Below are 57,671 nucleotides of genomic sequence, written 5' to 3' on the forward strand. Positions count from 1 at the left end.
ACGACGTCCGACCATGCCGCTCGTCGGACGACGTCCGACCATGCCGCTCGTCGGACGACGTCCGACCATGCCGCTCGTCGGACGACGTCCGACCATGCCGCTCGTCGGACGACGTCCGACCATGCCGCTCTGAGAGCTCCGCGCATCAGCCGCCTGGTGCTCATCCCGACGAGAAGCCCCTACGGCCCCCACCTGCCGCCACACCACTTGGACCCAGGGCGCCGGTGCAGGGTCAGCGCATGTTTCCGGTGTGACCGAGCGAGAGACGCCCTGGCTGCGGCCAGACCAGTAGTCCATGCGGTCCCGGCCGGACGCGGATGCGATGCCTCAGGTGCCCGGTCACGGTGTCGATGACGTAGACGCAGGCGTCATAGCGTCCGGAGAACCAGAGTTCGCGCCCGTCGGCCGTGACTCCGCCCATGTCGGGCGATCCTCCGCCAGGAAGGCGCCACCGTGCGACCGGCTCGAAGGTCGTGGCGTCGAGGACGCTCACGCTGCCCTCGTCACGGTTGCTGACGAAGACCCGGCGGGCGTCCCGCGCGGGATAGACGCCGTGGGCGCCGAGTCCCGTCCGGACGAAGCGAGTCTCGCGGAAGCTTGCGGCGTCGATGATCCAGATGCCGTTCCGCAGCATGTCGGCGACGAGGAAGGACCTCCCGTCCGGTGCGAGGCGGACGTCCTGTGGCATCGCGCTCGCCCCCGGTGCGAGCGAAGCAGCCGGGCCGGGCATGTTTCGTGCATCGGACGGATGGGTCGCCCCGGGCGTCGGGATGTGGTTGAGATCGACCATTCGAATCACGCGGGTGGCGTCTGCGTCGAGCACAGCGAGCTGGCCACTGAACTCGCAGCTGACGACAATCCTGGAGAGGTCGTTGGTGAAGTCCGCGTGGTTGAGCCCCCTGCAGGGGACCCGGAGTGAGCGCTTCAGGGTCATGGTTTGGACGTCACGGACATCGACGCGCCCCAGCCGCTCCGCCATGACGAGGGCTTCGGCGCCGTCCGGTGTGAAGTAGAGGTTGTACGGGTCACGCACGGACACCGGCGCGCCGAGCCTGCCGGTCCGCGGGTTGACCGGAGTGAGCGCGTTTCCCGCATCACTGTTCACCCACAGTCGCCTCAGGTCTGGTGATGGCACCACGTGCTCGGGTGAACGCGGCACGGGCCAGGTCGAGATCACGGCATACGTGCTCGGGTTGATGACCTGGACGGTCCCGGAGAGCTGGTTGGGCACGTATACCAGCCGCCGTGCCCTGCGGGCTTCCGCTGAGAGGGCGCCGCGGCCGGCATGGCTGTACGGTCCGCGGAGGGACGGTGCCCGTGGGGGCGGGGCCCCTGGGCCCGTCAGCGGGTCGGGCGTGGATGCGCTGGCGCCCCTCGAGGGGGCAGGTGCGGGAGCGCTACCAAGGGACTGCGGTCGGTCGCCCGCGCCGTCAGGCAGCGACGAGCATTCGGACAGCAGAAGGGTCGTGCATAGCGCGAGGGCCGACACGGACACCACGGAGGCGAGGCGCCCATGGCACCGCCGCTTCACGACAGGAGATCCGAGATCGTGACCGCCTTGAGCCCCTTGGTGCGCAAGCCGGCGAGGATGGCGGGAAGCGCGGCGACCGTTCCGGCATGCCCGAGGTGCAGGCTGACGATGCTTCCTGCTCGGACTGCTGAGAGGGTGCGATCTCGCACCGCGGCCGGGCCTGGATCCAGGTAGTCGTGCGGGTCCACGTCATACGAGATGCAGCGGTGGTAGCCGGACGCCCGGGCGGCATCCCGGATGAGTGGGGTGCTGCTTGGCGTCCCCGACGGTCGGAAGAGCAGACCAGCGGTGCCCCGCGCGGCTGCCACGGCGGCCGCTCCTCGACTCACCTCGAGCTCGGCCTCTGCGGCGGAAAGTCTGCCCATCGGCCGGTGACTCCACGTGTGGTTGCCGAGGTCGTGCCCCCCGGCCAGGATCGCCTGCCCGACGCCGGGGGTCGCGCGCAACCAACGTCCGACAGCAAAGACGGTCAGCCGCGCGTCGTGCGCCCTGGCAACCTCGAGCACGGCCGCGGTCAACGCCGCGGGGCCTGCGCCGTGAAAGGTCAGAGCCACGAGCTGCGCCCCTGGGGGGCCTGCTTGGATGTCGGGACCGGAGGTCTCGAGCAACGCGGCCTGTGTCCGGGTGGCTGACCCACCTCGATCCGGCGAGGAATGGGGGCCGCTGGGCACGACGCGGGCTGGCGAAGGGGCTACCGATGCCATGGCGCGGGGGGCCCTGCTGGCCCGGCCCGACGACGTGCTCGCGTCGACGTCTGTCGACGTCGAGCAGGCGGCGACGCCCCCGGCGCCCAGCACGCCGGCGGCCGCAGCGAGCAGAGCTCGCCGAGAGGCGCGTCCGGTGGCGGGATGGCCTCCCTCGACGGGTCGCGGGTCGTCTCCGGCCTTCTTCACCCTGCGACCGCCCTCGTGGTGTCGTCACGCAGACGCATGAGCGCGGGTCTCGCGACGACCGTGGCCACGAGTATCGACGCGGCGGCGAAGCCGACGGATGCGATGACGTCCCCGAGGTAGTGCACCCCGAGATACAGCCGTGAGAGCCCGACGACGACAACGACGGGCACGCCCAGAAGCCAAGCCGCGACTGTCCGCCTGCCAGCCAACGCCAGAGCAGCGACACTCGCGAAGAGCACGGCCGCCACGAACGCCGTGTGCCCACTGGGATAGCTGTCGGCCGCAGTCTCCGAGACCAAGGCGTGGACGGTGGCCGCCGGGGGGCGCGGTCGTCGCACCAGGGCCTTGCCCAGCTCGACGGACAGCCACCCCACCGTCGTCAGTGCACCGAGGGCAACTGCAGCAAATCTGTGTCGCGTCCAGAGGATCCCGCACGCGACCAGTAGAAGGACTGGCGCGACAGTCGTGCCGAAACCGACGTCGATGCCCCGCGCCACGGCGCTCAGGGCTGCGTCTCGATGACGGGAGATCGACTCGTCCAGAGCCAACTCCCCCGTCCGGGCGGCGCCCACGGCGGTGAGGACGAATCCAAGCGCCAGCGCGATCGCCAGCAGGCCTCCGCCCGCCAGGACCATGGTGGTGCGGTGTGCGACATCGATGTCGCCCGGGGTCCCGGAGAGGTCTGCACCCTCCCGGTTCATGCGAGCGACCCGCTCGCTCGTGCAGGGCTGCGCCGGTCGGTCGTCGAGCATGTCGGATTCGGATCCTTCGGGGTCGGGCGGACGCCTGCACGGGTGTCAGGTCCTGTGCCAGCCACGCATCGCACGTCGTCGATGACCAGGGCGATGGGCGTGCACTGGGAGCCCTGGCCCAACGGGTTGTCGGCGAACATCTGCTCGAACCTCGTCGGGGCACCCGATGTGTCGGTCCCGAGCACGTTGCACCCGAGGTCGTTCGCGTCGATGACGACTGTGCCTCCGAAAGATGCGGCGAGGTTCGTCGGGAGCGATCTGCGGATGGCTTCGGAGAGGGTCGCGGCGACGTCGCCGGGGTCTTTGGGCGCGAGCTTCGCCGACATGTTGGCAGGAGGGACGGAGTGCTCGGTAGGACCGTCGATGGCGCGCACGTCGCTGCCGACGACCGCGTAGAAGATTCCGCGCCGCCGAATGATTCGGCCGACGGCGCCCGCCGCCGATGCGAGGAGGACGCGCGGCAGGCCTGCCTCGTCGATCGCCAGCTGCATCGTGAAGGGCGAGCCGAGACCGATCCCGGCCGGCGTCCGTGTGACGTATCGGCTCAGGAGCCTTGCGGCGCGCGTGACGTGGATGTCCCAAAGGTAGAAGGACCGATGCTGGGTGATCGCGACGACCTTCTCGGAGACGAAGACGTACCAGATGCCGAGCTGCTCGACCGAGCCTTCACGATCTGCGCCCAGCGCAGCGAGTCGACCCATGACGCCCGCCACGACGAGGGACGTGAGGTCGACGTCGTCGGTGATCTCCGGGGTGCGCACCGGGTGGCGGCGTACGCGCGCCCCGTCGGACAGCACGATGTCCAACGCCTTGCCGGGGTTCGTCCAGTCCCACCTCGGTTCCGACACCTCGTGGCCGCTGTGTGCGGTCTCGGCGACGTCGGGGATCGGCTGCTCGTCGAAGAACTCGCGTAGCCAGAGCTCGACGTTGAGGATCCGCCAGAACGCCATGGAATCGAGCGACCCCCTGCCGCTGAGCCAGCCCTCGAACGCGTCGACCACCGCGGAGCGGTCGAAGTAGGGGCGGCTCGCGAAGGACGCCGAGAGAAACACCTGGTAGATGAACTCGCGCTGCTCGTGGAACCACTCGTTCTGCGGCGTGGTGAAGCCGATCTTGTTGCGACGCCGCGTGATCGGGTCGGGGAGCACATCCTGCACGGCCTCTCGAAGCACCCGCTTGTTCCACCCCTCCCCGATGACAGCGTCGTCAGGCATGGCGAAGACGGTGCGCACCAGATCGGGGTCGAGGAACGGCACACGCCCCTCAACGGAGAAGCGCATCGAGTTGCGGTCCTCGTAGCGCAACAGAGCGGGCAGCGAGGCGACGAAGAGGTCGTGCACGAGCCGTTGGCGCAGCGTGGCCCCCTCGACGGCATACCCGTCCGCGGCGTGTGCGGCCACGAATGCCGGGCGCAGCAGGGCGCCGACCGACCCGCCCCCCCTCAAACGCGTCCGGAGCCGTGACTTCACCTGGGCCACGAGGACGTCACGTGTGGCGAAGGCCTCCCGGATGCCATCGCGCGGGTCACGCGCGAGCAGGCTGCGCAGGTGCGTGACCGTCTGCGGTATATAGCCGGCGAGCATCTCGTCCGCGCCTTGGCCATCGAGCATGACGGTGACGTGTCGGCTCGCCTCCTTCATGACGCGGTACTGGGCGTAGGGGCCGCTGGAGACGACGGGCTCCTCCTGCGTGCGCACGAAGTCGGTCAGGTCGGTGAGCAGCTCGACCGAGGTGGGCCTGATCCGGTGTGATCGGACCGGTCCCGCGCAGGCGGCGACGGCGTCGTCCACCCATCGCTCCTCGTCGTTGCGGTACCCGGGGAAGACTGCCGAGAAGGTCTGCTGGCGGTCGCCCACTGCCACGGCCGAGACGTCGTCCGCCGTGAGCAGACGGTCGATACCCACGGCGATGGCGGAGCTGTCGAGGCCGCCGGACAGCGAGGTCCCCACCGGGACGTCCGAGCTCAGCCGGAGCGCAATGGATTCCCGCAGCCCGTCGCGCAGCGCGGCCACGTGCTCAGGGCCGACGCCCGTCGGCGCGCGGCGGGCGCTCTCGAGATCCTGGTGCAGCGTGCTGTAGCGGCGTCGTTCGAGCCCGCGAGGGCCGAGAGTGGCCATCTCGCCCGGTAGCAGACGTTCGATGCCCTCGAAGAAGGTCTCGGCGCCGTCGTCGTGGACGCGGTGACGCAAGTAGCGGTAGACACTGCGCTCGTTGGGGGCTCGGTCGTGACGCCCGCTCACGAGGATCGGGGTGATCTCGCTGGAGAAGAGCCATGCCCCAACTGTCGTGCTGCCGTCGTCACCCCCGACGCGGCTCAGGTGCAGCGGTTTGATGCCGAAGTGGTCACGGGCCAGCGTCAGCGTCTGCGTGACCGCGTCCCAGACGGCGATCGCGAACATCCCGTTGAAGCGGTCGAAGGCCTCTGTCCCCCACTCGGCAAACGCCTGCAGCACCACCTCGGTGTCGCTGCGTGTGGTGAAGGTGCGCGACACGGCCTCCAGCTCGTCCCGCAGCTCGCGGTGGTTGTACACCTCACCGTTGTAGGCCAGGACGAAGCGTCCGTCGGGCGTGGCCATCGGCTGTCGGCCACCCTCCCGGTCGATGATCGACAGCCGCTGGTGAGCCAACCCGACGAGACCGTCCAGATAAGTCCCGTGGTCGTCAGGTCCCCGGTGGTGCTGGGCTGCACCCATCCGGTCCAGCAGACCCCGGTCCCCTTCGAGTCCGTAGTAGCCGGCGATACCGCACATGCGCTTCCCTCCGCGTCCTTCGTCTGAGACGCCATCGTGGGACGCCGCGGCTGAGAGGACCCTGAGGCACGTCTCAGCCAGTGCTCAGGGAGCGCGACCTAGGCTCAGGAGATGAGCGCCCCTCGCGAGACCTCGACCCGCCACATCGACGCCGTGGGGGTGTGACGGGTGCGCGTGCTGGTGGTAGAGGACGAGGCATCGCTGGCGGACGTCATCCGGCGTGGCCTGAGTCGGGAGGGCTTCGTCGTCGACGTCATGTACGACGGCCAGGACGGGCTCTGGGCTGCTAGCGAGTCGGCCTACGACGTGATCGTTCTCGACATCATGCTGCCGGTGCTCGACGGGTATCAGGTGATCGCGCGACTGCGAGAAGCGGGAATCTGGACGCCGGTCCTGATGCTGACCGCCGTCGACGGTGAGCACGACCAGGCAGAGGCCTTCAACCTGGGGGCGGACGACTACCTGACCAAACCGTTCAGCTTCGTCGTGCTCGTCGCGCGCCTTCGCGCGCTGATTCGACGTGGCGCACCGCAACGTCCGGCCGTCCTGACCAACGGTGACCTCTCCCTCGACCCCGCCCGGCGCCGAGTCCAGCGGGGCGTGAACGAGATCGCCCTGACCCCAAAGGAGTTCGCGCTCCTGACTTTTCTCATGATGCACGTCGGCGAGGTAGTCACCAAGACCAGCATCCTCGATGCGGTGTGGGACCCGGCGTTCGACGGGGATGTGAACATCGTCGAGGTGTACGTGGGGTACCTGCGTCGCAAGATCGACATCCCCTTCGCGCAGGCGAGCATCGAGACGGTGCGGGGGGTGGGCTATCGGCTCGTCGAAGCGGAGCCGGCCTGATCCTCCACCATTTGGTCACCGAGCTGCGGGTCCCAGGGGGTGGCGGGCAGGGGCAGCGTCAGCTCGAAGGAGGCGCCCCCCAGTGGCGAGTCGCGCACCGAGAGGGCGCCGTGATGGGCAGCCGCGAGCTCGCGCGCGATCGCCAGACCGAGTCCGGAGCCCCCGGAGTGGCGTGAACGGCTCTCATCGAGACGGAAGAACCGTTCGAACACCCGCTCACGGTCGGACTCACGGATGCCAGGTCCGTCGTCCTCGACCCGAACCAGCGCGTACTGAGCGTCCTGCTGGACGGTGACCCGCACGCTGGCCACCGCGTGCCGAGCGGCATTGTCGAGCAGGTTGCGCAGGACCTGCTGCAGCTGATGCACGTCACCGCGCACACGGACAGCAGCACTCGCCACCTGCACGGTCAAGCGGCTCACCTGTCGGAGCCGTCGCGCCTCCTCGTCCACTAGGTCATCGAGGTCGACATCGCGCCAGCTGACTGTGAGGGCATCGTCATCGGCCTGCGACAGCAGCAGGAGGTGATCGACGAGGCGACTCATTCGCTCCGTCTCCCCGCGCAGAATCGGGTCGAGCTGCTCCCACGACGTGTCCGGGTCGTCGGGGCTGACGACGTCGAGCGACGCGCGGATCGTCGCAAGTGGCGAGCGTAGTTCGTGGCTGGCGTCTGCGACGAACCGGCGCTGCGCGCTCTGGGAGGCCTCGAGCCTCGCCAGCATCGAGTTCATGGTCAGCGCGAGGTCCGCGATCTCGTCGCGCGACTGCGGCACGGGAACGCGATCGCGCAACCTCGCGGCACTGGTGCGTTCGACGTGTGCGCGGATGGCTTCCACAGACCTGAGGGCACGCCCGACCCTCCACCAGGTGACCATCGCAGTGAGCGCGACGAGGAACGGCACGGCCACCGCGAGCAGGAGGGCGGTGGTCCGGACGGCCTGCCCCCGCGCCTCCTGCGAGGCTTGGGCCGCCAAGACGTAGGGGCGACCGTCGATGTCGACACCGCGGGCGACCACCAGCGGGTCCTGGAGGTCGCCCGGCAACGGGAGCGAGGATCGGCCGGTGATCACGGTCTGGCCGACCGTCGGCCGGGCATCCGTGATCGGCGCAGTGCGGGAAGCCTTCGAGGTGTAGACCACCCGACCCAGGCCGCCGTCCTGCGAGATGACCTGCACGAGCACGTTGTCCGGCCCCTCGTCGCGCTCGCTGCGCTCGAGACCGGTCGTTCCGTCGACCGCAAGCACGCTTGCGTCCTCATCGACGACGGCAGTGACGCTCTCCTGGAGAGCTTGGGCCAGCGCCCCCTGCAGGACCAGGACGAGGACGACGCTCCCGAGGAGCAAGGCGACGGCCACCACCGCAGCGGCGGCGACCGTCGCCTGCCCACGGACGCCGGTCGGCAGCCGGAAACGGGCCTTCATGGGGCTCCCTTCCGATCTGTGTATCGGGCGCTTGTCACCTCGATTCTGCCCGACCGGTATCGGCTCCTACGACTTCTGCTCCAGCGTCCCGATGGTCGACTGCAGCGCCCGCAGGGCCGTGGCACAGTCCGCCTTGGACGGGGGCGTTGCTCGGAGAGCGGTCAAGGCCTGGTCGATCGAGGAATCCAGAGCGTGCCAGTCATCCGGCGACGCTGGTTTCATCGCCGCCTCGCCACTGTCCCAAGCGACCTCGAGATCCTTGATGCGTGCCGTCGCGGCGCCCAACTGGCCGGCCTTGGCCTTGGCCGCGACGTCGTCGACGATGACCGCGAACGGGCTCAGATTGCCGATGGGCGATGTGGTGTCCGTCTCGAGGGGGTTGGCGTGAGCGGCGGTCCCGGGCTTCCCGGCAGACGTGTCGGCGGAAGGCCGCGACGCAGCCGCGGCGGGCGTCGGCGAGGGAGCGAGAGCAGTTGCGGCGGCCACGATGGCCACGGCACCTGCTGCTGCCCAGGCGTAGTCGTGACGGTGGCTCACCGCCGGGCGCTCACCCTTGGCGCGAGTCCCGTGACGGTTCACGTTGATCTGCTCACGAGCCACGAGCAGGACGATCACCACGAGGAAGATGAGGCTCGTCAGGCTGGCGCCGAGACCGACACCACCGAAGTCACGACTCTGGGTGAGCAGGTCACCGAGGGACGCGCCGAGCGGCCGGGTGAGGACGTACGCGATCCAGAACGCCAGCACCGCGTTCAGACCGGCGCGACGAGCCGCCCACACTGCCAGGATCAGTCCGCCGAAGATGACGGCTCCGTTGCGGAAGCCCAGGGAGAGGGCTTCCGTCGCCAGGTCGCCAGCAGCGGTACCGAGGGCGAAGGTCGTCAGAATGGCGCCCCAGTAGAAGCGCTCGCGCCGAGGCGTGTCGATGGCGGTGATCGCGAGCGTGCGTTCCTGGCGCCACCAGACCGTGAAGACCGCGGCCAGGATGAGAGCGAAGACCGCGGTACTGGCATAGAGGCTCACGCCGAGGGTGTCGGTGAAGAAGTCGGTGATCTGTGTGCCGACGATGCTGACGAGGATGACGGTCAACCAGTAGAGCCACGGCACCAGGCGTCGCGACCTCAGCTGCGCCACCAAGGCGATGACCAGGAGGGTCACCATGGCTCCGTCGGTGACGAGCGTCCCCAGCCCCACTTGAACGGCCAGGTAGTCGGCGAAGGTCTCGCCGATCGTGGTCGACAGGATCTTGATGAGCCAGAAGGTCGCCGTGATCGCAGGCACCTTGTTGAGGAACTCGGCAACCACGGGTCGGCGATCCTCGTGGGAGTCCGAGCGTGGCGCGATATGGATCAGGTCGTCGGTCATGCAGTTCCTTCGCTAGGCGTGGAGTCGACGGTCCTGCTGCTCGGTCGGCCATGTTGTCAGGCACCCCTGGCTCGGGGCACGACAAGCGACCAGCTCTCGAGCGTTTGGGCGTCGGGCGCCGAGGAAGGTCCCCGGCTCCCCGACGATGACGCAGTGCTGCTGAGCGCACGCTGAGCAAGGTGGGAGCGCCGCGTCGTCACGATCGCAGCACGTGAGCCCGCCTGAAGGTGACGTGCCGTTCAGTCCTCGAGATAGGGGTCGGTGAGTTGCCGAAGGTCGACAAGCGCGTCCACGAGGGCGCGCGCCCGCTGCTCGCCCAGGTGGTCGCGCCACTCCTGCTCGATGCCCTGCTGGACGGCCGTGGCGACCGCGATGACGTCGCGGCCCTTGGCGGTGAATCGGATCAGTCGGGCGCGGGCGTCGCGTGGATCAGCGGCCCGCTCGATGTAGCCGTCCTTCTCGAGCTGGTCGACGAGGTAGCCGGCCGTGGGCTTGGTGACCTGGGCGGCCTCTGCGAGCTCGGTGAGCCGTGAGCCGGCGTCGGCGATGCGCTGGGCCATCCGGGCCTGGGCCAGGGTGATCGGGTAGCCGGCCTCGTTCACCGCGCGGAGAACGCGCTGCTCGAGGTGGCGGTAAGGAATGAACAGCAGGACGCCCAAACTCAGGTCTGGCACCCGAGAACCTCCTTGCACCTCGCCGGCGCGAGTGGGAATGTAGTAAGAACTTCTTACCATATGCAGGGAGGTCCCCATGGACGACACCAGGTGGCGTGCACTGGAGCAGGAGCGCCTCAGCCTGGCGGCCTTGCTCGAGGACTTGACGTCCGCGCAGTGGGAGACGCCCTCGCTCTGCGTCCTGTGGCGCGTGCGGGACGTGGCCGCCCACGTGGCGATGACGCCGACGGCGCCCACGACGCCGACGCTGCTCCGGCGGCTGGCCGCGGCGCGGGGGAACCTCTGGTCCGCCGGCGCACAGATCGCCATCGACCACGCTCGACGCCCCACCGCCCAGATCATCGAGCAGCTGCGGCGCGACGCGGCCGCGCGAACCATGCCGCGGATCACGAACCCGGACAACCTCCTGATGGACGCCGTCGTGCACGGCCAGGACATCGCAGTCCCCCTGGGCACCACACGGCTCGTGCCGGCCGAGGCCGGCCGAGCCGCCTTCGACCGCGTGTGGGGAATGGGTTGGCCGTTCCACGCGAGACGCCGGCTCGCCGGCTTGCGACTCGTCGCGACCGACGCCGACATCGACGTCGGCGAGGGCCCGGTCGTCGAAGGCGAGCTCCGGTTCCTGCTGCTGCTGGTCACCGGCCGCACGGAGGCCGCGGTCCCACACCTGCGTGGCGCCGGCCTGGAGCGGGTGTCCGCGTGACCCGCGACCACGCCACCGACCTCGGCCGCTCACGGTTCGTGCTGCTCACCACGTTCCGCGCCACCGGCGAGCCGGTGCCGACGCCTGTCTGGATCGTCGGTGACAGCAGCAGGCCCGGTGGGCACCTGGCCATCCTCACCAATCTCGACTCGGGCAAGGTCCGAAGGCTGCGGCGCGACCCCACCGTCACTTTGATCCCGTGCAACCCACAGGGCCAGACGGGCACGTCAGCGCGACTCGTCCACGGGCGTGCCGAGGTCGTCACGGACCCTGACGTCGTGAGCCGCGTCTGGACGTCAGTGCGTCGGAAGTATGCCGTTGAGCACCTCGTGATCCGTCTGCTTGGTCTTGTTCGTCCGGCTTGGCGGCGGTGGGACGGACCGCAGGCAGTGCTGCGTCTGGCGCTCGACCCGGAGGAGAACTGACGGGGGCCGACGACACATCCGGGTGGCGGTGAGGGACGACCCCGGGACGGAGCACCCAGGCCGCCGCCCGGGCGACAGGCTCCCGCAGCGGTCCTCGGAGCCGATGATGTCGGGCCCGGGCCAAACGTCACGTGCGTCGACGCCTTGGGCGAGCGTCGCTGCGGCCAGGTCGTCACGTGGATGCCGATGAAGCCGCGTCCTTCCGCCAAAATCCCGCGCAAGCCTTTCACCCGGCGCCATGGCGATGCGCGAGAGCACGTCGGCCGCGCGGGCGCGCATCGACCTGCTCGACGCGCGCACCGTGGCCGGCCTCCCCGTCGCGGTGGCGGCCGCGGGGATGTATGCCGTGTCGGCCGTGCTCGTGGTCGCGCCCCTCACGCTCACCCACATGCTGACAACCGGGCGTGTGAAGCGTCAGCGCCACCCGATCGGGATACGTCGGTCTCAGCGTGATGGCATGATCTGCGGACTGGGTGACAGTAAGGGGAGCAATGAGACGACGTCCGTGGCTCTTGGCACTGGCGGCGGTTGTCGTCGGTTCGGCGTACGGGTTGACGCAGGGCCCCATCATTCTGAAAGCCGCCTGTTTCCTTAGTGTCCTGGCGGCGGTGACCCTTGGCATGGTCTTCGAAGGTCAGTTCCGACGGACTGACCGTCCGGCAAGCCGAATCAGGCGGGACGGACCTTTGAGAGAAAGCGGGCCGAATGACTAGACGACTGCCCAGTCGTCATTGCCCACGGCCTTGTCCGGTGATGCCGTGATCCACTAGTACCTGAACTCCACGGGCTCAAAGTCTTCGGCGCTGTCGACGCGCTCGGCGACGGGCCAGGGCCACTTTTCCGTGCGCCCTGTCCATGTCAAGTGAACCAGGTACGTGAGGTCCCCGGCCTCTACGAGCACCTCGTCCTGCGGGATCACCTCAGCAACGACCGCCCATTGACGCCCGTGGAGCTCATGGCCCGGACCGAGTTCACGTGCCAGTTCTGCGCAAAAGGATGCGTGCACGGTCTGGCTCGGAGCGCAGGTCCAGCATCGGGTCTACAAGACATGCGTCTCGGTCCAGGACATGGCGACACCGTAGCGACGGCGCACCCTCCGGCGGCAGGCCCGGACGCCCTCTTCTGCCGCGAACCGCAACTATGGCGCCAGATCTGAAGATATCGAGGAGCAGGAGGCCAATATGCAGGCGTGGCACTGGTGTCGAACTCAGCCGGCTTGGGCACGATCGGTGCTCGCGGTCATCGCCGCGGTGGCCCTCGTGGGCGCGGTGATTGGCTTATGGGCGCTCGTAGTAGCGCTGACTTCGAGAGCCCTGCCCGCCTGACTTCAGGGATAAGCTGGACGCCCGGCATGCGGTAAGCCGCTCAGCCGGGGCGACAGAATCGTGTCGTTGCCGGTGCTTACCTAGTCCTCCCTCGACACTCAGGAGATGACTGAGAGCACGAATGACGTACAGTCCGACGGCCGCCTCCCTCTTGCAGAAGTTCTCGCGGAGGTGGCCGAGTCTTTTCGCGCGGCAAAGGCCAGCGGCGACGCGCACCCGGACGGACACATCATCGGGTGGAGCCACGCAGAACTCGAGCTCAGCGTGAGTCTTACGCGCGACGGTGGTGGCAAGGTCCGCGCATGGGTCGTGGAGGCCGGCGGGAACGTCGCGAAGGCTGACACGGTCAAGATTTCGGTGGGTCTTTCTCCGTACGGGACTGAGATGCTCGGGGGCGGCATGTAGTCACAGCAACCAGCGGCGAAACGTCCGCAACTGCCGGGACCCGGCGGGCGGACGACTGGCCTGCACTGCTCCGCGGAAGTACCGTGCATCATGCGCGTTCGCGAGGTTGATGAACGGGACAGCTCGTGGGAGGACCACAACCCCGTGTTCCGGGTCTATCTCTTCCGGGGCGGTGAGCATCCGGACACGTCCTGGACGACGTGGACCTACGACGTCGAAGACGCGGACCTGCTCGACGTGGCGCAATGGGCTCAACAGGAGGTCGCCGGCTCCGGTCTCTACGCCGTAGCCCTCGTCGGCCATGCCTCGGCTGCGCCGAACGAACCTCTGCGCAAGGGGCTCGTCTGGCTCATCGGGGACGACGCGAACGGCGAGCCGCCTAGCCCACGAGAGAGTGCCGCGCAGAAGCGGATGAACGAGCTTCGGGGAAAGAGCATTACGTTCCGCTGACGCCGTAGCGATGCTCGCTCATGCCGCGGCGCGGGCATTCGTGCATCCGAACGGCCGGCCTCGCCAGTGAAGCGGGCGCCCGTCGACGAGATGTCAGCCGACGCCGTGCGGGACTGCTGCCAGCAGTCGTGCCTGCATGCGAGCCGCCGCGAACGACACGTGCAAGGTGTAGGTGATCACGTCGAATCCGTCGGCACTGTCCCAAGAGAATGACGAGACCTGGCCGTGGTGCTCGGATTCTGCGAGAGCGTCGATGTCGGTCTCCCAGGCCTGCATCTCGACTTGGGAAAACGACAACTCGATCACGGGGGTGTCTTTGGCTCCGTACAGGGGCGCTGTCTCCCCGTCGTAGCTGAAGAAGAAGCGCAGCGTTGCGTCCGGGAGCCAAGCGAGCTCGAGGAAGTCGGCATCGTGCAGGTATACGTGCGCACCGTCAGGGGTGAAGAACTCATAGGGTCCGACCCCCTCACGGATTCCTCGGCCAGGCTCGATGGACACGCCTTCGAACTCGGTCACGCGGCCATCCCGCCCGCCGGATCTCGCGTTCGCGGATCTCACCCGCGCAACATAGCCGAGACAGCCCCACGCGCGTTGATCGAACGCCGCCGGATTTGCCGCGCTGAGGACGGCTATGCACCCCGATCGGGCGGGCAGGCTGGCCGAGGGCCGACCGACCACGTCGGGTGGAGGATCCGGCTGGAGCGTTCTCATCGCCGGTCGCCGGACTAGTCTGAGTTGCGTGTCTCCGAGTTCTGAACGGCGTGCGGCGTGGGAGACCGTCAGCGCCTATCACGAAGCGCAACTTGCCCTATTACTGGAGCGAGTCGGGGTTGAGATCGACCGATTTCGCGGTGGTGGCATGGACGCGTTCGAGGCAGACCAGGTCTTGTTCCAGTACTCCCGCGCGGCCAAGGAGCTCTGGAAGTTCTGCAATGGCGTGAACATCGAGTGGGTGGCACGTGACATCCGTGAGCGGGCACCGGACCAGTGGTGGGAGCGTGGAGCACCGCGGCGACGCTGATCGGAGCCATCCGACGGTCCCGCCGCGTGTGCAGGCGCCCGCATCTGCCCCGTCGAGGACGGCCACGCTCGTCCGGAGACGCAGCCAAGGTGGCCCGGCTCGCGGCGGTATGACCCGTGCTCCTGAATGGCGCGACGTCCAAACCCGGTCGAGGAGCTGTAGGGTCGGCGCCTTGGGCGATGGCGAATGCAGCGTGCTCAGCAGGGAACACGCGTCAGCAGGTGGCCGGTGAAGTTGCAGTTTCCACAGCAAGAAGGATGAAGCGTTCATGCTCGTAAGTGCGCCCACCTGGATCGAGTCGAACTTCTGGGCAGCAGTAGTCGGTGCGGTATTAGCTGCCCTGCTCGCCGCTGCGCTGGCTGTCGCCCTCCGATGGGCAGACCTGCCACGGCCCTACTGGGTCTTCGCTCAGGGAGGTGCAGGTGGCGGGCCTCTTGGCGAAGGTGGCGCCGGCAGGATTACTCTCATCAATGCGGGTACTGGCCAGGCCGTGGATGTGTGGGTAACCGGAGTGAACTGCGATGCCCACATAAGCTCTGAAGAGCAGCCAAACGACAACTTGGGTAACCGCCTAGTGACGTGCAAACCCGGGGACGCCCTCACCATCTCGATCACGTGGACGGACGCACCGCTGACTCTGGTCGACGTAGAAGTCTCGTGGGGTCAGGCTTCTGTCCGCAGGAAGTCGCGCCGGTTTAGCCTTTGGATTCACGTGTGGGGGCCACCATGGGTCGAGCGGCCAAAACGTGTGAATCTGTCTCGACTGCAAAGGTGGCGCAGGGCGCGCCGGGCTCGTTACCGGATGGGACGTCCCTCTCGCGATCGGTGATCGATGCGACTGTGAGTCGGAGAAGCGCCTCGTCGCTAGCTTGGCGGTCCGCCTCCGGGCCACGACCCTTGTCCGCGGGACGCCTCCGCCCAGATTGGTTGTCAACCATCGCTGGACCTGAAGGCCTCGACACGCCGGAAGGACGCGCCTCGGGGAGGCAGCCCGGATGCCCCCGGTCGGACGCCTTCGCGCAAAGGGACGTGTCGTCCCCACATGATGCCAATGTCAAGACATGCCTTTCGCTCGGGATGATCTAGCAGTCTGTCCCAGCATCTAGCGGCGGAGACGAGCTAATCGGCAGTGTTGAGCCCGTCGGCGGGTGAGCTTCCCGACAGCTCCTCCGGCTCGCTAGCTTTAACGTGCCCGTTCGCCTCGATGAGCTCGTCAACTTCTCGAGTCTCCGCCGGCTCGGTCGCTTCCGGTGAAACATCCGAACGTGCTCCCCGCCTCGCCAGCTGCGCGTTGTGCTCCCAAACGTGGTTAAGGTGCCGCTCGAGCGACGGGTCGACCTCGCCTAGGCGCATGCCCGCCCGTCCAAGAAGCTCGACCAAGCACTCAGCTGTCTGCGGAGCGAAGGTGCGCAAGCCCTCAACTGCCTCACGGGCGGCGAGCTCCTGAGTCAGGTCAAGTGCACTGCCGCGGGCGGTGAACAGAGCCAGATCTGGGTCGGTGTCCACCTGCAACTTCACCAGCAGCTCGCGAGCGCCGCCCCAGTCCGAACGCTTTGTCAGATGGGCGAACTCGCCTAACGCCACGTTCAAGGGCCCAAGCCGTCTCCACCCCGCAGCCTCGAGCCACCGGCTCGGGGAGGGCGCGCTGATATCGAGACGCGCGGCCTTATCGGGCCGGCGCCGCCACGTGCGCAGCCGAGCGAGCTGCTCTAGAACGGTGCGCTGCACCGCCATCGACCGGTCATCATCCTCTAGCCATAGCCATCCACTCGACCGGATCGCCGCCGACGAGGACACCGCAGCGTCGGCGGCCGGGCCGGTGAGCCACTCACCCAGCAGGCCGAGGGCCTCACTGACCAGCGTCCAGATCGTGGCGCGGGAGGCGAGTGACTGCAGGTCGAAGTCCTTGCCGAAGTGGTCCTTTTCCCGCCTGAGAGCCGCCTGCGCTCCTAGAACGCTCCGGTAACGGTGAGCCGCGAACGCGATGGTCACCATCTCGTCATCCTTAAAGAGCCGTCCTGCCGGTCGCTCCCCTCGCCACACCCGCGCGTACACCCTCGACTCGTCCGCGAGCCGACGCACCGCCCGCGAGTTCAGCCCCTCCCCAGGGGTCAGCGGCGCCAATGCCCACAGGCCAGGAGTAACGGAGTCCTCGGAGATGTCGTAGTCGCGCAGGCGGACACTCCGGTTCGAGCCCGCGAGAGAGAACGAGTCCAGACCCGACTTGAGCACTTTCGCTGAGCCTGTCCACCCGTTCCCCAGGTGAATAGCCTCGAGGATGCGGCGCAGATGCGCCATATTCATGGCAGTGGCGTCGATGACCGCGGCGGCGGCCACGTCCACGTCTGTCGGGACCGAGTCGGGGTCCAAACATCTGGTCACCTCCCAATGAACTGCTCCGACGGGCCCGCGCCCATGCACCAGCTCGCTCAAGATGGACCACATTGCGGCGGGGCAGACCTCGCGACCGTCATTCAGGGTGACGTGCGCATGGTCGTTCAGCTCATCTGCAGAGACCGCCGCATCCTGAAAGAACGCTACGTGCAACTCCGGGTCGGCCTTGACTGCGTCAGCGTCGACGGGGCTACTCCATACACGCGCGATGAAGTCGGCGTCCGACTCGCCCGCGGTTTTGTCGACGCGCGCGAGGAATGCGCGGTTCGCCGTCCACCGTTCCAGCTGATTCCTCGCGATGGCTGCAGCACCGATGAACTGGCCACACAAAAGCATCCGCACGGTTGCGACGGCACTGTCGATACCCCAGGCCAGTTGGTCCGGCCAGCTGCCGGGTAGCAGCAAAGCGGGGGGTCGCCCCGGCGTGGGAGAAAGCCGGGCGATGGCTTGGTCGAGCACAGTCAGGGAGGCGAGAGTAGACAAGGCCTCAATGCGATAGCGCGCCGAGAGCTCCTGTGTGCGGGCCATGCGCCTCGTGTACCGCGCGATGAGCGCCTCGGCCACCCTGTCCTGATCTCCACCGAGGGCTTCATAGGCCTCAGGCGTGGGCAGGACAGCAGCCCCGCGAGCGTCAGCCGCGGCCGCCGTCGATTGCCGCGCGTGGTGTGACCGGACGGCGACCTTGCGGCGCTGCGTTGCACGACGTCGCGCGCCCTTGGCGCTCTTGGGCCGCATGTCGTCAACGCCCACCAACCGCCTCCATTCGTTCGGTCACCGTCGTTTCGTAAGCGCTGAACGTAACCCTGCGGGCACTGCCTGCACGACGGGGCGCCGCACCCGATATGCGGAGACACTACGAGGTCACCGAGTCAAACGTCCAACCATCAGCGTGAGGCGTTTAGCGTCAAGGGCTGGGCGTGGGCCGATGTCTCGTCGTCGGTCCTGAACTGGTGGCAATGGCTGAAGGTGTTCTCCGCGCGGCGCCTGCTGATTTACACTTCGGACCGCACGAACCGCGGACCGAACCCAAGGCCGTTTGGCGGAGGTCTGGCCCAACGCGTCCTAGCGGACGTCGACCCAAAGCCGAACGGGCTCGCCTCAAGCTGACGGCATGGTGAACCGGCTAATCTTGCGCCAACTTTCAATCATTTGCTTAGCCAGAAATCGCGCTCTACGCCGCGGGACTCTTCCACCTCGCCGTATCTTGCGAGTCGTCCAAGAAAGAAAGGTCTCATCCCAAGCGTCAGAAAAGTCACTTGGGGGGACTTCTGCCAAAATCCGCGGCGATTCCAGAGAATCGCGGAAGCGCTCGCCTGGCCGAGAGGGCACGATATAGACGGCCCCCGCCTGAATTATGGCATCAACTAGGGAAAGATCCTTTGACATGGGATCGAATGCAATGCATAGCTGACTCTCATTTGGCTTCACAAAGTCTATGCAAAGGAGTATATATCCTTTGAAGGGCCCACCCGCAGCCGTCGCCCAGATGACCTCAATGTCACCAGAGGCGAAGTGGCGATGCAGTTCGACAGATTCAACGAATTTGGGTTTCCCTGAGCAGTCCACCAGCAGCACCGGGGTCAGCCTGCCTTCCGCCACAGACTGAGTGGCGATCGCACCGTCGCTAACAACTCGTCCAACGGTTGACCCGTCAATCCAAGCCTTTCGAGTCTTCAATTATGACCTCCATCGGGATGCTAGAGACTACAGTCAGATTGCCGCCCTCGCCGTCTGTTAGGACAAGCTCGTATCTTCTAATAGCGGTCCCGGCCAAAGCTTCACGGGGGATCGCGAAACGTGCGTCGAGAAGGGCCGCGCCCTTCCCCGCGACGAGAAGTGGATCTGCACCTTGGTAGGAGCTGGTGAGTCTGCCTCCACGCCACCCATGGGCGTAAAGGACTAGATCGCGCTGCTCGGCGCGATCGTAGACTATTCGCAACTCTGTACCCGTGATTGAGTTCTCCATGTGGGACCTATTGGCCACGAGCACCGAGAACTCAAGCAGGTGGTTGTCGGGCTCCCTGACAAGAGTGGCGCTTTCCAGATGCACGAACCAGTTGGCCTTCATGGCGGAATCCTGTCGAACGGCGAGATCGAGCTCACTTCTTGCCGTTCGCGCCGCAGATCTCTCAAAGAATGCACTCAACCACCCAGAAACTCCGAGAATCCAGCCAACTACGGCGATCGCGTTCGCCCGGAGGAATTCCAATGCGGTGCCAATCCAGGACATGCCGCGCAACCTATCACGCAGCGAGGCAGTACTATCGGCCCTCGTCCGCGAGATGCCAACCCGAGCAACAGTTCCACCCCTGCGCGAGGACGCGCAGGGCGACCTCTGCCTCTGCTTGTCTTGATCCCAACCGAGTGGCGTCCGGATCTGCTCGCTTCAGCTTCCCCTGAGAGAACGGTCCGGTACTCCCGTCACCGGGTCACAGGGCAAGGCGCACTATCTGGGCGGTAGGACGCACGTCTCGAGTCTCGTGATCAACGGAGACCCTCGGCCCCGGCACGCGTCCGTCCCGGCGAGCGATGTGTCCTGTGCGCCGGGGCCTGGCTCAGTCGTCGCCGTAATCGAGGATCTCGCCGGTCTCGAGGTCGACCACCTCTGGGGTGACGTGTCCGGTGTCGACGAGGTGCAGCCGGAGGGACTCGCTGGCGTCACGGCCCCTGGGGCTCATCAGGGCTTCGTCGTGGGCGAAGACGGTGTCGCGATGCTGGACTGCCGGGTCGGCGCCGTGGCGGTTGTAGCGTGCCCGTGCTGGCCAGTCGCTGTGGCCTTCCTCGCAGTGGTCCTTCAGTCGGGTCCGGCCCCGTTCGGTGAACGCGGGAAGGGCGTAGCGGTGCCATTCCTCGAGTGAGTCGCTGGTGAAGCCCAGACCGGCGCTGCGACGTTGGTCTGCCAGGACGGCGATCTCGTGGACGAGGTGGGGGTGCTGCGGCCAGCAGGGCGGGATGATGCCTACGACGTCCCAGACGTACTCGGCGTTGAGCCAAGAGACGACCTGGTCCAGCCACGTCCAGAGCTCGCGCCGCAACTGCGGCTCTCGGATGCTGCTGGGGTCCCAGGGGCGGGGCAGCATGCGCAGGTCACCGAGGGCTTTCCTCTGCTCGGCGGTGCCGTTGGCGGCGAGGTACAGTTCGCGGTAGCAGTGCCTCAGTGCTCGGCCGGGCTCCGGGAACGGCCGGACCATGAACGCCCCCAAGTGGTTCGGCTCGGAGGTGGTGCTCATGGCGACAAACCGCGGTCCGGGCCGTTGATCGTGTCGCTGGACAGGCCGTGCCGTCGCGCCTCGACAAGGGCAGCGATCGAGCGCGCCTGCGGGGCGACTGCCAGCCGGCGTCGCTCCCCCAGCCTGGCGCGCGTGTCCGCCTGTTCGGCCAGCAGCTGCCGCCCACGGCGGCCGTCGATACACCGGCGCAGGGCGGCGATGATCGGCTTACCGTTCTCGGCGACGACGAGCGCGTGCCGTTCCTTGAGCTGGCGCACCTCGGCCCCGGTGAGGATGGGGATGTCCTCCCCGGCGACGTTCCGCCCGCCGCGCTGCCCGCTCTGCCAGCTGGTGCGGGCGACCCTGACCGGTCCCAGAAGGTCGCTGATCTCCTGGTTGAACGCGACGTCCTTGGACCCGCCAAAGAGGATCAGGTTGTTCGTCAGCCCCAGCAGCGTCCGGGCCTCCTGGTCGCCGAAGATGGAGGACAGCTGCGGACGAGTCTGCGCGGCCCAGATGAACGAGATCCCCAGGGCGCGTTCGTTGGCCATCCGGGTGCGCAGCGTGGGCAGCGGCGCGGTGGAGGGCAGCTCGTCCAAGCAGGCGAGCATCGGCGGGCAAAGCCGCCCCCACCGCGACTCGTTCGCGGTCGCGAGGGCCGTGTCGAGCACGTGCTCGGCGACGGCCGTCATCAACGGCGACGCGCTGGCGTACGGGTCCTCCCGCCCGAGCAGGTAGATGGTGCCACGCCGTGCGATGACGTCGGCGACATCGGTGGCGGGCCTCCCGGGGCCCGGGACGCACCTGCGCCGGATGGGCTCCTGGAAGAACAGGCTCATCGTCTGCTGCACCGTGGTGATCGTGTTCCCGGCGGTCCGGTCGTCTCCGCGGAGCGCCCCGAACAGCAGCCCGTGCCAGAACGGCGCGGCATGCGGGTGCTCCCGCAGGATCTCGGTCGGGTCGGTGGCACTGAGCGGGTTCGCGACCCAGCGCAGCACGTCCTGCAGGGTGCGGCCCGTCAGGGCGGCCGCGTGGAAGTAGGCCTGGACGACCTTGGCGGCCTCGGCCGCGTAGAACCGTGCCGCGTCGTCGCCGTGCCCGCCGGCGACGGCGCCCTTGACGCTGCCGGCGGTGAACGCCTTCGCGCGCCGCTCGGCCAGCATCGGGTCCACGCACCCGTCGATCGGGTCCCAGACCAGCTCGGGCAGCCCGGTGGCGGCGCCGAACGGGTCGAGCACGACGCAGGGCCGCTCCCCCGCCGAGCGCGCTGTCAGGCTCAGTAGCAGGTCGTCGAGCTTCGTCAGCGTGACGAGGGCCGCGCCGGGCGCCTGCAGCAACGCGGGGATCAGCGCGTCGAGGGTCTTGCCGCTGCCTTGGGGGCCGATGACCCCGGTGGTGCGGTCCCACGGCACCCACAGCTGCCCGCCACGCGGCTGGGAGGAGGTCCCGAGCCGCCACCCCACGTCTTTCGGCTCGAATCTTGCTCCAGATGGTGACCGTCGCGGAGCCGGCATTCTCGTGGTCGCTGGCGGCATCAGGGTCGCTCCTTGCCGTAGAGGTCGGGGCGAATGATGGCCCGGACGCGGTGCAGCCGGCGACGCCCGAGCAGCCTCTGCGCCTGCGCCTTGCTGGCCATCCCGTGGATGCGGTGCGGTCCCCACCGCAGCCAGATGTCCCTGCCGGCCCAGCCCAGCACCGCCAGGACCATCAGCTCAGTCCCGGCCACCCAGGCCCGCACCGCGGCCGGTGACGCCCGACCCGCTGTGCCTGCCGTGCCCGTGTTTCTCGGTAGCCCGGCGCTGGCGTCGCCGGCGAGGATCCGGGGCACGCTGGTGAACAGCGCGTCCCGCGGTGGGAACGACATGCCCGATCCGGCAGCGAGGTTCGCGGCCGCGCGGCCGGTCTGCATCCCGAGCACGAGCAGCAACAGGACCGTGATAGCGAGCATCAGCGGAATCTCCCATGTGAACGGGTACGGGTTCGAGCGTCGTGACTGCTGCATGAACGGCCTCCTTCACCGACCAAAGCCGCACGGACCGCCGTCGGCGTTCACCGCCGCCGACTCCGCCGTTCCTGCGTGGTGGCGGCTCGTCCTGGTGCTTCCTGGAGGTGTTGGTGGCGCCACAGCCAGGCCGCCGGGTCCTGCCCTCCGTTGCCGCCGTCGAGGGTGGGCTGCTCCCAGCCGCGAGCCCGGACGGCGCTGTGCCAGTGGAACGCCGGGTCGCAAGGGTCGAGCAGGGCAGGGTCGGCCTCAGTGACAGCCTCACCAACACCCCCGCCAGCGCCCGCCGGGACGGCACCCGGCGCCGTGTCGCATGACAGCTGCCATGGTGCGGGCTGCTCGGGGTCGTCGGCACGTTCGGCGGGGATGTCGCTCATTCGGATCACCGGGACACGGTCGGCTGGTCGGCCATGTTGCCGGCGCGCCAGATCTCGAAGATGTGGTGGCTGCTCCCGCTGGCGTAGGAGAAGTGCCCGACCCCGAGGGATCTCGACCGGGCCTCGATCGTGATCCGGGTCGCGGGGTCCCACACGAGCATCACGTGCCCGATCCGTGACGGGCCGAGGTAGGAGTCCCAGAAGAGGACGTCGCCGGGCCGCTCCGTCCCGGGCTGGACGCGGAAGCCGTTGCCTTTGGCGAGCCAGGCCCGCTGCGCTCCGGCGGTGCGGGGCATGCTGATCCCGATCCGCGCGAACGCCGTCTGGACGAGGGATGAGCAGTCCCACGCGTCGGGGCCGTTCGCACCCATGACGTACGCGTCCCCGGTCTGGCTTCCGGCCCATTGCAGGAGCTGTCGCACCCGGTCGCTGGTCAGCGGCGGCAGGGTGCGGTCACCGCCGGCGTCGGTGAGGGCAGGGGCGTCGCAGCCGCTCGGGTCGCCGAGGACGATCCCGCCGCCGTACGCGTGGGCGTAGAACAGGACGTCGTCGACGTATCGGGCGGCGTGGTTGTACGCGTACAGCGCCTTGGTGACGCCGTTGGGGCCGTCGGTGGCGCCGGAGCTCACGAGGTAGTTCGCGGCGGAGGTGATGCTGTCGGCGTCGTTGCGGATGTCGGCGCGTCCATCGCCGTCGCCGTCGACGCCCACCGCCGCGAACGTGGCCGGCAGGAACTGCATGAGCCCTTGGGCGCCGGCGCTCGATGTGGCGGCTACGCGGCCGTGACCGGTCTCCTCCATGCCGATGCCGGCGAGCAGCGTCCACGGGATCGCGTACCTCGCGGCCGCAGCCTCGTAGAGCGCCTTGACGCGGACGGGTATCGGCAGGGGCGGGTTGCGCAGGGAGGCCAGCCGTGGGTCGCCGGGCGCGGGAAGCGGGAACCCGATCCCGCCCTCCATCACTCTCGCCGTTGACCCAGCCGCCGCTCCGGTGTCTCCCGCTCCCCCAGTGCCTGCTCCGCCCGTGCCCGCTCCGCCAGTGGCCGTGCCGTCACCGGACCCGGTTGCCGCTGATGTGCCCGACGTGACGGCGTGGCCGTTGAGGGGTGCGCCGTGCGCGAGCATCCACGGGACGGGGTCGGTCGCGACCCCGTGCAGGAGGATCTCGAGGTGTAGGTGGTTGCCGGTGCTGGTGCCGGTGCTGCCCTCGACACCGAGCCGCTCCCCCGCCGTGACGGGCTGTCCGGCTCGGACGTCGATCCGGGCGAGGTGGGCGTACCTGCTGGTGACGCCGTAGGCGTGCGTGAGGTCGACGTAGTTGCCGTAGCCGTTGCGAGACGCCCCGGCGAAGCGGACCCTGCCGGGTCCGATGGCGACGACCGGGCCCGGTCCCGGCTGGGAGACGAGGTCCTGGCCGGAGTGGTGCTCCCAGCGCAGGTAGATGGGGTGGAACTCGCGCCCGAACCCGCGCCGGCTGACCGTGTAGGGCTGGGTGAACGGCGGCCGCCACTCCCCTGTTGCAGGGACCGCGGCGCCGCACGCGACGGTTCGCAGCTGCTCCCCCGCTGCTGGACCGGCGACCGTCATGACCAGCGCCGCGGCCGCGATGGGGATGCACGCCAGCAGGACCAGCGGCAGCAGGATGACGGCAATCCTCTTCATCGCCAGCGTCTTTCAGCGCGCAGTCTCGAGGGCTTGGTTGGTGAACGTGAGCCGCCGCTCGAGCGGGTGCAGGACGGTGGCGACCTTGTAGTGCTGGTCACCGACGCACCACAGGGCGCGGCCCTTGCCCTGCATCGCCCAGCCGGTGACGAGGTCGCGGGCGATCGGGCCGAGGCCGAGCATCGTCTCGAGCTCGGCCGCCACGGCGCGGTCCTGCCCGTGCAGGATCTTGATGTCGGCCAGGTGCAGCAGGTCCTTGGCGATCGCGACGGCCTGCGAGCCGCTGTCTCCGGCGGATAGCAGGTCCGAGGGTTTGTGCGCGATGGCGAACTGGACGTCGCCGTCGCGTCGGGACAGGCGCAGGTCCGCGTCGAAGCTCTTGACGGCCTCCGGGCCGAGCCGTAGCTGCTTCCACGACTCGTCGCGGACCACGACCCGCGCGTCTCCGGGGGCAGCGAGCTCCCGCATCCCGCGGCCCCACGAGTTCAGGCACGTCAGGGCGATCCCGACGGCCTCGTCGCCGAGGGGTTCGAGCCGGGACAGGCTCAGCGACTGGATCGGCGCGGCCCAGTCGACGTCGATGCTGGTGTGGTCATCGAACAGGCCGGCCAGTGCCCCGGAGACGAGCTGCCCGAGGGCGTCCCGCAGCGTCCGGGTGTCGTCGAGGAAGTGGCGTTCGTCGGCGTACCGGCACTGCGCGACGAGCTCGCTGGTTGGTGCGTCGAGCAGGCGCCACAGGTGCGGGATGGTGGTCTCCCGCATCCTGGTGTTGCCGTGGGCGTAGCCGGTCAGGTGCGCCAGGGCGGCCTTGACGACGACCTCGTCGGTGGGCCCGAACGGCACCCGGTGTTCGCCGACGCGTTGGGAGCCGACGAGGCCCCGCACGAGGGTGAGCCAGCGGGCGAAGACGATCGCCGCGCGGCCCTGGGCCTGCTCCGCGCTGAGCTTGTCCCAGCCGGCGATGAGCGGCCCGAACGCGAGCGGGTTGATGCGCGTGGGCATTCCGTGGCCGATCGCGAACGGCTGCACGCCCAGGGCGTGGCAGAGCGGCTCGTACTCGTCCTTCGGGTCGCCCAGGACGAGGACCCGGTAGCCGAAGTCCATCATTCGCAGGCAGAACGCTTTGGTGGTCGCGGACTTGCCTCTGCCGGGTTTGCCGAGGCTGAAGATGTTGGGGTTGGTCACCGGGACCGTGTCGTCGAGGACCCAGCCGAGCGGGTCGGCGTAGAACGACCCGCCGGAGAGCAGGTCGATCCCCATCTGCGCCCCGGTCGGCGGCAAGCCGGGGGTGGAGATGAAAGGCCACAGCACCGGGGCCTGCTCGGAGGTCATCCGCCACGCCGAGACCGGCGCTGACCCCGACGCCCAGCCCCGGCCGGGTCGGCGTGCCCCGCGCCGCGGGACGTGCCGGAACAGCCGGGAGTCCCTGGGTCGGTGCAGGGTGGGCGGGACGGAGGGCAGATCGTGCCCGAAGTCCGACAGGAGCCGGGACATGTCCCGACCGTCTCTCCCAGTGAGCACTCGACCGTGCCGGGGACCGTTCGTGAGGTTTGTGCGTGCGGGGCGCATGTCAGTCGGGCTCTCAATCGGCCTTGCGGGTGAGGCTGACCCCGAGCGGGACGCTCGACGCGGCGAACGCGACGTCCTGGGCGAGGTCCAGCCGCAGGGGTGCGAACCCGGCCCGGCGCACGGACGCGTCGAGGTCGCGCCCGAACGCCGAGACCCTGGCGGTCTTGGGGACGGTGACGGTCACGACGGCATACGGGCGGGTGAGGCTGTTGCCGCGGGCGAGCTTCGCGTCGAGGCGACGGACGGTCTCGCTCTCCTGGCTGGCCTTGGCCCGCTTCTTCACCTTGGCCCGGTGCCGCAGCTCGTCACCGATGTCAGCGGCCCACTCGCTCGTGGCGCTCTGCCGGTTCGCGACCGACGCGCTCAGGATCGGGTAGCAGGCCATGAAGGAGCGCCGCTCCCCCGGCGCGGTCGGGGTCAACGCTGGCGCGAGGGCTCCCATCGCGGCGCCCCGGACGGGCAGCTTCACCGTCGAGGAGATCGAGTTCCACGCATCGTGGCTGTAGTGACGCACGGCCGGGTCCGCTCCGGACGGCCCAGCCATCGCCCACGGCACATCCGCATTGATCCCCGCGTTGACCCCGACGCTGCGCCGAGACTCGTCGGTGATGTCGCGGATGTCAGTGCTGTCGGTGCTGTCGGTGGTGGCACGGCCAGCGAGGGCGTCGACGATCCCGGCCCGGTCACCAGGCGCGAAGCCGGTGCGGCAGGCCAGCGCCAGCTCGGGGCTGGTCAGCCAGGCCACGCTGGTCATCCCCATCCCGCCACGCAGCTGTGCCTCGACCTCGTCGGCGAGGCTGTAGAGCACCCGGGCGCGTCCGTCGAGACCGCCGCCAGATTCCTTGGCCTCCCGGGCAAGCCGCCCCTCGGGGACGACGACGGTGACGAACGACTCGGTGCGGACGCTGGCCCGGGTGAGGTTCGCCTGCAGCTCGTCGTTGACGAGCCGAGCGACCTGGGGCCCGGTGGGCCGGCGGTGCCGGGCGATCCACTGGTCGCGTTCAGCGCCGTCCTCCGGGACGGTCCGCACCAGGAACACGACCGCGTCGATCAGCTCGGTCCGGGCTGCGAGGTCGAGCAGCTCTCCCAGCCCTGCGCCGAGTCGTTCGCGCTGGTCGAGCTCGGCCAGGCCGATGCCGGGGTGGATCACCGACGCGGTCAGTGCCCACGTCCGGCAGCGGTGGTCCTGGATGATCGCGGTCCGGGTGGACGTGGCCCCGCGCGGGGGGCCGTCGTGGATCCGGACGCCCTGCAGCACCCCGGGCAGGTCCGGCTCCTCGAGCGAATCCGCCTCTCCGGTGGAGGCTTTCGAGCGGAACCGGGTCCACCCAGTGAGGCCACCGGCCGCGAACGAAAGGGATGCGAGGACCCAGCCCACCGCCGACCGTCCACGGACCGGCGTCACTGTGACGAGTACGACGAACGCCCACAACAGCGTGAACAGGGCCACCGACGTCCACGCCGCCTGCTGCATCGCCCACGCGATCGGCAGGAAGGTCAGCGCGACCGTGGTTAGCTGCCACCCGGACAGTCCGAAGAACCACCCGATCCGGGCCCGCGAGAAGTCGGAGTAGATGACTCCCATGACGTGCTCCCTCTCTCCTATGCCGGCACGGCGGGCACGGCGCCCGCGGCAGCCGCCCCGCCGGCGCCCGCTCCCCCAGCGCCCGCAGCGCCTGCAGCGCCTGCAGCGCCACCTTCGGCGCCTGTGGGTACGCCACTGCCACCGGGCACCGACTGCGCGCTCGGAAACGGGGGCTGCCCGCCTCCACTGCCTCCACTGCCTCCACTGCCTCCACTGCTGCCGCTGCTGCCGCTTTTGCCGTCAGGTCCGGTGCGGTCGGCGCCGTTGATCTCCGGGTTGTCGTCGTCGCGGCGCTGGTTGGGCTGTTGGTTGCGCTGGCGGCTGTTTCGCCGGTCTGAGCTGAAGTCGGGAACATAGCTGGAGTCCCCGACACCCATCTGGTTGGTCAGGTCCGCGCCCACTGCCGCACCCCGGGCGCCGACCGTCGCGACCAGACCCAGACCTGCCCCGGCGAGACCCCCGAACCGGCTGCTGGTGGAGCTCTCCGCGGCGCCCTCGGCCTGGGAGCGTCCGTGCTCGTCGGTGCTCGACGCGGCTGCAGAGGTGGAGTCCCCAGCACTGCTTTTGCCTCCGAGGACTCCGCTCAGGCCGCCCTGGGCGGCCATCCCGGCGCGCAGGGCGGCACCGGAGGAGGTGCCCGGGTCGGTAAAGGCGAGCAACTTGAACAGGGCCAGCGGGCTCGCGCAGCCGATGCAGATCAGGATCACGCCGGGCACCGCGGTGCCGATGGCCTTCTGCAGGTCGTCGGTCATCCCGGTGGCGACCCCGGAGGTCATCTGCACCCCCACGCCGAGGACGAGGACCATCAGGACCGGGGTGAACGCGGCGGCGTGGAACCAGCGGAAGCTCTTCCAGAACCAGCTACGTCCGAAGTCGGAGGACAAGCCGGCCGCGGAGATCGGTGTAGTCGCGGCCAGCACCATGAGCGCACCGGCGCGGGTCAGCAGGACGAGCAGGTGCCCGATCGCGGCGAAGACCAAGACGATGCCCATCAGCCCGAGGACGGTGGCGACCGTGCCGTCGGAGATGTCGGCGGTGGAGACCGGGGTGCCCAGCGGGCTGAACTGCGCCCAGCTGTCGACGTGCAGCAGCGTGGTCATCAGGGCCTTGGTCAGGCCGCCGCACGCGGCGAGGACTGCGAGGCCGTAGCCGATCCAGGCGACCCACACGAGCAGGAACTGGCCGGTGCCGACGAGCACCTGCCCCACGGAGCGGCCGTCTCGGCGGAAGGCTGCGATCCCGAGCTGCGCCACCGTGAGGACCAGCATGAGGGTCAGCCCGATCCAGAACGTCACCCGGTAGAGCGGCCCAGCCGGCCCGCCCTCGCTCAGGTCCGGGGTGGTGAAGTCGTCGACGATGCCCAGTACGAGCCTGAGCAGCCACAGGCCGGCGTTCCACAGACCGAGCATCGCAACCGTCCAACCGTCGGCGACGACCTTGCCGGCCGCCGACGCCAGGTAGGAGAACGGGTTGAGCATGCTCAGGACCCCGCGCTTCCAGCGGCCGCACCCGAGTCGCGTGTGGGACCTGATCCTGCGGCGTCGACCCACGTCCGCCACCCCGCCTGGAGGGCCAGGTCGGTGCCCGGCCATGTGGACGGCGCCGGGGCCGGGCTCGGTCCGGACGCGATCATCCACCGGCCACCGTTTACCGCTGGTTGCCGGGCTCCGCCGGTGGGGTTGGACGCGGGCTGGGCGGTCCATTGCATGCGTTCGCAGTGGCCGTACGCGATCTGCGCGTCGGTCGTGATGACGGCCTGCACGTCGAGCAGGACGCAGGCGAGCACCCAGTCGTCCCCGTCGACGCCCTTGACCATCCCGGCGGCCGGCGTGACGGTGACCGTCACCCCGGGTTCCGTGCTCTGGCCTTGTCTGGCAGCGGCGAGGAAGGTCTGGACGTTCTGGGTGAGCGGCCATGAAGCCACCCCGACCGCCCCGGTGAGGGTCCAGCGATTGTGGACGTCGTTGACCTTCGCGATGGACATGCCTTGCAGCACGGTCGCATCGATCGCGGCGAGCTGGGCCACCGCCCCCGTCGGGGTCTTTGGGAAGCCGGTCGGGACGCCCGCTGGACCGGTACCAGACGCCGCCGGCACGAGCAGCGTCGGGGCCGGGCGGGCCGAGGGGACGCCTCGACGGGCACTGTCCGGGTCGACCTCGAGCATGGGTGCGGCGGCGATGCTGTCGCGGTACGCCTGACCTCTCACGGCACCCGCTGGTAGGCCGCGACCGGAATCGCCCGGGTCGTCGGTTTCGCTCGTTCCCGCGGCGGCTGCGTGGGCGGAGGACGAGGCTGTAGCGGGGCCGAGGGAACCGAGCGCGTAGTAGACGGCGAGACCCAAGCCGATCAGGAAGACCAGCGCGGCAAGAACACCGGCCGCGAGAACAGCCAGCAGCCGTCGCCGGTCCCACCTGGTGCCTGCGACGGATCGGCTGGGGTTGTCGAGCCAGACAGCGGACCGATCACCAGGTCGGACGGCAGACCGGAGGGCTGCCCGCATCAGACGCAACCGTTGCCGGTCATGGCACTGACGATCCCCGGGAGGATGAGGTAGCCGATGACGGCCACGAACACCATCGCCAGGCCGACGACGCCCGCCTTGCTCGCGTGCGGCATACCGAAGATGCGGCCTCCGACGACGGCGCCGATGCCCACGACGATCCCGAGGGTGAAGAGGATCCCGACGCCCCACAGGACGTAACCCATGAGCTGGTCGGCGTAGACCTGAGCACCCGGCGGGGCCACCGGGCACACCACGTGCGGAAGGGCCGCATACGCAGCCGATGAGTACGGAGAGGTGATGGCGTTCATGACGGGAGGTCCTTCTCGTCGATGTCGGCCCTGGCGAGCCGACGCAGGGTGGCCGCCGCGCTCAGCAGCGCCGGCGGGAGGGGCTGGGAGTCGAGTCCTCGAGCGGCCAGCGCCGCGTCGGTCGGGATGTCGACGAGATGACCGCGCCGGTCCAGCTCCCGCGTCCGCGGACCCGCGGTCGCTGTAAGCCCGCGCGACCACCGCGAGCGCCGAGGACCCACAACACCGGCCACGACGACAACGCCCTGGAGCAGGGCGGCGATCCCCTCGAGCCGCCGCAGGCCCGGCACGGTCGCCGAGGTGACCGCAATGATCGTGGGCGCGTTCCGCACGTGCTCGGCCAGCCAGGTCGACCCGGCCAGCAACTGACCGAGCTCGCACGAGAGATCCAGGACGCTGAGCCCCATCGGTCGTGTCGGCATGGTCGGAAGTGGCAGGTCCTCAGGCCTGGTCACCGTCGCGGTCGCACGCTCGAGCAACACCTGGTCACGGCTGCCCCGCGACCAGCCGTTACTATCACCGAGCTCGGCGGTGGCCGCCGCGGCCAGGCCCGAGGCGGTGGCGCTGGCGCACTCGATCACCCGCGCGGTCCCCGGACCAGACGCCACCGCGACGGCGAGGGTGGTGGCGCCGGCGCCGCCGTGGCAGCCGACCACGGGCAGGATCGGCTCGGTCGGCTCCCACACACCCTCGGGCCCCGACCTGGAGCCGCCCGGTGAGTTTCCGCAGCGGCGGGGGCCGTTGCGGAACTGACCCGCCTGAACGGCTAGCCAGGCCTGCTTCAGCTCGTCCGTGCTGACCGCCGGGCGCGCGAGGGCGGTGCTCACGACGGTCCCCGATCGAACGCCATGCGGCGCGCGTCGAGAACTCGCCGAAGTTCGTCTGAGTCGAGCCGTGAGAGCGCCTCCTTGGCGCGTTGCACCTCGTGCAGCCCCTCAACACAGGCAGCGAGCTCGTCGAGCGTCGCCACCTCCGTGCTGGCGAGGTCCATCAGGTGCTCGGTGTCTCTTGGGTCAGTCTCGCTGACGGTCACTGTCATCACCTCGTCGCCTAAAGCCCGCCCGTTCCGGCAGGCGGTCACCGGTCACGCCGGGACCCTCACGGCCGTGACGTCCCCACGCAGTGCTCGGATGGCTCGGCTCGTGCGCCGGCGCACGGTGATGGCGGCGACTCCCCGCCGCTTGGCGACTTCGGCCGAGACGTCGTTGCCGAGCAACCCCGCGTGGCCACGCCCCGATCTCATGGTCTGCTGCCGGTCGGCAGTCTGCGCAACGTCAACCAGCAGAATCCGGTCCTCGTTGGTGATGACGCCGGCAGCGCACGCGCAGTCCAGCAGCTCGGTTAGCTTCTCGTGCGCCGAGGCCCCGGAAACCTCAGAGGGCTCCGCCGGCATGGCCTCCCAGATCCTCTCGAACGGCGCGACCGGGAAGGTCCGCGACCACGTCGGATCCGCTGCCACCCCAACACCGAGGTCGCGCATCACGGCCTTGCGGGTGTTCATCAAGATGTTCGCCGCGACCCGGTGCCCCCGATGCCACCGGAAGGTCCGCGCCTCCATCCACAACGCGGCCGCCAAGAGCTGGTCGATCCGCGGGGACAGCGTGAACATCCCTAGAGCCAGCAGACTCACCCCTGGAAGCAGCACCCACGCCAGAGCCCCGGTCGCAGCGACGTCGTCCCCGCCCTCGGGCGAGGACAGCTCCGCCAACGCCAACAGGACCGCGTCCGCGTTATCGCGGTCGGCCTGCCGCAACCAAGCCGGCAGCTCCAGCAGGTCATCCACCACACCCAGCACCGGGTGGGCCGACACCCAGCAGGGCCACCGAGACCGGGCCGTTGCCAGGATTTCACTCTCCGGGTCATCCAGACCCAACTGCTTCGCGACACTCATCATGAGCCCTTCCGCCGTGTAGACACGGCCCGAAGGTCACGCTCGGACGTCCCCGGGAAGGTCACCCACTCGGGCGTCGCAGCAGGGGTACGCGTCCTCGCCAAGGGGGGGGTACAGCACCCCTGACCTGCATCGATGCGACGTACCCCCGAAAGTCAAGAACAGTCGGCCTGTCCCGTACCGGGTCTGGCGGAGGCTGCGGTGTGACCCCGACACCAGGACCGGGACGCTCAAGCGGGTCAGTGACCAGCTCGGGATCAACTCACAGACGTTGCGTATCTGGGTCCAGCAGGCCGAGGTCGACGAGTTCCACCGGGAGGGGGGTGACTACGGCCGAGGCGAAGCGGATCGCGGAGCTCGAGCGGGAGGTCAAGGAGCCGTGCAGGCCAGCTGCGGAGCTAGGGTTCGAGGCCCACAAGTCGAGTGAATGCCGTCGAGAACTGGTCTCCTGGCCTGCCGCCACCGATCTGGCGCAGGCTCTCTCGCCAGCGGGGCAGCTCCGGGTACGACCGGGTCACGTCGGGAGCAGTCAGCATGTCGTTCCGCTGCCCCCAGTGCACAGTGCCTCCGGCCTTGATCGCTTCGGTCTGAAGGCGCTGCAGCAGTGTCGTGAGCCCCTTGAACCGCTTGAGTCCTGCCACTTCGATGATGCATGACTGCGTCCATCTCTCAATGCCGAGCAGCGCCCGCGTCGAGGACGTGAACCGCAGCGTGACGTACACGCCTACTGCCTCCTTGCGCGCCAGCAGGTCAGCTGCCGCCGTGAAGATGTTCCTCTCCACGAAGTCCACGTGGGCTGTTCCTGAGGCGTCGAAGGCTACCTCGATGGAATCTCCGTCGGTCACGCAGGCGTGGTCCGCGTAGTCGAACATGTCCATCACGGCATAGGAGTAGTCGACATCGGGCTGCGGGAGCTCCGGCTGGCCCGAGTTTACGACTGCGTCGACGAGCAGCGACAGGGCCCAGCCGTGCCCTTGTTCAACCATCCAGTTTGCGAAGTCAGCGAGTAGATCGCCGACGCTTCCGGTGTTCTGCGCCGCGAGCTGCTTCGCGCGAGCGGCCACGAGCTCAAGGGCGACAGCAAGCTCGCTGGAAACAATGACCCCCGAGCCGGCCACCCCCGGCGGCAGCAGCGGGGCGAAGACCAGGCCGACCAGCAGTCCGGCTCCGACAGCCTTCCGGGCACCATCCTCGGCTCGTTCGGCGATCGTCAGCAGCGATTCGCGGACGCCGTTTCTGGAGCAGATCGTGGCGAGAAAATCACCCTTAGCGCCGCTTGCCGGTCCTGCCCTGCCAGCCCTTTCGCCAGTTCGCATCTTGCGCCCTGTCCACCCTGTCTCACCAGTCTCGGCGGGTACAGGAACCATCTCGCGCTGCTCTATCCAGACGTGATGCTGTTCCGAGTCGAAGGCCGGGTATGGGTTGACCATCACGCGCAGGTACCTGCTGTCGAATAGCGCTGAAGATACGCTTGTCAACCGATTCCGGACCTCGGCCCAACTCGTTCGTTCGCGCTTACGTGCCAGCCCGTATTGCGGGATGACCTGCAAGACCACGGACGTGATCACACCGAATCGACCGACGGCAGTCCGGACCGAGTTCAGCGCATCGTCGTTCGTGATGACTCCGATCACGTCGGTGCCACCATCACTGCCACTACCTGGTGCAATCACCTGCCGGGCCAACGCGGCCCTGACGCGTTCCTCGTCGCACAGAGGGATGCCGCCGCCGACGTCCTCGCCTTGGATCCAGAGAAGCTGCCCTCCGGGTCCGACCATCTCAACCGCGACCACGCTGTCCGGAAGGGGTGCGGCATGCTGATCGCCCCCGTGAGTGGACGTGGAGAACGCTCCTGTGATGCTCTGCCCTCCTGCACCACCCATGGTCCCCATGGCCCACGCCTTGCCCTTCGATGTTGGGCCCAGGCTTGGGGTCTGGCCGTCGAGCCAACTGTAGAGCTCGTAGATGCGCATTCCGGCGCCCACGTGTACGAAGGTGTGGCATTGGTCATGGTCGACACCGCTGCGGTACTCCATCGCGGCTAGCGCATCGGCGACCTGTCGGTTCATGGCAGTCGGCAGGACGTCGGTCCGCACGCGGTTGAGAGCTCGCGTGTCGATCAGGTCCTCGCGCCATCCGGCGTCGCATACGGCGGGGGACAGGGCCCAGCCGCTGCCGGCGGCCCGGACATGCCTATTGGTCTTGGCGGCATCAAGGACGATCGTTCGGACCTGCGCGACGTTTTCGGGGTACCAATGGTTGCGGAGTTGTCCGGCGGGGACGTACGGCTTGGAGTCCTCGTCGTGCAGCCGGACGAAAGCTGCCGTGTCTCGCCGGGGTCCGGGGCTGGACGACGAGCATGACGCGACCGCTCCGGGAAGTGCGGGCAACAAGGGGGCGTATGCGACTAGTCGCAGGAACTGTCGGCGGGACCGCTGCCATCCCGGATCTGGCGTCGCCTGTGGCTCCTCCTTCATCGCCGGGCCGGGCAGAAGTCGAGAATGGTGCCTGACAGCCATGCGGGCCGCTCATCGTGAATTGAATGGCCGGTCGCGTTCACAGTGCGGTGAGCACCCGTCATCCCGCGGACGCTTGCCAACTTGCCGGCGAGCTCAACCGTCGGTTTGTGGAGGTCTGGGTCGTCCTTGCCGTCAAGCAGAAGCAGCGGGCCCCGCATAGAGCGCCAAGGTTCCTTGCCCTGTGGTGGACAGAACTCGGCGCAATCGTTCTCTAGGTGCGAGATCACCAGTTGTTCGAATGCCATTCGCCAGTGCCAGGTTCGGAAACGCGTGTTGTAGATCTCCACCCGATCGAGCATTGACGTGACACGCAGGTTATCTCTGCACGGCAGCCAATCTTGCCGGTACCAGTGGTCGCTCTGATCGATCTTCTTCTTGGCGATCGGCACTCCGAAGATCCAGACGTCGGACGCGTACACCTGCTCGAAGTACTCCCGGCGCCGCTCCAACCCATTGTCTTCCTGTTCGACGCGGACTCTGACTCGCGGCAGCGCCCCAGCTTCCTTAAATGGATCGAAGTAGTAACTCGACCAGGCTCCTGCGGGGTTCCACGCGACGAGATTGCGGATCCAAGGGTTCTCTGCGCGAGCACGCTGTTGGGCGAGTCGCAGCACCATGTTGCCACCGAGGGAGCCCCCGACCACCGCCAGTAGCCGACCTTCCAAGTGCATCTGCCCAACGAGCTGCTTCACAACCTCGTCGTAGTAGTCGAGGGCAAAGAAGTTATGCCCTTGCTTGGTGTCGATCGGCAATTGCTTGCCGATCTGCGCGGGATGGAGGTGGCTGCTGTATCCGCAGTTCGGCCAATCGAACGCCACGACGGAAAGGCGGCGATTTCGCTTCTTGGCGTCGGCGATCAACTGCTTCGCCAAGTTCTCCCCCTCCTCTGCGCGTGAAGAGTGACCGTGCAGGTACAGGATCACGTCGGTGTCGGGCACCCAGACCAAGCGCTCGTACAGGTCCTGTCGGCCGGACACCGGATCTTGGATCGGAAGGGGCCACCTAGGCTCTGCTTCCGTGACCGGTTCGGTGGACCAAACGACGGTGCGGATGATCGCTTCATTGCCCCACGCCAGAATCGGCACGTCCAGCTGGTTCGGCGCGGCGTAGACGTTCACCGGGCGGTGAGGAGCATCCACGGATCCGCAGACCGCGATGTACCCGAGCTGGCGACGAACGATTGGCTTTGTGTAGAGCACTCCCGCACGAAGGGCCCAAACGACGTTGTACGCCCGCTCCAGAGCTAACATCACAGCCCGATGGACGACGCGTTCGTCGGCGGGGAACCCGGGGCATCTGTGGGAGATCATGAAGTCGAGCGAGGACGCTATCGACTGTCGGCGGGTCGGCTCGGAAGCTGTTAAACATGTCGCGGCCGGTGACCGCTAGATCTGCATAAGCCCGGGCCTCCATGTCCGCGTCGGCGTCGATCGCCGAAGCACCGCCGGCTCGTCCTGAACGGACGAACCATGCGGTAGCCCAAGCGAGCGCCACTGCGGGGATGCGGGAGCCGGCTACAGCATCGAACCGCGGATCCATGGATCCAAACGTGCCATCCAGCGGCGGCCACCAGGTCGGAATGTTCCCGTCACCAACCTGACCCGAGACTGGCGAAAGTGTCAGCAACTGCTTGGGAGGTAGCACATAGCCCGCCCGAGCCACGGCGTTCGCGTTGCCGACCAGCGGCTCCTGATGGCATCGCTCGGGTTTGATCGCCTCGGCATCGACGTCGGGCAGCAGAGTAAAGGCGGCAGCTGGCACTGCACGAGCGGGCGAGGTCGTGTGGGTGCTGTCCTGGCCAGCCGGCTGTGCTTGATTCTCCGGGGTGCAGCCATCAAGGACCGCGGCGGAAAGCGCTGCGCCGGTGCCCCACCGGATCACTTGGCGTCGGTTCAGTTCCATGCAATCCGGCCCCTAATCCGAACTGCGATCGGTTCGCAAACGGGCCGACCGTGAGGGAAACGTGAAGACTTCGCTCCACGCATTCAGTCGCTACGAGATGACCAGCATAGCGACGGGCCTAGGCCCGCGCACTACACCGTGAGTAAATGCCCCGAGTCGGCGGGGGTTCTCACTCCCTCCACGAGCGCCGAGCCAAGCGCTGTGATTGAGGTTCAGGCCTTGGGCCCTTGGCCAGGCCTCTGCGCGACGATGCGCCAGGGACCGGGTCGCGCAACCCGATCAACTCTGGGGGGCGGACCGATCTCGAGGACGGCCAGGATGCGGTCATGGTCCTCGCGTCCAGCGAACTCGACGATGATGCGTCCTTTGATGCGTCCCGCGTCGATCCGCACCCGGGTGTCGAGCCGGTCACCGAGAAGGTCACCGCCTCGAGGACGGCGTCCGCCGTGGCCAGCCTTGGCCGCAGCGGCTTCATTTGTCCCCGCGACGTCGTCCTCCCAATGGGCTGGTGTTGATCTCCTCCGTGGACCGGACTGACGGGCCCTTGGTCGGCGATGATCCGCGCTGCGAGGCGCGGCGCCGCGGATGGCCCGCGGGGACGCGCTGCAACGCCCACCGCGACGACCCGAGTTCGCCTACCGCTACTTAGCCGACGAGGCCGCGATGCCGGCCAAACAGGCCTGCGACCGGACCATGTGACGGGTCTGCTCGGCCAACGGTTGGTGGACAGCGTGCGGCAAGAAGCGCGGCAAGAATGGCAAGGGGGAGGAAGTGGTCCAGCAACCCCGCATGCCGTCAAACCGGGGTGGCGGAGACAGGGGGTGACGCGTCGTTCTGATCGTACAGCTATGGAACAGTATGGAACAGGCGTTCGATCAATGCGCTGGGGGTGTAGGGACCGACCTGCTCTGCTCAACTGGCGTGCCGGGTCCGTTCCAGCCAGTCCTTGCCGGCGATGACCTGCCTGGTGCGGTCGCTGAGCTCCGGGGGCGCACCCTCGCCGTCCGAGCGGTTGAGGACATCCTCGCGCAGGATCCGGTCCGCCTTGGCGTGGCGGCCTTCGGCTTCGGCGATGGCGGCGAGGTCGAGCCGCGGGATCTCCTCGTCGGGCGCGGCGAGTGCGGCCGTCTCCGCGGCGAGTCTGGCCCGGCGAAGGTCGCCTGATCGGAGGCTGTGGGTGGTGACGAGGTGGGCGACGTCGACGATGGCGCACAACAGGTGCTGGTCGATCCGGTCGCCATCGACGAGCCAGTACCAGCGGTCCTCTTTGAGGCTGCTAAACGGTTGGCCCTGCACCAGCCGCAAGGCGGCGTCGAGGTCCTTGATCCCCGCGGGTCCGCGTGCCGTACCGCGCACTCGGAGGCGGCGGAAGAGGTCGGCGTCGACGAGGACGTCGACGACCTGGTAGACGCCGACCCCGCGGGCGAGGGCGGCTGGTGCCTTCCTGGCATCGGGGAGGTGCTTGTCGCCGGTGCGGGGGTTCACTCCGAGCCAGTCGCGCAGGATCCGGATGTAGTCGCGGGCCTTGGCCTGGGTGATGTTGAACGTGTCGGCGAGCTCGGCCGGGGTGGCGCCATGGGGCCGGGTGGCGAGATAGGTGAGCATCTCAGTGAAGTAGGACTTGCGCTTGGTCAGCGCCGTTCCGCGGGTCCGGGCGCTCACCGGCCCGAGCAGGGTCAGGCGTGGTTGTCGGCAGTCGTTGGACCACCACGCGGCGAGGTCGGCGTCGAGAGTGGGGTCGGCGGCGAGCACGGCGTCGCTGACCTGGGTGGTGACCTTGGGTGCGAGTGCTTGCAGATCCTCTCTGGTGGTCGCGCCGTCGCGGAGGTACTCCTCGTCGTCCCGGTCGAGCACGGTGGTGACCGGCTCGTCAAGGCTCTGCCCGTCCACAGAGCGGGGCATGGTGTGTTCGTCGCGGATGGCCCCGGCCTCGTTGGACCAAGAACGCCAGCCCTCGGCAGCATCGCCGGGGGTCGGGATGGGGATGTCGTCGAGGTCCTCGCTCTGGGCGAGCAGTGCTGCGCAGCCTTGGGCTTCGTCCGGGGTGAGGCCGACTGCGACGAGGTCGAGCCCGACGCCCGGCAGCAGGACCCGACCATCGGCCGTCACGGTGATCTCCATCGGTGTGGCTGGGCTGCCGGTGCCGGTGCTGGTGAGGTCGCCGCAGACGACGACGCCGGTGCCGGTGCGGCCGGCGTGTGTGTGGATGAGGTCAAGCAGCTGTGTCAGGGCTGGGGTGGCCGCGGCGTGGGCAACACTGTCGAGGACGAGGAGGCGTGCGGGCCAGGCGTCGGCGCCGGCCTGGGCGGCCCGGGCGGTGGGCACGTCGTCGCCCAGGTCGTGGGCCCGGTCAAGGGTCGCGATCGCTTCGGCGAGGACTTGCGCGGCCGGGTCGCCGCCGGCATGGACGCGGAGCCGGTCTGGGTTCATGGCGGCCACCTCGGTGCCGACTCCGATCAAGTCGACCCGCACTCCGTGTGACCACGGGTTGCAGGCGATCTCGGCGAGCAGGTACCGGGCCAGGTCGTGGCTGAAGTCGATGTCTCCGGTGATGCTGACGTTGAGGTCCTCGAGGTTGAGCAGCCAGGCGTCGCCGGTGTCGCTGGCTCCGATCGTCACGAGCAGAGGGTAGGGAGCGGGCTGGTCCGGCACGGCGGGCCCGACCTTGCCGAGAGGCGTGCCGTTGGGGAGGGTCCAGTGAAGCTGGTCGGGCGTGCCCTGCCAGGGCGCGGCGAGGGCGGCCGGGGCGGCTAGGTGCAGCCGGATCGTCGAGGCGGTCAGCTCGACGGCCGCGAGCTGCGGTACCGCGCCGCCGGCTCGGGTGTGGGCGGATGCGAGACGGCGCAGCAACCCGTCCACGTAGTCGACGGTCGGAGCGCTGGTGCCGCCCGCCGCGATGATGGACTTCTCCACCGGCGCCAGTGCCGGCTCGGGGGTGGCGATCGTGCGGCCCGGACGCCGTGCCCGGAGCTGGGCTGCCCGTCGCCTCCGCAGACTCAGGAGCATCGAGCCTGCGAGGAGCGCTCCCGCGCCGGAGAGGCCGGCCAGCATCCACGGGGCTGGCACGTCACCCTGCGGATCCGTGACCGAAGGTTCCTTGATCGACGCCCCGGGGGTTGATGTCTGCGCGGATCCGCTCGTGGCTCTGGACCTCTCGGCCGGTCTCGTCGGCCGCTGTATGGCCGGTGTCGGTCCCTCAGCCGCCGTCACGGTTGAACCTGCGACATCGTTGCGTTCTTGGGCGGATGAAGACGGTGGCGGAGGGTCGCCGGGTTCGGGCGCCGCCCGGAGTGGCCCGCGGCGCTCAGCTGATGGGGCTGGCTCGGCGGGTCCCGGCGGGATGACGGGTTCTTGAGGCACGGGGATGCTCAGGATCCATCCGGGACGGATGAGGTCCGGGTCGCGCATCCGCGCGCCGTCGGCCTGCCGGGTGTTGGTGGAGGCGGCGAAGATCTCCGGATAGCGGCTGGCATCGCCCAACTGCTCCTGCGCGACGTCGGACAGAGTGTCTCCCGGCTGCACGATGACAGCCTCCGCGCGGGCGTCGTCCGCCCGTCGGTGGCTCTCGAGAGCTCGAGACTCCTCTTCGGCTGCGCTAGGCATGGTCAGGGACCACCCCGGCTGGATGAGGTCCGGGTCCGTCAGCCGCGCGCCATCAGCCTGGCGAGTGTCCTTCGAGGCCTCGAAGATCTCCGTGTACCGGCTGGCGTCCCCCAGCTGCTCCTGCGCGATCTGCGACAGCGTGTCTCCCCGCCCGACCTCCACGGTGTGTGAGGCGTCTGCGGTGGCGGCCTCTTTGGGCAAGACGAGCACGGTGCCCGGGGTGAGGAAGCCGGGCTTGTCCCCGAGCACGTCGGTGTTGAGGGCCGCGATCTCACCGAAGCGTCCGCCGGAGCCGAGACGCTGTTCCGCAATCGACCACAGCGACTCGCCTCGCTTGACCGTGTGCGTCGGCCCCGGTGAAGTGCTCCCCCGATGGGTCCCGCGGCCTGAGGTCAGATTGTCTCTCTCGGCTGCGGCCACATCCGTGGCGGCGGGCGCGGAGTGCCCTACCTGCGGCCTGCCGTTGCTGTGAGGGTAGGCCCCTGCGGGGATTTCGACCGCGGCAGCGACGACGGATGGAGATCTCGCGATGGTCGCAGCTTTGGCCGGCTGAGCACCGACGGGCGCGGTGATGAAAAGCAGCAGCGCGGCGCTGACCAGGTTCCGGGCGGCCACTTGGGGCAGCGCCAGACCCGGCAGCCGGGGGGCTCGCACCCCACGTAACCGTGAGATCACCTCCAGCACAATGGATCCCGCCACGAAAGGCCAGACAGCCCAGCCGACGATCGTGAGAACGCCGAGCACGAGGGAGCCGTCGTCCGGGCTGGTCAGCGCCGCCCAGACGTGCCCGGCGGACGGTGGGGTGTCCGGGATGAGGTCCGCTCCGACGGCCAGCAACGCGGCGGGGAGGCCGACGACGATCGCGGTGAGCCCGGCCACCGCGGCCAGACCGATCAGACGTACCCGCCGCCGGGCGCTCCGCTCAGTCTCGAGGGTCATCGCTCGACCCCGTCGACGGAGCGGGTGGTGCGGGAGTCAGCGGCCCCGTGGACGGTGAACGAGCTCAGCCCGATGATGCCAAGGAACGTGCACTCGTAGGTCGCCGTGGTGGTGACGTGCACGGTCTGGCCGTCCACCAAGTACGCGGTCCCGGTCATGCCCGATCCGGCGAGGTAGGTCTGGGCGGCTCGTCGGGCGGCGGACGGATCGACGGTGACCCCGTCGCCGCGGACGGCTCCCGCCGCCTGCAGTTGCTGGCCGCCGGCGCGCGCAGCTTGACGGGCGACGTCCTGCGCGTGCTGCTGCGCGCCGACCTTTCCTCCGAGGTCCACGGCGAGCCCGACGAGGACGATCATGACCAGCCCACTGGCTGCCAGCCAGATGCTCACCGAACCGCGGTCGTTTGCCATCCTGCCGGGTGGGCGGCCTTCACGAATCGTCCAGCGCTCGGGGCTCGTTCGCCGTGTCGTCGTGCTCGTCGTGCTCGTCGTGCTCGTCGTGCTCGGCGTGCTCGGCGTGCTCGTCGTCATGGTCATCACCGCTCTCGGTAGGTGTCGATGGCAGACCGCATCGTGGCGGTAACGGTCTTGCTGCCGGGGACCCCGGGTACGGACAGGTCGGCGAGGTCGACCTCGCAGGTCACGGTCGCGGTCACTTGGGCGGCCGTTCCCACTGGTGCGGCGAAGCCGGTCGTGTCGACCGACATGGCCACGCTGGCGCACGTGATCCCTTCGTCGGTCAGCGTGGAGCCGGCTGCGGAGGACGCGGCCGTTTGCGCCTCTGCTTGCGTGCGGGAGATCGACGCCAAGCGAGCTGCGCTGTTGGCGGCTGCCTGGACAGCTTGGTGCGCGATGGCCATCCGGCCGGCGAAGATGATAAGCCCGACGAAGAGTAGGAACGCGGGGACGCCGATCACGGTCTCGATGACGGCGGAGCCACTGTCCGAGCTTCCCCGACGGCGTCGGAAGCGGGCGTAGCAAGTGCGTGAAAGGCGGGTCATCGAGTGATCCGCTCGACGGGCACCGTCGCCGACTGCCGCACCACCGGCGACCATCCCGGGATGACACTGAGCGAGGTCCCGGTGACGGTCACGGTCACGGCCTCCGCGGTGCGGCTGCTGCTCACGCGGGCGCTCTTGAGGACGTCGTCTCCGCCGGCCGCGGCAACGAAGGATGCCGCCGCCTCGGCGCCCGCTCGCCCGGTGCCGTCCTCGACCGAGGAGGCCCTCGCGCCTTCCTGCGCGGCGGCGATCGCGACGGACCTCGCGTGGTAGAACAGCGCCGCTTGCATCCCGAGGAACATGACCGTGAAGAGCACGGGCAGCAGCAGCACCATCTGGATCGAGGCGGAGCCGCGCTCGGACGGCCCCGCCGCGGTTCGGCAAAGCTGTCTCGTCGGCCGGTTGCCGTTCATCGCCAGCCAGTGGATCCGGCGGCGGCTATCTGATGCTGCCGGCCTTGGAGGTGACGTAGTTGGTGATGGCGGCGACGACAATCCCGACGATGCCGATGATCGCGACGGCCCAGATCACCATCTCCATGGTGACGGCACCAATGTCAGGGACATGGTCATCGCCGGGATTCAGGTCATGTCTGGGCCTGATCGCCATCTCGGCCTTGTCCGTGAAAGTGGCGCCGAGGATGTGCAGGGTCGCTGCGAGGTAGTGCATGAGTCTCTCCTGTCGTCGTGTTTGCTGCCGGGTGGTGCCGAGTTCTCCCCGGCTGTTTATGTTCTTTTGGTGCTGCGGGCGATGGAGTTCGATTGCGCTGCAGTGCGCTTCCAGTTCGTCGGGGTCAGGTGTCGCCGATAACCCGAAGTAGCGCGGGCGCGACGAGGATGGCGAGGAAGATGACGCCGAGCAGGCTCATCGGGATGGACATGCGTTCCCCGACCTCGTTGGCCTTGGCCTTCTCGGCGCCCAGCATCGCGGCGCGCATCCCAGCTGACCTGGCTCGCAGGTTGGAGTAGATCTGTGCGCCTTCCTCCCCGGACAGGCGCATGATGTCGGCCAGGTCCTGTAGCTCGGGTAGTCCGAGCTCGTCGGCGAGGTTGCGCAGCGCGTCCCACGGGGTGAGGCCGGACCAGCGGGTGCGGGCGAGCTCCTCGCCGAGGCGTCGAAAGACCCAGGAGTCGCCGACGTCGGCGGCGGCCTCCATCGCCTGCCGGGGACCGGCTCCGCTGTTGCGTTCGAGGGCGACGAGGTCGATGTAGGCGCCGAGGGCGCGGGCGAACTCCGCCCGGGCCTTCTTCGCGTCGTCGCGGGTGTTGTAGTCGGGCAGGAAGAAGCAGACCCCCGCCGCGCCGAGCGAGCCGATGACCGGGATGACGACCGGCACGGGCAGGCGCATCAGGGTGAAGAAGGTCGCCAGCAGGGGCGGAGCCAGCAGCCCCAGCCCGGCGAACATGAGCTTCTCGCCGTAGAAGCGGCTCACCGGGATCCGCAGGATCGCCAGCTCCTTGACGGGGACGCTTCCCCACGCCCCGGCGGGGAGCGTCTTCATCGCCCACACCCCGAGCCGTTCCCGTGTGTCGCCTGCGCCCGCGCCGGCCCGGTCGAGGTCTCCCTGCGACCGGGTCCGGTTGGGCGAGAGCCGCTTCAAAGCGTCGCCCAGGTCCGGGTCTGCCGGGGTCAGGCGCCACACGATCAGGGCGACACCGAGGCCGACGAGACCACCTGCCAAGATCGCCAGCTGCAGCCCGGTCGGCATCAGCGAGCCACCTCCCTTGCTGCTGCGCCGATGAACCGAGGGAGGCTCTCCCCGATCGCCATCCGCTTCATCCAGATCAGGGTTGCCACGTAGAGGCTCAGCAGCGCGACGAGGATGACCTGACCGAACGGGGTCGCGTACGGGGCGATGTAGTCGCCAGTCAGGGCGAGCACGCCGAGGACACCTATCGTGATGATGGTGACCCAGCGGGCCGTTGAGCGGGGCTTGGCGCGGTCGGCCTCGATCTCACGTCGAGCCCGGACATCAGCGGCGACGGACTCGGCGAGGGCTTCCAGGACGCTGGCGACGCCGGCGCCGCGGCGGCGGGCGCCGAGGATGAGGTTGGCGGCGACGAGGTCGCCGGTCGCGTCGTCGAGCTCGTCGGCGAAGGCCCGCAACGCTCGTTCGGTGCTCCACCGGGCCCGCAGCCGGGACGCCAGCCGAGTGACCTCGGGCCGGATCTCCTCCGGTGTCGAGCGCAGAGTGGAGATCAGGGCCTGCTCGAGCCCGACACCGGCGGTGAGAATCCCGGACAGGGACCGGGTCCACTCCTCCATCGCTTCAAGACGCTCGATCTTGCTCGCCGACTCCGGGGTGGATAGCAGGTAGGGCAGCCCGGCGAGTGTGGCCGGCACGATGAGGATCTCGACGACCCACCCGGTCAACGCCGCCGCCAGGACACCGGTCGCGAGGCCGGCCAGGATCAGCCGCTGGCTGCGCCTGCTGACCCGGGCCATGGGCAGCCAACGTGGCCCGCGTGAATCGGGTAGACCCCGCCGCCGTGGCGCGGCCGACCCCACCGGCCGGCGGCGCAGGCCCAAGACGAGCCCGAGCAGGCCCGCGACGACCAGGGCACCGGCAACGGCGGGGATCAGCGGGGTCATGACGCGGCCTCGTCCCGGGGCTCGTCGTGGTGCCCGTAGAAGCTGGGGAGGTCGAAGCCCCACTGCTGCAGCTCCCGGTAGTCGTCGGGAAGCACGTTCGGGGTTGCCACCCGCGCGCCGGGCGCGGTCGTGAAGACCTTCTGCACGGCATACCCCTTCTCCCGCTCGCCCGGGGCGACGGTGATGACCTCGGAGACCCAGCGGGCGCGTTGAGCGGTGCCGTCGGCCAGCGGGCTGGTCTCCAGATGGACGTGCACGACGAGGTTGATGCTCGCCGTGATCGCCCGCACCGCGTAGTCGTGCGTCACGTGCGGCCCGGCTTCCATTGCGCAGGTGACAAGCTTGCTGATGGCGCCCTCGGCGTTGACGGCGTGCGTGGTGCTGATGGAGCCCGCGCCGGACTCCATGGCCTTGAGCATCGCGAGGATCTCGTGGCCGCGGACCTCACCGACGATCTGCCGGGAGAGGTTGAACCGGAACGAGTCGAACAACGCCTCACTGAGAGTGAACTCGCCCGCCTGCCGCCCGTCCACGCCCCGCTCCCCTGACCCGGGCCGGGCCTCCCAGGCGAAGACGATGGGGTGGGTCTCGGTCAGCTCGTGCAGATGCAGTTCGTACTCGGTCTCGAAGGTGCCGATGATCTCGTGCCTCGGGATCTCGGCGCACAACGCGCGCACCAATGTCGTCTTGCCGGCGCCCTGGGCCCCTGACACGACGATGGACTTGCGGGCCCGGACCGCCGCCCGCAGGAATGAGGCGGCTGTCTCGGACAGGTTGCCCCGCTGCACGAGATCGGCCAGCGTCACCTGTCGCAGCCGGTGCCGGCGGATCACCATCGACGGTCGCGGCATCACCCAGGCGACCGCGGCCAGCCGTGCCCCACCGTCGAGGCGTAGGTGCAGCTTTGGCTGCGCCTCGGAGAACGGCCGCGCGTTGGCCTCCGACCTGCTCGCCAGGAACACGAGGAAGTCGATGAGCTCTTGGTCGCTGTTCGCGACGGCTGGACCGGGCACCATGCGCCCGTCCGTGAGCTCGAGAGTCACCCGGTCGCATCCGTTGACGATGATGTTCTCGACCCGATCGTCGTCCACTAACGGCTGCAGCCTGCCGAGCCCGAACAGCGCGTCGTCGAGGGCCTGAGCCATCTCGTCCTGCTCGGCCGGGCTCCACTGAGACTGGCCCGCTTCGACGCGGGCCACCGACTCGTCATTGAGCAGGTCCAGGATGATCGCGCGACCTCGCTCCCGCTGAACCGCCGCCGCCAGGTGTGCTCGCTCGTCCCCCAACGCGGCGCTGAGCCGGTCCGAGGCCTGCTGCCGTAGCGCTGCGACCAGCTCCCAGTCCAGTCCGCTGCCGTGGGCCGCGCTGACCCGAGGCCGGTCTCCCGGCGCCCGCCCTTGCCGGTCCGGTGAGGAGCCTCGCTCGCTCGTCGGCCGCATCGAGAAGGTGCCCCGCACCCGGCCCGGTCGTGGCGGCGGTGTGGTCGATGCCGCTGGTGGCGTGAGCGTCTGCGTTGCCGACGGCGTCGCGAACAGCGGCAGCGATGTCGGGTCGGTCGGGTCCATCGAGTCGCGGTGGTCCGCCCGCGATGCTGGGCTCGTGAAGCCGACGTGCTCGTTCATGCTCGGGCCCCGATCGGGCTACGGGCCGGCTGGCCCGCGATCTCGGCCCGGTTGGTGGCGATTGTTGAGTCGATCGCGTCCCGCGTCGCGGACAGGCTGCGCACGAGCGGTGACGTATTAAACTTCCGCGGCGCGTTGGCGCCCCTGCTGAACACCTGCGCAACGGTCGGATCCCATGCGAGAGAGGCGATCAGGGGAGTCTGCAGTACCTTGCGGACCTCGCGGGCGCTATAGGGCCGGCCCTCGCCGACCATCAGCAGACCGAACGACGCGCAGCCACCGACGCGCTCGAACCCTGACCGCAGGGTCTGCGCCCAGGAGCGGGCCCCGGACAGGGACACCAGGTCCGAGCGCATCGTCAGCAGGCACAGGTCGGCGGCGTACAGCAGCGGCTCCGGGAACCCAGTAAGACCGAGCCGGCCGGCGTCCACGATGACGTCCTGGCCCGTCCGCTCCAACGACTTGAGGGCGGTCGCGAGAGGCTCCCACAGCGGCACCAGGCTGGGCGCTTGAGTGTGTGAGCGGGTGCCCGGCAGGAGCGCGGCTGAGGTTCCCTCGATCCGCACCGTCGCCTCGGGGATGGCCTGTTCCAGCTGGCCGTGCCGATGTGCCAGCGCGAGGTCGATCAGTGACGCTGCCGGGGCGGTCTGGCCGCGCAGGTAGCCAGCGAGGATCGAGGACCCGCCCGTCGGGTCGGCTTCGACGAGCAGCGACGGCCTCGGCCACGTCAGCGCGAGGCCCACCGCCGAGGCGGTCACTCCAGGTGACCCGGAGGCTGAGGTGAGCACGATCAGGGCCATCAGGTCACCGCTCCCGGCTGTCCAGCACGAGCACGACCCGGCCCGTCGCGGCGCGCGCGGCGAGCTCGCCGGCCTCGTCCTTCGGGACGAGGACGGACACGACCGTCTTGTCCTGCTCGGCGCCCGGGTGCAGGCCCACCACGGTCGCGGTGACCTCGACCGGCGGGCCGTCGGTGACCTCGCCCTGCGCTCCCGGGGTGGACACGATGCGCACGTTGTCGCCGGGCTGCAGCGACTCGCCAGGCATGAGCGAGGGCGGCAACGCGACACCAACGACAGACCGGCCTGCCGGCGGGATAACCGAGCTCGTTACCGATTCTGACGTCACGAGGCTCCCAGCGGCCATGTCCATCGCGGCGCGTTGACCCACCAGATCGGGCAAGGCTTCCCCAGCGACGGTCCGCAGGCCCGGGTCGACACCGACCTGGACGGTCATCAGGTCGGCCTGGTCGATCGTCTCGCCGCGGGCAATGGTCGCGCGGACAGCAACGACCTGGTGGGTGTTACTCGTCGAGGTCCACGCCCACACCCCGAGCAGCGCACCGAGGCACACGGCGGCCACCGAGGCGACCACCAAGATGGGGCGACGCCGCAGCTTCGGGGCCTGTGTCACCTGGCTGGGGCCGGGCGGCGCGGGTCTGGCGCGGCCGTTCTGCCGGCCGGTGTCGGCGCTATCCGTGTGCCCTGTCGTCACGCTCATCCGCGTTCCCCTACCGACCTGTTACCGGTTGATGACTTGGCTCTCGCCCATGGTGATGCTCGTCGTCCGGGACAGGTCCAGCGGAATGACGCCGCTCTCCCCGACCCCGGCCCACGTCACGCTCCAGTAGCTCGTCGCCGTGACGGTGTACGAGCCTTGGCGGGTGTAGGTGTGCCCGCAGTCCGGGCTGGACTGCCTCCCATAGGAGTCCGCGTACGGGGTGCCCTTGGTGAAGCACACGACCTGGGTTCCGTCGCCCATGTCCCACACGACCCTCTTGACCCTGGCGGTCGCACGGACCGCAAAGCCTCCCGCGGACGCGGTGCGGGTGATCGGACCCCATGTGTCGTCCGCGGCGCCCTCAACCCACATCCACGTCGGCAGCCCGATGATCCCGACGCTTCCAGGCCGCGGCTCCGGGACGATCCCGATGGTCACTGCCTTGAGTTGCATGGCGTTCATGGCCTGCACGGCCAGGACCCGCGGGTCGGGTGGTGGGGGTGCGGCTGGCGGCGGTCCGGCAGCCCAGAAGAGCAGCACCCTGTCACCGTTGACATCACTGCCGGGAACCAGGCATTGGTAGATCGCGCCATCGGCGTGTCCACCCCAGATCGGGGTCGTCTTCGCAGGGGGCGGGGAGAGCGGCCCCATGAAGAGACACGTGACCCCGTTAACGTTCAGGATGTTGGACGCGTCGCCCCCCGACCCAGCGCTTGCTCCGCCTGCAGCTGCTCCGCCAGCGCCTGAGCCCCCAAGGGATGTGCCGCCGGGGTTCTCTCCTCTGCCGGCCCAGATGATGCAGTTGCCCATGTCGCCGTACTTCTCGCACGTTGGACTGTCCGCTCTGGCGGTCGCTGTTGCGCCGAGCGCTCCGGTGAGGAGAGTCGCTACGAAGATCGCGGCGCGGCGGCCTAGCACGAGTCAGCCTTGGGCTGGACATACTCCACTCGCCACCCATCCGGGCTCGGATAGTCACGGTTAACCACACCGACCAAGCGCAGACCTGTCGGCTTCCGACTGGCTGGCACGATTGACTTGCCCCTGTTGTCTACGACGTCGACGCCCGTGACGTCGTAGCAGACCAAGAACGTCACGATCGGGACGGTCGGAGGCGTCGACTTGAGGTCCATCGTGAGATCTGTCTTCACGTGCTGCACCGACTCGAGTTTGGTCTCCCCCGTGACACGGATCTTCTGTGCCTTGGCCGCGTTCAGAGCATTGACGTTGTCGACCAGGGCTGTTCCGCTCGAGGAGCCCTCGAAGAACGAGGGGCTGGTCTTGGTCGGCTCGTAAAGACCGCGTGCGGCGTCCCTGTAATACCTCGCCACCATCCCCCGGGCCTCCTCTTGCGCGAGCAGTTCGGGACTCGTCGTCGTCGTCGAGGTCGGTGAACCCGAGGTTGAAACCGAGACGCTCGACGTCGAGGACGGTGAAGGCACCGTCGGACTGGGCGCACTCGTGCACGCTGCGAGCGTCGCCACGCAGATGGCGGCCGCGGCGACTGTCGCGGATCCCATGCGTACTCGAGTCATGCCTTCTCCCCGGTCCTGAGAGATAAAGCCACTGCACCTGGCCCCCAGCGATCAGCCACGGCGAAGTCAGTGGTTTCACGTTATGGCGGGACGCCATCCGCTCGAAGGCTCATTGGCGGGCTGTGGATAACCGCCCCGTCGTCACATGCCTGTGGATTCGCCCGGGTTGCGCTGCCTGCTCATCCATGGCACCACACCTGCCCTCATCCGAGGATGAGTTTCCGAGGATTGCGCACGCCAGCGTGCCCGGCAACAGCGAGTGACTGCGCCAGAGCCTAGGTGACCGATGGGGCGCGCGTTGCATCCTCTCTGGCGTCAGAGTCTGTCTGATCGCCCGAACGACCGGCCCAGGCTTTCGAGGTTGGGAGGTCACCATGAACCAGAAACACCGGCGCGAGTTCGAGTCCCTGGCCGAAGCTGCTGAGAGAACGGGCTTGAGCACCAAGACGCTCCGACGGCGCATCGCCAGCGGCATGCTCGCCGCGTACCGCAGTGGTCCTCGCGTGCTCCGCGTCGATCCAGACGACGTTGACCGGATGATGGTCCGTCTACCAACCGTGTCGCTAGGCACCGACACCCTGCGCGCGACTCACTCTTCCCGCTGAAGCGGCAGCGCCCGCCGCCATCCTTCAGAGCCGGACAACCATTGGGCTGACCCGTCCAGTGCGGGCCTCGAGTCCCGGAGCTGATCCAGCCCAAGGCGTCTCTGCTAGTCCGGCTGTTTCGGCGCAGTATGGACTGTCTTCATGGTCACGAGCGAATCTGCGGTGCGCCTCGACCTCGGCGCGGCACGCCCGCGGAGGTGAGGGCACGACGGACGGCACCTGTTGACTGCACTCGGCGGCGCGTGTGGTTCAGGACGTTTTGGCCTCTGGGAGTGGGATGGTGCGGTGGTGACTCTGGTGCGTGACATCGCCGGTCTGGTCGTCCCTCCGATGATGCGGGTCGTGCCGGAGCCGACGCTCTGCTGGGTCATCCGTGACGACGGTGGCCGGGTATGCGAGCCGGTTCGGGAGTTCATGGCGGAGTTGACGGCCAGTGGCACGTCTCCGGCCACCAGGCGCTCGTACTGTCACGATCTGCTGCGATGGCTGCGGTTCTGCGCGGCCATCGGCACGACGTGGGACCAGGCGGGCACTGAGGATGTGCGCGACTTCGTCCGGTGGTTGCGGGCGGCGCCGAATCCGCAGCGGGCCCGTGCGGGGTCCGGTTCGCGTCCTCCTGCGGGGAGCGTCAACGCGGTCACGGGCAAGTCGTACCTGCGCGCGGGGTACGCGCCGCGGACGATCAACCATGCACTGTCGGTTCTCTCGGCCTTCTACGCCTTCATGTATGAGTCCGGTCGGGGCCCGTGGAGCCCGGTCCCGGCCGCTCGCCCGCAGCGGGATCGGGTTCCTGCTCGCCGGGCCCGATATCGGCAGAAGGTGCCGGCATTCCAGCCCAGGGCCGTGTCCGAGGAGGGCCTGCTGGATCTGTTCGCTGGGCTGCGCAACGACCGCGACCGGGCGCTGGTGGCGGTCACGTTGTCCTCGGGAGTCCGCGCCGGCGAGCTGCTGTCAATGACGGCGAAGGGGATCGATGCCGGGCAGGGAGTGGTGGCGATCGAGCCGAAGGGCGGCCTGGGGTCCCGCATCTGGGTGCCGGCAGCGCCGGAGTCGTTCGTGTGGATCGCCCGGTACCTGGCCGAGGGGCCCAGCGTCGACGTCGAGGGTCCGTTGTGGCTGACCCTGCGTCCACCGCACCGGCCGATGGACTACTTCGCGTTGCGGCAGGTCCTCGAGCGGGTCAACGGGCGGTTGGGCACGAACTACACCTGGCACGACTTCCGGCACACGTTCTCGCATCGCATCCTGGCCGATGATCGGATGACGTTGACCGACGCTCAGGCGCTCATGCGCCACCGCAACCTCGACACGTTGAACGCATACGCCGCTGCTCGGCTCGACGAGCTGGTGGCCGCGCTGCACCGGCACCTCGCGACTCCAGCGCCCTACCCGCCGTCCTCGAGCATCCGCTACGACGCGGGCGACCTGGCGGTGCTGTTTCCCGGGTTGGGCTCGTGACCCCGGCCAGCCGGGCACGACCGCTTCCAGAGGTCGCGAAGGCAATCGCCACCGGGCGGCTGCCGACCGCGGCCCGGACCGAGCTCGCACCGGTCCTCGAAGCGCTCACCCGGGCCATGCTGCCGGTGACAGCCAAGCTCAATCCCGACGTCCGCGCACGGCGCGTGGTCGGGCGGCTGCTGGACTGGCTCGAAGGGCAGCCGGGCGCCACCTGGCAGGACCGCTGGGACAGCTGGATCGGCCAGGGCGAGCAGGACTGGCGGCCCCACCCCGGATCATCCGGGCAGGGCGTCAAGTGGGAAACCGCGTACGGCATCAACGCCTTGATCATCGTCGGCGCGGTCAGCCCCTCCTACGACTGGATGCTGTCCCAGCGCCGGGTCCGGCTCTGGAAGGACTGGGCCGCCTATCACGACGTGGAGGTGTTCCAGCGGGTCGCCGAGGCCGTCGATGCCCGCGGGGGCTACCGCGACACCACCCGGGTCATCACCCTGCTGGCGATGATGTCGATCAGGCTGCGCAAGCCGGTGGCGGCACTGGCAGCGCAGGACTTCCGGGACCTGCGGGCCGTCCACCACGCACGGGGTGTGAAGCACCACGGCCTGCCCGGCGCGTGGACTGCCTGCAAGCAGGCTGGCCTGCTCAGCGACGAGCCGTCGAGCTACGCCGAGCTCGTCCACGTCCAGAAGATGACTCCCGAGCAGCTCGTGGACCGGCACGGGGTGGACGACCCCGCGATCCGCGAGGTGTTCATCGCGTACCTGACCGAGGTGTCGGTCTCCTGCGACTACAAGACGCTCTACCAGCTCGAACAGCTGCTCGTGAAGAACTTCTGGGGCGACATCCAAGCCCACTATCCCGGCCACGCCACGCTGCAGCTCACCCCGGAGCAGGCCGCCGCGTGGCGGGCCCGGATCAAGACGCTGCCCACCGGGCAGCCCCGCAAGGACTGGGCCCAGGTGATGGACCGGGTGCGCACCTTCTACAACGACATCGCCGCCTGGGCGCTGGACGACCCGGGAACCTGGGCGCCTTGGGTCGCCCCGAACCCGATCCCCCGCTCGCTGATGAAGGGCGCGCGGATGAAGAACACCCGCCGCCAGCAGAGCGACTTCAAACGACGCACCCGCACCCTGGCGCCGTGGGTGCCGCAGATGGTCGCCTCCGTCACCGCCGACAAGGAGCATCTCGGTCAGCTGCTGGCTGCTGCCTCGTCGGTCGCTCCAGGCAGCGACTTCACCTTCCAGGGACAGCCCTGGCACCGGCGCGACCACCAACGCAACGAGCACGGTGACAAGAGGTACGCGCTGATGACCACCCTCGTCGTCGACCCCGCCGGCGGCGTGCTGGACCTGACCCACCTCGAGCACAAGGCCTACTGGACGTGGGCCGACCTGGAGGTGCTGCGCCACACCGGGCTGCGGATCGAGGAGATGCTCGAGCTGACCCACCTGTCCCTGCGCCCGCTGCGCAAGCAGAACGGCGAGCTCGTGCCACTGCTGCAGGTCGCCCCGTCCAAGACCGACGAGGAACGCATCCTGCCGATGAGCCCGGCCCTGACGAAAGTCATCAGCGACATCATCACCCGACACCAGGGCTGCCACGGCACCATCCCGCTGCTGCGCCGCCTGGACCGGGCCGAACGAGAGTTCAGCGCGCCGCTGCCGTTCCTGTTCCAGCACCACTTCCGCTCCGGCGCCGGCTACGTCTTCAGCGACAGCACGATCCGCAAGTACCTCGCTCAAGCAGCCTCGAAAGCGGGTCTGCGGGACGCGGACGGCGCCCTGCCGCGCCCCACGCCGCACGACTTCCGCCGGCTCTACCTGACCGAGCTGGTCGCGAACAAACTGCCCGTGCACATCGCCGCCCAGCTCGCCGGACACCGCAGCCTCAACACCACCCAGGGCTACGTCGCCATCTACCCCCAGGACGTGTTCGACCACTACGACCAGTTCCTCGACCGACGTCGCGCCACCCGCCCCAGCGAGGAGTACCGGCAACCCACCGTCGAGGAGCTGCAGGTCTTCGCCGACCACTTCGGACGCCGCCGGGTCGAGCTGGGCGACTGCGTCCGGCCCTACGGCTCCGGCTGCACCCACGAGCACGCCTGCATCCGCTGCCACTTCCTCACCCTCGACCCAGCCAGTGGCCCGCGGCTGCAGGTCATCGAACAGGACCTGCACCAACGCATCAAGACCGCTCAGGAGCACACGTGGCTCGCCGACGTCGAACAGCTCCGAATCACCCTGCGACAGCTCGAGCACAAGCGCTCAACCCTGCAACCACACGTTACGACCGACCAAGCCCTGGATTTGGCTGCCCACCCCACCTGGGAAGTGCCTCCCCGGAATCGCAATCATTGACATGCGACCAGGGCGGCTCTCTCACGGAGTTCGCAACCGAGGCTGTGCCGCGGGTTATTCGCCACATGAGCGACCCGTCCTTGCCCAAACATTTAGTGAATCTTGACGGACTCCATACAAGTCAGGTCGATCGTTTGGGCACGGCCGCTCCCGCCACGCAATAGGTTCCGCTTGTCTTGGCCACGACAGGAAGCACTCACATCGACAAGCAAGGGAGCTTAGATGAAGAAGAAACTGCTGGTCCTCGCCACGGTCCTCTTCGCCACCCTCGGTGCAGCGGCCCCGGCACAGGCCTTCCCGGCGAGCTGGAAGAACCTCGTCCAGTTCGACGCCATCGGTACCGGCGACAAGCAGGCTTGGATCTACGACATCGCCTGTGACGGAGTCCCGGTCCGCGCCGTGTACGGCCGCTCGGACGGGTCCGAAGGAGCCATCGCCAACGGCAACGGATGCAAGACCAGCTCCACTGGGGCTGTCGGCTCCTACCGGATCAACTGGGCCATCCTCTGCAACGACTACTCCATCAACGACGACTGCTCTGGTCGCCTCGGCTGACCCACCTTCGTCACGCGAGGCTGGCGGCCCGTACGGAACACGGGCCGCCAGTCCCACGAAAGGCAAGAATATGACCGAGGTCCTGCAGCTCTCGAACGTCAGCTACCAGGTTAAGACCGGGCGCAAGCAAAGCAAGCCGATCCTCAGCGGCATCACATTGAGCTTGCACGCTGGTCAATCCATCGCGGTGATGGGTCAAAGCGGAGCGGGCAAGAGCACGTTGCTCGCTTTGTGCATGGGCCTGATCGCGCCCACCAGCGGAACCGTTGCACTGGCTGGGCACCCACTCGCTGGCCTATCCCAGGCCCAGCTCGCCGCGTTGCGCGGCCGCCACCTCGGCGTCGTGTTCCAAGCCGGCGAGCTCATCAACGAATTGACGCCTGCGGAAAACGTCCTCCTGCCGGCGCTCCTGAACCCAGTGTCACCGACCTCATTCCGCCCGACGAGAAGGGCTGACGGCCACCAAAGCGGGCCAAGCGGCCAACTTTCGGCAGCAGCCCCGAATCGACCGACACGAGGTGACGCCGCCCGCCGGGCCAAAGAACTCCTTGCCGCGATGGATCTCCACCTTGGGGACACTCCCACCGACCGCCTCTCCGGTGGTGAACGCCAACGCGTCGCGGTGGCTCGCGCCCTGATCAACGAACCGGACCTCGTGCTCGCCGACGAGCCCACTGGCTCCCTCGATGGGGACACCCGCGACCGGGTGGCTGACCATCTCTTCGCCATTCCGCGCGAGCAGGGCTGTGGACTCCTCGTTGTAACCCACGACCCAGACATCGCTGCCCGCGCGGACATCACAGTCCGTATCGGGGCCGGCACACTGGTCGCCGCCTCATGAACTCCGGTCAGGCACAAGTAGCCTCGGCCACGAGAGAACCCGCAGGTGAGGCGCCACCGGGTACCTCCGCCGAAACCGTGCCATCAACCATCGTTTCAGGCAGCCCGTGGCGTGCGCTCTTCCGCATGGGCCACCGGATGCGTCGCGCCTCCGACACCCGACTCCTCCACGCCGCAGCGGTGTACGCAGGACTCGTCGCCACCGCCGTGTTCGCGATCGCACTGAGCGTGACCGCCATCGCCTACTCCGGCCGGGCAGAGCACGACGCGGCGCGCTGGATCAAGACGAGCGAAACGTTCGACAGCAAGTTCGTGCCTCCCGACTTCACCACAGCCGACGCCGACGCGCGCGACCGGTGGACTGCGCAGCTCAAGAACGCCCCAATCCTGTGGTCTAACCGGTATGACACCATCAACAACGGCCCTGAATACAGCGTCGACATCCTGGTCGGGCAAGAGCCCACGCTGCCGCCGCCACCCGGACTACCCCGCTGGCCACAACCGGGCGAGGCCTTCCTTTCCCCTCAGCTGCTCGCGGACGGCGCGAACGAGAACATTTCCGCGCGCTACGGAAGGTTTGCCGGAACCATCGGTCCGGAAGGCCTCTCGGCAGTCGACGAACGCTACGCCGTCGTCAACCCAATCCCGGGCACCTTTCCGACCTCAGACCTCTACCCCGTCGAGTCACTCGGGGTGCCCCGCGCGCAGCCATGGTGGTCCTTGGACCTACACGCACCGACCGGGGAAACCGGGGTCATCTTCGCCGCGCCGTTCATGCTTGCCGCCATCCTCCTGCTGATCGGGATCCCCGCCCTGATCCTGCTCCTCGTGGCTCGTCGCGTCGACCAAGAACCACGCCAGCGGCGACGCATGGTTCTGCGCGCCCTCGGGGCCAGCGACTGGCACATGAGAGCTGTGCGACTAGGAGAGATCGCTGCCCCGGCGACCGCCGCCGCAGCAACAGGGGTCCTCCTCGCACTTGTCCTGGCATTTGTGCAGATACGAATCCCAGTCACCACCTACCTGCTCCCTACCGCATGGATCCGGTCCGCGCTGCCCTCATTGATGGGCTTCACCCTGCTGCTGATGGCCCTCGCCATCGGGCTCCTCCTCGGAGGTAACACCCGTTCCGCACCGGACTCCGCCAGCCCCCGTGCCAAACGTCTCACCCTCCCGATCTGGCTCGCCGTACTCAGCCCCCTGTTCGGGATCGCCGCCGCGCAGCTGCCCAACGTCATCGATCCAGGACGCCAAGCCCCCTGGGTGCTGACCTACGTCGCCTGTGCGGCGGGCGCAATCGTGACCCTGCCACTGACCATCTACATCCTGATGCGCATGTTTGGCTCCAGCATCGCCACGGCATCCGTCCGGCGCGGATCTCCCTCCGGCCTGCTGGTGTCTCGCCTGATCCTTGCCCATCCCCGGTCCCTCGTCGTAACAGTTGCCGCCATCGTGGTTGGTGCCGGACTCCTGTCTCAGACCCAGTTCATCAACAACGCTCTGCAGGAGCGGACCCGTCAAGCCATCTCGGTGCAGGCCCACGTCGGCGACCGCACCTTGGTCGCCACCTACATGGAAGGCATCACCGGCCTCAAGCAAGTCGCTGCCGCCCTACCCACGGGTGCCCATCACATCGTCATCACCGGAAACACGAAGGGAGGTAGCGCCCAGATCAATGGCAGCTGCAGCGACCTGGCCGCGTTCGCTCTGCCATGCCCCGCTGGTACCGACCCAGTCCCGCTCAAGCAACCCATCACAGGCGATCTCGCGTTCGTCGGGCTCAGCGCGCCCCTGGAGCCAGGAATGATCAACCTGAGTACCACTCCAGCACCGCAACTCGCGGGCACTCAGGTCCCGCAGTGGCTGGTCGTGCACTCCGACGAACCAATGGACCAAGCGGCTTTGAAGGCCAGGATCATCCCAACCAGCTGGCCCAACATCGGGCCGGAATCACCAGCCTGGAACTTCACGGGCGGAGCAGCCGCCAACGCCGAACAGGGACGATGGATCACAGTCCTTGGAGCTCTTGGGATGCTCATCGCCATCGCGGCTCTAGGGGCAACGGCCCTCAATGACTTCGCCCGCCAGGCCCGCGGTCTCGGAGTGCTCAACGCCTACCTTCGCCAGACCCGCACCCTCATCATGATCACGACAGGAGTCGTCGGCATCCCTCTCGCCGTCGGCGGCATTCTCGCGGCTGCTCAGTCACTGGCCCTGGTCCAGGTGCCTATCGCCGCGAAGATGGCCGAGCCCTTCGGCCTCCCACTGGCCATCAGCATCTCCATCGCGTCGATCCTGATCGCGGCAGTCTGCTCCATCATCGGCACCGTCACACTGCGGGCGGCTCTCGTTCGTTGGAGACCAGGTAGCGCAGACCAGTAACTCGAACAGTCGGGCGTCCCACCCAGCCGCGACGCACCAGGTCTCCAATCGGTTATTGACAGATGCAGAGAACCGTCTGGCTCCTCCCTGTGAGCTCCGCCAGTTCATGGATTGACCGTCCCGCCTCATACTGCTCGGCGCAGAACGCGAGCAATCGCGCGCGCTGCTGCGCTGTCTGCTTGATCGTGGCGGTGCC

52 protein-coding genes are annotated in these 57,671 nt (G+C 68.5%); 15 read left to right on the forward strand and 37 right to left on the reverse strand.

What is annotated here, in order from left to right:
• Positions 1-232: 232 nt before the first annotated feature.
• The 4 genes from ABT295_RS02830 to asnB form a co-directional block, all read right to left on the reverse strand.
• Positions 233-1,531 carry a YncE family protein gene (locus tag ABT295_RS02830; RefSeq protein ID WP_352392897.1) on the reverse strand — a complete coding sequence of 433 codons (1,299 nt, stop codon included), beginning with the start codon at positions 1,529-1,531 and terminating at the stop codon, positions 233-235.
• Positions 1,528-2,202, reverse strand: a complete 675-nt coding sequence (locus ABT295_RS02835; protein WP_352392898.1) for a polysaccharide deacetylase family protein — start codon at positions 2,200-2,202, stop codon at positions 1,528-1,530. Before ABT295_RS02835 ends, ABT295_RS02830 begins: the two co-directional genes overlap by 4 nt.
• Positions 2,203-2,420: 218 nt before the next feature.
• Complete coding sequence (locus ABT295_RS02840) at positions 2,421-3,176, reverse strand: phosphatase PAP2 family protein (RefSeq protein ID WP_352392899.1); 756 nt, start codon at positions 3,174-3,176, stop codon at positions 2,421-2,423.
• Entirely contained in the window at positions 3,122-5,926 is a 2,805-nt protein-coding gene (asnB, locus tag ABT295_RS02845) for an asparagine synthase (glutamine-hydrolyzing) (RefSeq protein ID WP_352392900.1), read from the reverse strand. The genes ABT295_RS02840 and asnB overlap by 55 nt, the downstream gene beginning before the upstream one ends.
• Positions 5,927-6,094: 168 nt before the next feature.
• On the opposite strand from asnB, the gene ABT295_RS02850 reads away from it, so the two are divergent.
• Positions 6,095-6,775, forward strand: coding sequence for a response regulator transcription factor (locus tag ABT295_RS02850; protein ID WP_352392901.1), 681 nt, complete (start codon positions 6,095-6,097; stop codon positions 6,773-6,775).
• Here ABT295_RS02850 and ABT295_RS02855 read toward each other — a convergent pair.
• The 3 genes from ABT295_RS02855 to ABT295_RS02865 form a co-directional block, all read right to left on the reverse strand.
• A complete protein-coding gene (locus ABT295_RS02855; protein ID WP_352392902.1) occupies positions 6,745-8,196 on the reverse strand; it encodes a sensor histidine kinase in 1,452 nt (483 codons plus the stop codon). The two genes, ABT295_RS02850 and ABT295_RS02855, sit on opposite strands and share 31 nt — an antisense overlap.
• Positions 8,197-8,262: 66 nt before the next feature.
• Positions 8,263-9,561 carry a COG4705 family protein gene (locus tag ABT295_RS02860; RefSeq protein ID WP_352392903.1) on the reverse strand — a complete coding sequence of 433 codons (1,299 nt, stop codon included), beginning with the start codon at positions 9,559-9,561 and terminating at the stop codon, positions 8,263-8,265.
• A gap of 239 nt (positions 9,562-9,800) precedes the next feature.
• On the reverse strand, positions 9,801-10,235 hold the full coding sequence (locus tag ABT295_RS02865) for a MarR family winged helix-turn-helix transcriptional regulator (RefSeq protein WP_352392904.1): 435 nt from the start codon (positions 10,233-10,235) through the stop codon (positions 9,801-9,803).
• Positions 10,236-10,311: 76 nt separating this feature from the next.
• Between ABT295_RS02865 and ABT295_RS02870 the strand changes: the two genes are divergently transcribed.
• From ABT295_RS02870 to ABT295_RS02890, 5 genes are all read left to right on the forward strand, one after another.
• The gene (locus ABT295_RS02870) at positions 10,312-10,938 is read left to right on the forward strand and encodes a maleylpyruvate isomerase family mycothiol-dependent enzyme (RefSeq protein ID WP_352392905.1); all 627 of its coding nucleotides are present in this window, start codon (positions 10,312-10,314) and stop codon (positions 10,936-10,938) included.
• Positions 10,935-11,363 (forward strand): PPOX class F420-dependent oxidoreductase, encoded by a 429-nt coding sequence (locus ABT295_RS02875; RefSeq protein ID WP_352392906.1) that lies wholly within the window; start codon positions 10,935-10,937, stop codon positions 11,361-11,363. The genes ABT295_RS02870 and ABT295_RS02875 overlap by 4 nt, the downstream gene beginning before the upstream one ends.
• Positions 11,364-11,601: 238 nt before the next feature.
• The gene (locus ABT295_RS02880; RefSeq protein ID WP_352392907.1) at positions 11,602-11,958 is read left to right on the forward strand and encodes a hypothetical protein; all 357 of its coding nucleotides are present in this window, start codon (positions 11,602-11,604) and stop codon (positions 11,956-11,958) included.
• 835 nt (positions 11,959-12,793) lie between these two features.
• Positions 12,794-13,093, forward strand: a complete 300-nt coding sequence (locus ABT295_RS02885) for a trypco2 family protein (protein WP_352392908.1) — start codon at positions 12,794-12,796, stop codon at positions 13,091-13,093.
• 90 nt (positions 13,094-13,183) lie between these two features.
• Complete coding sequence (locus ABT295_RS02890) at positions 13,184-13,543, forward strand: hypothetical protein (RefSeq protein WP_352392909.1); 360 nt, start codon at positions 13,184-13,186, stop codon at positions 13,541-13,543.
• A gap of 93 nt (positions 13,544-13,636) precedes the next feature.
• Here the strand turns inward: ABT295_RS02890 and ABT295_RS02895 are convergent, their stop codons facing one another.
• A complete protein-coding gene (locus ABT295_RS02895; protein ID WP_352392910.1) occupies positions 13,637-14,059 on the reverse strand; it encodes a hypothetical protein in 423 nt (140 codons plus the stop codon).
• Positions 14,060-14,282: 223 nt separating this feature from the next.
• Between ABT295_RS02895 and ABT295_RS02900 the strand changes: the two genes are divergently transcribed.
• A complete protein-coding gene (locus ABT295_RS02900; protein ID WP_352392911.1) occupies positions 14,283-14,564 on the forward strand; it encodes a hypothetical protein in 282 nt (93 codons plus the stop codon).
• A 1,119-nt stretch (positions 14,565-15,683) separates the two neighbouring features.
• On the opposite strand, the gene ABT295_RS02905 is transcribed toward ABT295_RS02900, so the two are convergent.
• From ABT295_RS02905 to ABT295_RS02980, 16 genes are all read right to left on the reverse strand, one after another.
• A complete protein-coding gene (locus tag ABT295_RS02905) occupies positions 15,684-17,486 on the reverse strand; it encodes a hypothetical protein (RefSeq protein WP_352392912.1) in 1,803 nt (600 codons plus the stop codon).
• Positions 17,487-18,609: 1,123 nt separating this feature from the next.
• Positions 18,610-19,188, reverse strand: coding sequence for a hypothetical protein (locus tag ABT295_RS02910; protein WP_352392913.1), 579 nt, complete (start codon positions 19,186-19,188; stop codon positions 18,610-18,612).
• A 325-nt stretch (positions 19,189-19,513) separates the two neighbouring features.
• Positions 19,514-20,188, reverse strand: a complete 675-nt coding sequence (locus ABT295_RS02915) for a hypothetical protein (protein ID WP_352392914.1) — start codon at positions 20,186-20,188, stop codon at positions 19,514-19,516.
• Positions 20,185-21,702 carry a type IV secretory system conjugative DNA transfer family protein gene (locus ABT295_RS02920; protein ID WP_352392915.1) on the reverse strand — a complete coding sequence of 506 codons (1,518 nt, stop codon included), beginning with the start codon at positions 21,700-21,702 and terminating at the stop codon, positions 20,185-20,187. Before ABT295_RS02920 ends, ABT295_RS02915 begins: the two co-directional genes overlap by 4 nt.
• The gene (locus ABT295_RS02925; RefSeq protein WP_352392916.1) at positions 21,702-22,169 is read right to left on the reverse strand and encodes a hypothetical protein; all 468 of its coding nucleotides are present in this window, start codon (positions 22,167-22,169) and stop codon (positions 21,702-21,704) included. The genes ABT295_RS02920 and ABT295_RS02925 overlap by 1 nt, the downstream gene beginning before the upstream one ends.
• A 382-nt stretch (positions 22,170-22,551) precedes the next feature.
• Positions 22,552-24,207, reverse strand: a complete 1,656-nt coding sequence (locus ABT295_RS02930; RefSeq protein ID WP_352392917.1) for a peptidoglycan DD-metalloendopeptidase family protein — start codon at positions 24,205-24,207, stop codon at positions 22,552-22,554.
• Between the two features lie 12 nt (positions 24,208-24,219).
• The gene (locus ABT295_RS02935; protein WP_352392918.1) at positions 24,220-25,539 is read right to left on the reverse strand and encodes a putative type IV secretion/conjugal transfer ATPase; all 1,320 of its coding nucleotides are present in this window, start codon (positions 25,537-25,539) and stop codon (positions 24,220-24,222) included.
• A 250-nt stretch (positions 25,540-25,789) separates the two neighbouring features.
• Positions 25,790-27,361, reverse strand: a complete 1,572-nt coding sequence (locus tag ABT295_RS02940; RefSeq protein ID WP_352392919.1) for an SCO6880 family protein — start codon at positions 27,359-27,361, stop codon at positions 25,790-25,792.
• A gap of 17 nt (positions 27,362-27,378) precedes the next feature.
• Positions 27,379-28,839, reverse strand: coding sequence for a TrbL/VirB6 family protein (locus ABT295_RS02945; RefSeq protein ID WP_352392920.1), 1,461 nt, complete (start codon positions 28,837-28,839; stop codon positions 27,379-27,381).
• A gap of 2 nt (positions 28,840-28,841) precedes the next feature.
• Positions 28,842-29,387 carry a hypothetical protein gene (locus ABT295_RS02950; RefSeq protein ID WP_352392921.1) on the reverse strand — a complete coding sequence of 182 codons (546 nt, stop codon included), beginning with the start codon at positions 29,385-29,387 and terminating at the stop codon, positions 28,842-28,844.
• 473 nt (positions 29,388-29,860) lie between these two features.
• Positions 29,861-30,172, reverse strand: coding sequence for a hypothetical protein (locus ABT295_RS02955; RefSeq protein ID WP_352392922.1), 312 nt, complete (start codon positions 30,170-30,172; stop codon positions 29,861-29,863).
• Positions 30,169-30,999 carry a hypothetical protein gene (locus ABT295_RS02960; protein ID WP_352392923.1) on the reverse strand — a complete coding sequence of 277 codons (831 nt, stop codon included), beginning with the start codon at positions 30,997-30,999 and terminating at the stop codon, positions 30,169-30,171. The genes ABT295_RS02955 and ABT295_RS02960 overlap by 4 nt, the downstream gene beginning before the upstream one ends.
• On the reverse strand, positions 30,996-31,205 hold the full coding sequence (locus ABT295_RS02965) for a hypothetical protein (RefSeq protein ID WP_352392924.1): 210 nt from the start codon (positions 31,203-31,205) through the stop codon (positions 30,996-30,998). The genes ABT295_RS02960 and ABT295_RS02965 overlap by 4 nt, the downstream gene beginning before the upstream one ends.
• 51 nt (positions 31,206-31,256) lie before the next feature.
• Positions 31,257-32,063, reverse strand: coding sequence for a hypothetical protein (locus tag ABT295_RS02970; protein WP_352392925.1), 807 nt, complete (start codon positions 32,061-32,063; stop codon positions 31,257-31,259).
• Positions 32,064-32,461: 398 nt separating this feature from the next.
• On the reverse strand, positions 32,462-34,453 hold the full coding sequence (locus ABT295_RS02975) for an FAD-binding oxidoreductase (RefSeq protein WP_352392926.1): 1,992 nt from the start codon (positions 34,451-34,453) through the stop codon (positions 32,462-32,464).
• Positions 34,454-34,536: 83 nt separating this feature from the next.
• Positions 34,537-35,700 (reverse strand): alpha/beta fold hydrolase, encoded by a 1,164-nt coding sequence (locus ABT295_RS02980; RefSeq protein ID WP_352392927.1) that lies wholly within the window; start codon positions 35,698-35,700, stop codon positions 34,537-34,539.
• Between the two features lie 1,110 nt (positions 35,701-36,810).
• Between ABT295_RS02980 and ABT295_RS02985 the strand changes: the two genes are divergently transcribed.
• Positions 36,811-36,999, forward strand: a complete 189-nt coding sequence (locus ABT295_RS02985) for a hypothetical protein (protein ID WP_352392928.1) — start codon at positions 36,811-36,813, stop codon at positions 36,997-36,999.
• Between the two features lie 397 nt (positions 37,000-37,396).
• Here the strand turns inward: ABT295_RS02985 and ABT295_RS02990 are convergent, their stop codons facing one another.
• On the reverse strand, positions 37,397-41,026 hold the full coding sequence (locus ABT295_RS02990; RefSeq protein ID WP_352392929.1) for a LysM peptidoglycan-binding domain-containing protein: 3,630 nt from the start codon (positions 41,024-41,026) through the stop codon (positions 37,397-37,399).
• Complete coding sequence (locus tag ABT295_RS02995; protein ID WP_352392930.1) at positions 41,023-41,382, reverse strand: pilus assembly protein; 360 nt, start codon at positions 41,380-41,382, stop codon at positions 41,023-41,025. Before ABT295_RS02995 ends, ABT295_RS02990 begins: the two co-directional genes overlap by 4 nt.
• Here ABT295_RS02995 and ABT295_RS03000 point away from each other — a divergent pair.
• The gene (locus ABT295_RS03000; RefSeq protein ID WP_352392931.1) at positions 41,381-41,608 is read left to right on the forward strand and encodes a hypothetical protein; all 228 of its coding nucleotides are present in this window, start codon (positions 41,381-41,383) and stop codon (positions 41,606-41,608) included. The genes ABT295_RS02995 and ABT295_RS03000 overlap by 2 nt on opposite strands.
• On the opposite strand, the gene ABT295_RS03005 is transcribed toward ABT295_RS03000, so the two are convergent.
• The 10 genes from ABT295_RS03005 to ABT295_RS03050 form a co-directional block, all read right to left on the reverse strand.
• A complete protein-coding gene (locus ABT295_RS03005; RefSeq protein ID WP_352392932.1) occupies positions 41,562-42,026 on the reverse strand; it encodes a TadE/TadG family type IV pilus assembly protein in 465 nt (154 codons plus the stop codon). The genes ABT295_RS03000 and ABT295_RS03005 overlap by 47 nt on opposite strands.
• Positions 42,023-42,439 carry a TadE/TadG family type IV pilus assembly protein gene (locus ABT295_RS03010; RefSeq protein ID WP_352392933.1) on the reverse strand — a complete coding sequence of 139 codons (417 nt, stop codon included), beginning with the start codon at positions 42,437-42,439 and terminating at the stop codon, positions 42,023-42,025. The genes ABT295_RS03005 and ABT295_RS03010 overlap by 4 nt, the downstream gene beginning before the upstream one ends.
• 25 nt (positions 42,440-42,464) lie before the next feature.
• The gene (locus tag ABT295_RS03015) at positions 42,465-42,695 is read right to left on the reverse strand and encodes a hypothetical protein (RefSeq protein WP_352392934.1); all 231 of its coding nucleotides are present in this window, start codon (positions 42,693-42,695) and stop codon (positions 42,465-42,467) included.
• Between the two features lie 124 nt (positions 42,696-42,819).
• The gene (locus tag ABT295_RS03020; protein WP_352392935.1) at positions 42,820-43,734 is read right to left on the reverse strand and encodes a type II secretion system F family protein; all 915 of its coding nucleotides are present in this window, start codon (positions 43,732-43,734) and stop codon (positions 42,820-42,822) included.
• Entirely contained in the window at positions 43,734-44,618 is an 885-nt protein-coding gene (locus tag ABT295_RS03025; protein ID WP_352392936.1) for a type II secretion system F family protein, read from the reverse strand. The genes ABT295_RS03020 and ABT295_RS03025 overlap by 1 nt, the downstream gene beginning before the upstream one ends.
• Positions 44,615-46,240, reverse strand: coding sequence for a TadA family conjugal transfer-associated ATPase (locus ABT295_RS03030; RefSeq protein WP_352392937.1), 1,626 nt, complete (start codon positions 46,238-46,240; stop codon positions 44,615-44,617). Before ABT295_RS03030 ends, ABT295_RS03025 begins: the two co-directional genes overlap by 4 nt.
• Complete coding sequence (locus tag ABT295_RS03035; RefSeq protein ID WP_352392938.1) at positions 46,237-47,040, reverse strand: hypothetical protein; 804 nt, start codon at positions 47,038-47,040, stop codon at positions 46,237-46,239. Before ABT295_RS03035 ends, ABT295_RS03030 begins: the two co-directional genes overlap by 4 nt.
• 4 nt (positions 47,041-47,044) lie before the next feature.
• Positions 47,045-47,740: an SAF domain-containing protein gene (locus tag ABT295_RS03040; RefSeq protein ID WP_352392939.1), complete on the reverse strand. Its 696-nt coding sequence runs from the start codon at positions 47,738-47,740 to the stop codon at positions 47,045-47,047.
• A 21-nt stretch (positions 47,741-47,761) separates the two neighbouring features.
• Positions 47,762-48,211: a hypothetical protein gene (locus ABT295_RS03045; RefSeq protein WP_352392940.1), complete on the reverse strand. Its 450-nt coding sequence runs from the start codon at positions 48,209-48,211 to the stop codon at positions 47,762-47,764.
• 440 nt (positions 48,212-48,651) lie between these two features.
• Positions 48,652-49,179 (reverse strand): hypothetical protein, encoded by a 528-nt coding sequence (locus ABT295_RS03050; RefSeq protein ID WP_352392941.1) that lies wholly within the window; start codon positions 49,177-49,179, stop codon positions 48,652-48,654.
• Between the two features lie 467 nt (positions 49,180-49,646).
• Between ABT295_RS03050 and ABT295_RS03055 the strand changes: the two genes are divergently transcribed.
• The 6 genes from ABT295_RS03055 to ABT295_RS03080 all read left to right on the forward strand — a co-directional run bounded on the left by ABT295_RS03055 (position 49,647) and on the right by ABT295_RS03080 (position 57,475).
• Positions 49,647-49,877: an excisionase family DNA-binding protein gene (locus ABT295_RS03055; protein WP_352392942.1), complete on the forward strand. Its 231-nt coding sequence runs from the start codon at positions 49,647-49,649 to the stop codon at positions 49,875-49,877.
• A 297-nt stretch (positions 49,878-50,174) separates the two neighbouring features.
• Positions 50,175-51,335 carry a tyrosine-type recombinase/integrase gene (locus tag ABT295_RS03060; RefSeq protein ID WP_352392943.1) on the forward strand — a complete coding sequence of 387 codons (1,161 nt, stop codon included), beginning with the start codon at positions 50,175-50,177 and terminating at the stop codon, positions 51,333-51,335.
• Positions 51,332-53,698: a tyrosine-type recombinase/integrase gene (locus tag ABT295_RS03065; protein ID WP_352392944.1), complete on the forward strand. Its 2,367-nt coding sequence runs from the start codon at positions 51,332-51,334 to the stop codon at positions 53,696-53,698. Before ABT295_RS03060 ends, ABT295_RS03065 begins: the two co-directional genes overlap by 4 nt.
• Positions 53,699-53,920: 222 nt before the next feature.
• Positions 53,921-54,253 (forward strand): hypothetical protein, encoded by a 333-nt coding sequence (locus ABT295_RS03070; RefSeq protein ID WP_352392945.1) that lies wholly within the window; start codon positions 53,921-53,923, stop codon positions 54,251-54,253.
• 70 nt (positions 54,254-54,323) lie between these two features.
• A complete protein-coding gene (locus ABT295_RS03075; protein ID WP_352392946.1) occupies positions 54,324-55,094 on the forward strand; it encodes an ABC transporter ATP-binding protein in 771 nt (256 codons plus the stop codon).
• Positions 55,095-55,171: 77 nt separating this feature from the next.
• On the forward strand, positions 55,172-57,475 hold the full coding sequence (locus tag ABT295_RS03080; protein WP_352392947.1) for a hypothetical protein: 2,304 nt from the start codon (positions 55,172-55,174) through the stop codon (positions 57,473-57,475).
• Between the two features lie 52 nt (positions 57,476-57,527).
• Here ABT295_RS03080 and ABT295_RS21160 read toward each other — a convergent pair whose 3' ends face one another.
• Complete coding sequence (locus ABT295_RS21160) at positions 57,528-57,659, reverse strand: helix-turn-helix domain-containing protein (protein WP_502991125.1); 132 nt, start codon at positions 57,657-57,659, stop codon at positions 57,528-57,530.
• Positions 57,660-57,671 lie beyond the last annotated feature (12 nt).

The sequence above is a fragment of the Terrabacter sp. NPDC000476 genome, from assembly GCF_040300125.1.
In the GTDB taxonomy this organism is placed as follows: domain Bacteria; phylum Actinomycetota; class Actinomycetes; order Actinomycetales; family Dermatophilaceae; genus Terrabacter.

Coding starts and splice junctions, on each gene's coding strand:
- ABT295_RS02990 (WP_352392929.1), bottom strand. CDS start 41,026: ATGACCCTCGAGACTGAGCGGAGCGCCCGGCGGCGGGTACGTCTGATC.
- ABT295_RS02860 (WP_352392903.1), bottom strand. CDS start 9,561: ATGACCGACGACCTGATCCATATCGCGCCACGCTCGGACTCCCACGAG.
- ABT295_RS02955 (WP_352392922.1), bottom strand. CDS start 30,172: ATGAACGCCATCACCTCTCCGTACTCATCGGCTGCGTATGCGGCCCTT.
- ABT295_RS03030 (WP_352392937.1), bottom strand. CDS start 46,240: ATGAACGAGCACGTCGGCTTCACGAGCCCAGCATCGCGGGCGGACCAC.
- ABT295_RS02970 (WP_352392925.1), bottom strand. CDS start 32,063: ATGAGTGTCGCGAAGCAGTTGGGTCTGGATGACCCGGAGAGTGAAATC.
- ABT295_RS02880 (WP_352392907.1), top strand. CDS start 11,602: ATGGCGATGCGCGAGAGCACGTCGGCCGCGCGGGCGCGCATCGACCTG.
- ABT295_RS03010 (WP_352392933.1), bottom strand. CDS start 42,439: ATGAACGGCAACCGGCCGACGAGACAGCTTTGCCGAACCGCGGCGGGG.
- ABT295_RS02995 (WP_352392930.1), bottom strand. CDS start 41,382: ATGATCGTCCTCGTCGGGCTCGCCGTGGACCTCGGAGGAAAGGTCGGC.
- ABT295_RS02940 (WP_352392919.1), bottom strand. CDS start 27,361: ATGGGAGTCATCTACTCCGACTTCTCGCGGGCCCGGATCGGGTGGTTC.
- ABT295_RS02920 (WP_352392915.1), bottom strand. CDS start 21,702: ATGCCGCCAGCGACCACGAGAATGCCGGCTCCGCGACGGTCACCATCT.
- ABT295_RS03035 (WP_352392938.1), bottom strand. CDS start 47,040: ATGGCCCTGATCGTGCTCACCTCAGCCTCCGGGTCACCTGGAGTGACC.
- ABT295_RS03070 (WP_352392945.1), top strand. CDS start 53,921: ATGAAGAAGAAACTGCTGGTCCTCGCCACGGTCCTCTTCGCCACCCTC.
- ABT295_RS03040 (WP_352392939.1), bottom strand. CDS start 47,740: ATGAGCGTGACGACAGGGCACACGGATAGCGCCGACACCGGCCGGCAG.
- asnB (WP_352392900.1), bottom strand. CDS start 5,926: ATGTGCGGTATCGCCGGCTACTACGGACTCGAAGGGGACCGGGGTCTG.
- ABT295_RS02905 (WP_352392912.1), bottom strand. CDS start 17,486: ATGGCCCGCACACAGGAGCTCTCGGCGCGCTATCGCATTGAGGCCTTG.
- ABT295_RS03055 (WP_352392942.1), top strand. CDS start 49,647: ATGAACCAGAAACACCGGCGCGAGTTCGAGTCCCTGGCCGAAGCTGCT.
- ABT295_RS02930 (WP_352392917.1), bottom strand. CDS start 24,207: ATGAAGAGGATTGCCGTCATCCTGCTGCCGCTGGTCCTGCTGGCGTGC.
- ABT295_RS03005 (WP_352392932.1), bottom strand. CDS start 42,026: ATGACCCGCCTTTCACGCACTTGCTACGCCCGCTTCCGACGCCGTCGG.
- ABT295_RS02885 (WP_352392908.1), top strand. CDS start 12,794: ATGACTGAGAGCACGAATGACGTACAGTCCGACGGCCGCCTCCCTCTT.
- ABT295_RS02915 (WP_352392914.1), bottom strand. CDS start 20,188: ATGAGCACCACCTCCGAGCCGAACCACTTGGGGGCGTTCATGGTCCGG.
- ABT295_RS03025 (WP_352392936.1), bottom strand. CDS start 44,618: ATGACCCCGCTGATCCCCGCCGTTGCCGGTGCCCTGGTCGTCGCGGGC.
- ABT295_RS03020 (WP_352392935.1), bottom strand. CDS start 43,734: ATGCCGACCGGGCTGCAGCTGGCGATCTTGGCAGGTGGTCTCGTCGGC.
- ABT295_RS02935 (WP_352392918.1), bottom strand. CDS start 25,539: ATGACCTCCGAGCAGGCCCCGGTGCTGTGGCCTTTCATCTCCACCCCC.
- ABT295_RS02855 (WP_352392902.1), bottom strand. CDS start 8,196: ATGAAGGCCCGTTTCCGGCTGCCGACCGGCGTCCGTGGGCAGGCGACG.
- ABT295_RS02890 (WP_352392909.1), top strand. CDS start 13,184: ATGCGCGTTCGCGAGGTTGATGAACGGGACAGCTCGTGGGAGGACCAC.
- ABT295_RS03000 (WP_352392931.1), top strand. CDS start 41,381: ATGACCAGCCCACTGGCTGCCAGCCAGATGCTCACCGAACCGCGGTCG.
- ABT295_RS02945 (WP_352392920.1), bottom strand. CDS start 28,839: ATGCTCAACCCGTTCTCCTACCTGGCGTCGGCGGCCGGCAAGGTCGTC.
- ABT295_RS03015 (WP_352392934.1), bottom strand. CDS start 42,695: ATGCACTACCTCGCAGCGACCCTGCACATCCTCGGCGCCACTTTCACG.
- ABT295_RS02985 (WP_352392928.1), top strand. CDS start 36,811: ATGGTCCTCGCGTCCAGCGAACTCGACGATGATGCGTCCTTTGATGCG.
- ABT295_RS02870 (WP_352392905.1), top strand. CDS start 10,312: ATGGACGACACCAGGTGGCGTGCACTGGAGCAGGAGCGCCTCAGCCTG.
- ABT295_RS02910 (WP_352392913.1), bottom strand. CDS start 19,188: ATGTCCTGGATTGGCACCGCATTGGAATTCCTCCGGGCGAACGCGATC.
- ABT295_RS02840 (WP_352392899.1), bottom strand. CDS start 3,176: ATGCTCGACGACCGACCGGCGCAGCCCTGCACGAGCGAGCGGGTCGCT.
- ABT295_RS02925 (WP_352392916.1), bottom strand. CDS start 22,169: ATGCAGCAGTCACGACGCTCGAACCCGTACCCGTTCACATGGGAGATT.
- ABT295_RS03075 (WP_352392946.1), top strand. CDS start 54,324: ATGACCGAGGTCCTGCAGCTCTCGAACGTCAGCTACCAGGTTAAGACC.